This is a genomic window from Vallitalea okinawensis (assembly GCF_002964605.1).
Classification (GTDB): domain Bacteria; phylum Bacillota; class Clostridia; order Lachnospirales; family PQDH01; genus Vallitalea_A; species Vallitalea_A okinawensis.
Window position 1 is genome coordinate 1,038,087 of record NZ_PQDH01000001.1, and the last position, 57,671, is coordinate 1,095,757.

The 57,671-nt window shown below is 34.1% G+C and carries 48 protein-coding genes (2 of these 48 cut by a window edge); 8 read left to right on the forward strand and 40 right to left on the reverse strand.

Features of this window, described 5'->3' with window-relative positions:
* The 4 genes from C1Y58_RS04790 to C1Y58_RS04805 all read right to left on the reverse strand — a co-directional run.
* Positions 1-1,845, reverse strand: partial view of a glycoside hydrolase family 95 protein gene (locus C1Y58_RS04790; protein ID WP_105614835.1) — the 5' portion only. Its footprint begins 450 nt before the window's first position; the window shows 1,845 of its 2,295 coding nt (coding positions 1-1,845); the start codon lies at positions 1,843-1,845; its stop codon lies beyond the left edge, outside the window.
* Positions 1,846-1,933: 88 nt separating this feature from the next.
* A complete protein-coding gene (locus C1Y58_RS04795; RefSeq protein WP_105614836.1) occupies positions 1,934-3,598 on the reverse strand; it encodes an extracellular solute-binding protein in 1,665 nt (554 codons plus the stop codon).
* A 19-nt stretch (positions 3,599-3,617) separates the two neighbouring features.
* A complete protein-coding gene (locus C1Y58_RS04800) occupies positions 3,618-4,520 on the reverse strand; it encodes a carbohydrate ABC transporter permease (RefSeq protein WP_105614837.1) in 903 nt (300 codons plus the stop codon).
* A 13-nt stretch (positions 4,521-4,533) separates the two neighbouring features.
* Positions 4,534-5,493: an ABC transporter permease gene (locus C1Y58_RS04805; RefSeq protein WP_105614838.1), complete on the reverse strand. Its 960-nt coding sequence runs from the start codon at positions 5,491-5,493 to the stop codon at positions 4,534-4,536.
* Between the two features lie 235 nt (positions 5,494-5,728).
* On the opposite strand from C1Y58_RS04805, the gene C1Y58_RS04810 reads away from it, so the two are divergent.
* Both C1Y58_RS04810 and C1Y58_RS04815 read left to right on the forward strand, forming a co-directional pair.
* The gene (locus tag C1Y58_RS04810) at positions 5,729-7,936 is read left to right on the forward strand and encodes an AraC family transcriptional regulator (RefSeq protein WP_105614839.1); all 2,208 of its coding nucleotides are present in this window, start codon (positions 5,729-5,731) and stop codon (positions 7,934-7,936) included.
* Between the two features lie 64 nt (positions 7,937-8,000).
* Positions 8,001-8,414, forward strand: a complete 414-nt coding sequence (locus C1Y58_RS04815) for a DUF3795 domain-containing protein (RefSeq protein WP_157949953.1) — start codon at positions 8,001-8,003, stop codon at positions 8,412-8,414.
* Positions 8,415-8,491: 77 nt separating this feature from the next.
* On the opposite strand, the gene C1Y58_RS04820 is transcribed toward C1Y58_RS04815, so the two are convergent.
* Positions 8,492-9,703, reverse strand: coding sequence for an MFS transporter (locus tag C1Y58_RS04820; protein ID WP_105614841.1), 1,212 nt, complete (start codon positions 9,701-9,703; stop codon positions 8,492-8,494).
* A gap of 172 nt (positions 9,704-9,875) precedes the next feature.
* Between C1Y58_RS04820 and C1Y58_RS04825 the strand changes: the two genes are divergently transcribed.
* Both C1Y58_RS04825 and C1Y58_RS04830 read left to right on the forward strand, forming a co-directional pair.
* Entirely contained in the window at positions 9,876-10,556 is a 681-nt protein-coding gene (locus tag C1Y58_RS04825; protein ID WP_105614842.1) for a response regulator transcription factor, read from the forward strand.
* Positions 10,557-10,568: 12 nt separating this feature from the next.
* Positions 10,569-12,068, forward strand: coding sequence for a sensor histidine kinase (locus tag C1Y58_RS04830; RefSeq protein ID WP_105614843.1), 1,500 nt, complete (start codon positions 10,569-10,571; stop codon positions 12,066-12,068).
* A 36-nt stretch (positions 12,069-12,104) separates the two neighbouring features.
* Here the strand turns inward: C1Y58_RS04830 and C1Y58_RS04835 are convergent, their stop codons facing one another.
* The 15 genes from C1Y58_RS04835 to C1Y58_RS04905 all read right to left on the reverse strand — a co-directional run bounded on the left by C1Y58_RS04835 (position 12,105) and on the right by C1Y58_RS04905 (position 30,495).
* Positions 12,105-13,367, reverse strand: coding sequence for an ABC transporter substrate-binding protein (locus C1Y58_RS04835; RefSeq protein ID WP_105614844.1), 1,263 nt, complete (start codon positions 13,365-13,367; stop codon positions 12,105-12,107).
* A 65-nt stretch (positions 13,368-13,432) separates the two neighbouring features.
* Positions 13,433-14,893 (reverse strand): sulfatase family protein, encoded by a 1,461-nt coding sequence (locus C1Y58_RS04840; RefSeq protein WP_105614845.1) that lies wholly within the window; start codon positions 14,891-14,893, stop codon positions 13,433-13,435.
* Positions 14,894-14,927: 34 nt separating this feature from the next.
* Positions 14,928-15,755, reverse strand: a complete 828-nt coding sequence (locus C1Y58_RS04845; protein WP_105614846.1) for a carbohydrate ABC transporter permease — start codon at positions 15,753-15,755, stop codon at positions 14,928-14,930.
* Between the two features lie 12 nt (positions 15,756-15,767).
* The gene (locus C1Y58_RS04850; RefSeq protein ID WP_105614847.1) at positions 15,768-16,661 is read right to left on the reverse strand and encodes a carbohydrate ABC transporter permease; all 894 of its coding nucleotides are present in this window, start codon (positions 16,659-16,661) and stop codon (positions 15,768-15,770) included.
* A gap of 56 nt (positions 16,662-16,717) precedes the next feature.
* On the reverse strand, positions 16,718-18,037 hold the full coding sequence (locus C1Y58_RS04855) for an ABC transporter substrate-binding protein (RefSeq protein ID WP_105614848.1): 1,320 nt from the start codon (positions 18,035-18,037) through the stop codon (positions 16,718-16,720).
* A gap of 472 nt (positions 18,038-18,509) precedes the next feature.
* A complete protein-coding gene (locus C1Y58_RS04860) occupies positions 18,510-18,854 on the reverse strand; it encodes a DsrE family protein (protein ID WP_105614849.1) in 345 nt (114 codons plus the stop codon).
* A 118-nt stretch (positions 18,855-18,972) separates the two neighbouring features.
* Positions 18,973-20,280 (reverse strand): alpha-amylase family glycosyl hydrolase, encoded by a 1,308-nt coding sequence (locus tag C1Y58_RS04865; protein WP_170311520.1) that lies wholly within the window; start codon positions 20,278-20,280, stop codon positions 18,973-18,975.
* A 56-nt stretch (positions 20,281-20,336) separates the two neighbouring features.
* On the reverse strand, positions 20,337-21,668 hold the full coding sequence (locus C1Y58_RS04870) for an alpha-amylase family glycosyl hydrolase (RefSeq protein ID WP_105614851.1): 1,332 nt from the start codon (positions 21,666-21,668) through the stop codon (positions 20,337-20,339).
* 45 nt (positions 21,669-21,713) lie between these two features.
* Positions 21,714-22,589: a sugar ABC transporter permease gene (locus C1Y58_RS04875; RefSeq protein WP_242985326.1), complete on the reverse strand. Its 876-nt coding sequence runs from the start codon at positions 22,587-22,589 to the stop codon at positions 21,714-21,716.
* Positions 22,590-22,591: 2 nt separating this feature from the next.
* Positions 22,592-23,956, reverse strand: coding sequence for an ABC transporter permease subunit (locus C1Y58_RS04880; RefSeq protein ID WP_207655705.1), 1,365 nt, complete (start codon positions 23,954-23,956; stop codon positions 22,592-22,594).
* A 112-nt stretch (positions 23,957-24,068) separates the two neighbouring features.
* On the reverse strand, positions 24,069-25,562 hold the full coding sequence (locus C1Y58_RS04885) for a sugar ABC transporter substrate-binding protein (RefSeq protein ID WP_157949954.1): 1,494 nt from the start codon (positions 25,560-25,562) through the stop codon (positions 24,069-24,071).
* A gap of 66 nt (positions 25,563-25,628) precedes the next feature.
* Positions 25,629-26,627 carry a LacI family DNA-binding transcriptional regulator gene (locus C1Y58_RS04890; RefSeq protein ID WP_105614853.1) on the reverse strand — a complete coding sequence of 333 codons (999 nt, stop codon included), beginning with the start codon at positions 26,625-26,627 and terminating at the stop codon, positions 25,629-25,631.
* Between the two features lie 274 nt (positions 26,628-26,901).
* A complete protein-coding gene (locus C1Y58_RS04895) occupies positions 26,902-27,795 on the reverse strand; it encodes a carbohydrate ABC transporter permease (RefSeq protein WP_105614854.1) in 894 nt (297 codons plus the stop codon).
* A gap of 14 nt (positions 27,796-27,809) precedes the next feature.
* Positions 27,810-28,766 (reverse strand): ABC transporter permease, encoded by a 957-nt coding sequence (locus tag C1Y58_RS04900; RefSeq protein ID WP_105614855.1) that lies wholly within the window; start codon positions 28,764-28,766, stop codon positions 27,810-27,812.
* Positions 28,767-28,830: 64 nt separating this feature from the next.
* On the reverse strand, positions 28,831-30,495 hold the full coding sequence (locus C1Y58_RS04905) for a type 2 periplasmic-binding domain-containing protein (RefSeq protein WP_105614856.1): 1,665 nt from the start codon (positions 30,493-30,495) through the stop codon (positions 28,831-28,833).
* 425 nt (positions 30,496-30,920) lie between these two features.
* Here C1Y58_RS04905 and C1Y58_RS04910 point away from each other — a divergent pair, with 425 nt between their 5' ends.
* Positions 30,921-32,618 (forward strand): S8 family peptidase, encoded by a 1,698-nt coding sequence (locus C1Y58_RS04910; RefSeq protein WP_105614857.1) that lies wholly within the window; start codon positions 30,921-30,923, stop codon positions 32,616-32,618.
* Positions 32,619-32,695: 77 nt separating this feature from the next.
* On the opposite strand, the gene C1Y58_RS04915 is transcribed toward C1Y58_RS04910, so the two are convergent.
* The 5 genes from C1Y58_RS04915 to C1Y58_RS04935 form a co-directional block, all read right to left on the reverse strand.
* Positions 32,696-34,975 (reverse strand): helix-turn-helix domain-containing protein, encoded by a 2,280-nt coding sequence (locus tag C1Y58_RS04915; protein ID WP_170311521.1) that lies wholly within the window; start codon positions 34,973-34,975, stop codon positions 32,696-32,698.
* Positions 34,976-35,171: 196 nt separating this feature from the next.
* On the reverse strand, positions 35,172-35,459 hold the full coding sequence (locus C1Y58_RS04920; protein ID WP_105614859.1) for a small, acid-soluble spore protein, alpha/beta type: 288 nt from the start codon (positions 35,457-35,459) through the stop codon (positions 35,172-35,174).
* 82 nt (positions 35,460-35,541) lie between these two features.
* The gene (locus tag C1Y58_RS04925) at positions 35,542-36,357 is read right to left on the reverse strand and encodes a hypothetical protein (RefSeq protein ID WP_105614860.1); all 816 of its coding nucleotides are present in this window, start codon (positions 36,355-36,357) and stop codon (positions 35,542-35,544) included.
* A gap of 96 nt (positions 36,358-36,453) precedes the next feature.
* Entirely contained in the window at positions 36,454-37,713 is a 1,260-nt protein-coding gene (locus tag C1Y58_RS04930; protein WP_105614861.1) for a Glu/Leu/Phe/Val family dehydrogenase, read from the reverse strand.
* Between the two features lie 167 nt (positions 37,714-37,880).
* A complete protein-coding gene (locus tag C1Y58_RS04935; RefSeq protein ID WP_105614862.1) occupies positions 37,881-38,906 on the reverse strand; it encodes a hypothetical protein in 1,026 nt (341 codons plus the stop codon).
* A 336-nt stretch (positions 38,907-39,242) separates the two neighbouring features.
* On the opposite strand from C1Y58_RS04935, the gene C1Y58_RS04940 reads away from it, so the two are divergent.
* Positions 39,243-40,520: an LCP family protein gene (locus C1Y58_RS04940; RefSeq protein WP_105614863.1), complete on the forward strand. Its 1,278-nt coding sequence runs from the start codon at positions 39,243-39,245 to the stop codon at positions 40,518-40,520.
* A gap of 48 nt (positions 40,521-40,568) precedes the next feature.
* On the opposite strand, the gene C1Y58_RS04945 is transcribed toward C1Y58_RS04940, so the two are convergent.
* From C1Y58_RS04945 to C1Y58_RS04975, 7 genes are all read right to left on the reverse strand, one after another.
* A complete protein-coding gene (locus C1Y58_RS04945) occupies positions 40,569-42,956 on the reverse strand; it encodes a glycoside hydrolase family 94 protein (RefSeq protein WP_105614864.1) in 2,388 nt (795 codons plus the stop codon).
* A gap of 66 nt (positions 42,957-43,022) precedes the next feature.
* On the reverse strand, positions 43,023-43,550 hold the full coding sequence (locus C1Y58_RS04950) for a hypothetical protein (RefSeq protein ID WP_105614865.1): 528 nt from the start codon (positions 43,548-43,550) through the stop codon (positions 43,023-43,025).
* Positions 43,551-43,562: 12 nt separating this feature from the next.
* The gene (locus tag C1Y58_RS04955; RefSeq protein ID WP_105614866.1) at positions 43,563-44,438 is read right to left on the reverse strand and encodes a carbohydrate ABC transporter permease; all 876 of its coding nucleotides are present in this window, start codon (positions 44,436-44,438) and stop codon (positions 43,563-43,565) included.
* Positions 44,438-45,346: a carbohydrate ABC transporter permease gene (locus tag C1Y58_RS04960; RefSeq protein ID WP_105614867.1), complete on the reverse strand. Its 909-nt coding sequence runs from the start codon at positions 45,344-45,346 to the stop codon at positions 44,438-44,440. Before C1Y58_RS04960 ends, C1Y58_RS04955 begins: the two co-directional genes overlap by 1 nt.
* Before the next feature lie 72 nt (positions 45,347-45,418).
* On the reverse strand, positions 45,419-46,783 hold the full coding sequence (locus tag C1Y58_RS04965) for an extracellular solute-binding protein (protein WP_105614868.1): 1,365 nt from the start codon (positions 46,781-46,783) through the stop codon (positions 45,419-45,421).
* 54 nt (positions 46,784-46,837) lie between these two features.
* The gene (locus C1Y58_RS04970) at positions 46,838-47,833 is read right to left on the reverse strand and encodes a LacI family DNA-binding transcriptional regulator (protein ID WP_105614869.1); all 996 of its coding nucleotides are present in this window, start codon (positions 47,831-47,833) and stop codon (positions 46,838-46,840) included.
* 403 nt (positions 47,834-48,236) lie between these two features.
* A complete protein-coding gene (locus tag C1Y58_RS04975; protein ID WP_105614870.1) occupies positions 48,237-48,590 on the reverse strand; it encodes a winged helix-turn-helix transcriptional regulator in 354 nt (117 codons plus the stop codon).
* 244 nt (positions 48,591-48,834) lie between these two features.
* Here C1Y58_RS04975 and C1Y58_RS04980 point away from each other — a divergent pair, with 244 nt between their 5' ends.
* The gene (locus tag C1Y58_RS04980; protein WP_105614871.1) at positions 48,835-49,758 is read left to right on the forward strand and encodes a permease; all 924 of its coding nucleotides are present in this window, start codon (positions 48,835-48,837) and stop codon (positions 49,756-49,758) included.
* A 21-nt stretch (positions 49,759-49,779) separates the two neighbouring features.
* Complete coding sequence (locus C1Y58_RS26990; protein WP_278286069.1) at positions 49,780-49,911, forward strand: hypothetical protein; 132 nt, start codon at positions 49,780-49,782, stop codon at positions 49,909-49,911.
* 78 nt (positions 49,912-49,989) lie between these two features.
* Here C1Y58_RS26990 and C1Y58_RS04985 read toward each other — a convergent pair whose 3' ends face one another.
* The 8 genes from C1Y58_RS04985 to guaB all read right to left on the reverse strand — a co-directional run.
* The gene (locus C1Y58_RS04985) at positions 49,990-51,723 is read right to left on the reverse strand and encodes a HAMP domain-containing sensor histidine kinase (RefSeq protein ID WP_105614872.1); all 1,734 of its coding nucleotides are present in this window, start codon (positions 51,721-51,723) and stop codon (positions 49,990-49,992) included.
* Between the two features lie 5 nt (positions 51,724-51,728).
* Positions 51,729-52,424 carry a response regulator transcription factor gene (locus tag C1Y58_RS04990; RefSeq protein WP_105614873.1) on the reverse strand — a complete coding sequence of 232 codons (696 nt, stop codon included), beginning with the start codon at positions 52,422-52,424 and terminating at the stop codon, positions 51,729-51,731.
* Between the two features lie 98 nt (positions 52,425-52,522).
* Positions 52,523-53,173, reverse strand: coding sequence for a phosphate signaling complex protein PhoU (gene phoU, locus C1Y58_RS04995; RefSeq protein ID WP_105614874.1), 651 nt, complete (start codon positions 53,171-53,173; stop codon positions 52,523-52,525).
* Positions 53,174-53,187: 14 nt separating this feature from the next.
* The gene (gene pstB, locus C1Y58_RS05000) at positions 53,188-53,940 is read right to left on the reverse strand and encodes a phosphate ABC transporter ATP-binding protein PstB (protein WP_105614875.1); all 753 of its coding nucleotides are present in this window, start codon (positions 53,938-53,940) and stop codon (positions 53,188-53,190) included.
* A gap of 84 nt (positions 53,941-54,024) precedes the next feature.
* Entirely contained in the window at positions 54,025-55,116 is a 1,092-nt protein-coding gene (gene pstA / locus C1Y58_RS27130; RefSeq protein WP_105614876.1) for a phosphate ABC transporter permease PstA, read from the reverse strand.
* Between the two features lie 54 nt (positions 55,117-55,170).
* Positions 55,171-56,115: a phosphate ABC transporter permease subunit PstC gene (gene pstC, locus C1Y58_RS05010; protein ID WP_330404386.1), complete on the reverse strand. Its 945-nt coding sequence runs from the start codon at positions 56,113-56,115 to the stop codon at positions 55,171-55,173.
* A complete protein-coding gene (locus C1Y58_RS05015) occupies positions 56,105-56,944 on the reverse strand; it encodes a phosphate ABC transporter substrate-binding protein (protein WP_242985327.1) in 840 nt (279 codons plus the stop codon). Before C1Y58_RS05015 ends, pstC begins: the two co-directional genes overlap by 11 nt.
* A gap of 440 nt (positions 56,945-57,384) precedes the next feature.
* A protein-coding gene (guaB, locus tag C1Y58_RS05020; protein ID WP_105614878.1) for an IMP dehydrogenase crosses the window boundary here: on the reverse strand, positions 57,385-57,671 show its 3' portion. The gene runs 1,168 nt beyond the window's last position; the window shows 287 of its 1,455 coding nt (coding positions 1,169-1,455); its start codon lies off the right edge, out of view; it ends in the stop codon at positions 57,385-57,387.

A 57,671-nucleotide genomic window follows, 5' to 3' on the forward strand; every position in this document is an offset into this window, starting at 1 on the left:
ACCACGATAATATAAGCTCTTCTTACAGGCTTCTGCAAGTTCTGGTGTACTTTCAGATGTTATTTCATCACTTGGAAATAAGGTAAACAAATGTGATACATGTCGATGAACTTGTTCAACGTCTTCATAGTTTTCCACCCACTCCATTAATTCACCTTGATCGCCTATGCGATAACTTCTTAACTTATTTAGAGTATTCACTAACTGTAGCGCAAAGTCTTTCTTCTCTTGTTGTAGAACCTTATACGCTTTTAAAATATTCTTAAATAAAGTCCGTATAATTGCCACATCCATGGTTGATGATTGACTTGCTGCAATGTTTTCTCCTTTGTAGAGATATTTATTTTCAGGAGAAGTTGACGGGCATGATATAAGTTTACCCTCATCGTCTTCTATTAGAAAATCTAAATAAAACTGAGCTGCTGATTCCATAATGGGTAGTGCTTTGTTCTCTAGAAAGATAACATCCTGCGTATATTGATAATGTTCCCAAAGATGTAGGCATAACCATCCTGAACTCATAGGCCACATGGCTGCTTGAACTAATTTTTTCGGATTATTTAGCCCTACTGGTGACGTGTGCCCCCAAATATCTGTATTATGATGAGAAACCCATCCCCTACAATTATAGTGTTCTTTAGCTGTTTTCTCACCTTTCTTTGCCATATCTTCAATCATATCAAACAATGGAAAATGGCATTCACTGAGGTTGCAAACTTCTACAGGCCAGTAATTCATCTCTGTATTGATATTAATGGTATGATTGGATTGCCATATAGGTTGCAAGTCTTTATTCCACAACCCTTGTAAGTGCATAGCTTTACTATTTGCTCGCGATCCTGAAATAATGAGGTATCTTCCTAAGTTAAAGATTAGAGGGATTAATATATTAGGCTCCTTACTTATTTGATATTGGTCAACCAGTTCGTTGGTCAATAGATCTGTTCCTGTTTGAGTATTGCTATTACCTATTTGAAAATCCATTCGATGGAACAAACTACTATAATCGTCCATATGTCTTTTCTTTAATGTGTTATAGCCCATTTCTTTAGCATTCTGTAAAACTTTAATACAGTTATTGTTTATTGTCTCAATAGACTCACCTTCAAAAGTCGTATCACCTACTAGATAAATATGAACATAGGTAGCAGACTCTAGAATTATCGCTTCTTTATCTCCTGATAGGACACCATCAGTATCTATTGCTATTTGCATCAAAAACTTGATACCTGGTTCATCTTCATTATAGTGTAAAATCACGTCATCCTGAAAATTCCTCTTCGTTGCCCAAATTGGCACCTCTCCATTCATGATAATTCCATCATGTGTTCTATTACTGGTATACCTTAATTGTGATGTCAGTGATATACGACACCCTATATGTTCTCCCCGGATACTTGTCACCATAATACCATCAGGATTTGAGCAAAATAATTCTCTACTCAATAACTTATTAGTGATCGATACGATTCCCTTGTCAAGATCCAGCACACGACGATACTCTCTTTTACTTTCTCCATTTGGGTCTTCAAAATCTATAATAAGATCACCAGCTGGCATATAAGTTTCAGAAAAATCGCCTAGCATATGCTTACCTATAAAATCATCTGCTTCAGACAGCTGCCCTTCTTGTATTAGTCTTCTTGCGTCATGTAGATATTGATAGCTGCCTCTAATATTCTTATCTCTTCCATTTCCAGTCCATAATGTATCCAAATTTAGATAGATGTGTTCTTGTGAATAACCAGCCATAATCATACCACCAAGCCATCCGTTCCCTATTGGCATACCCAAAGCCCAGTCGTTAGCCGGCTTATCGTAATTTAATGTCTTGCAACTATTCATAGTTATCTATTCTCCTCCTGTAAAGAATCATTTACTTTAAAATCTCTTAATAAAGCCAGCATGATTGATCATCATGCTGGCTAAAATCTTACTTGGCAAAGTTAGCATCGAAACTTTCTTGATAGATTTCTAGCATTTTATTGAGACCCATTTGCTCTAATTGTTGTATGTAACCTTCCCATTCTGCATCAATGTCCATATCTCCTAAAACAAAATATGCAATTTTCTCTTTATAGAAGCTTTCAATGGTATTTTGATAAGGTACTAGTTCCGCACTTTGTTGATCCGTAAAAGGTAATGGAGGTAAAATCACATCTAAACCAGGTCGATGATCAACATACTTATTCGCTGTCTCATTATATAGAATAACCTCCATATCTTTATCACTTTTAGCTTTAAGTGTTAATCGAATATCTTCAGATCTAAAACTATTACTGATTTGTCCCCATCTGTTATTTGCATCTTGCTTAGCAAGAGGTATTAGAATATCATGTCTTGCTGGTTCGCCGTTTATACCAATGCCTTCATTGGTGTAATCCCAATCAATGCCTTTACGACCAATAATAGCTCTATGGGTTGACTCTTCTGTATAGAAGAAGTCAGCTAATAGCATTGCAGCTTCAGGATTCTCACATTTGTTTGTAATACTGAATCCAGGTAAAAAATCATTTCTATACGGCATATATTCAGTAAATTGAACCCCATTGGGTCCTTTAAGAGGTGGTACAGCGGTATACTCTAACCAACGATCCGTAGCACCGGATACAATACCTTGCTGATAACCGTATGGGAACGCACCAAGAATAACCTTATCAGGGTTATTAGCAATTTGCTTAACACCATTTCTATCAATTGTAAAGCTTTCTGTTGCCAATAAGCCATCTTTTCTTAGCTGTTGTAAGTATTTTAAACCTTCTTTCCATCCATCTTGAGCATATGAAGCTGCTACCTTGCCATCTTTAAGAAATAACCCTTCCTGATCATGACTATAATATACAAAGGCATTCATAATAAAAGAATATACTTGAGATTTCCAACCTTGATCACATCCAATAAATGGGATAACATCTTCACCTCGATCGGCAAAAACCTGAAGTACCTCTTTAAATTCTTCAGTTGTCGTTGGTAAATCCAGACCAGCTTCCTCCAGCCAAGGTTGATAGATCCACACCTTTTGAGCTGACTTACAGTGATAACAATCGTTAACTAAAGGTAAGTTATAGATATTACCATCGGCAGCTGTTGTTAAGGTCTTAGCGGTAGGGTATGCTTCAAATACCTTCTTGGTATTTTCACCGTATTTCTCAATAAGATCGTTAAGTGGTAAAATAATGCCTTGAGAACCGTATAGGGCTTGTTGTGAATAGTTCAATTTGCTTGTAAGTAAAACTTCTGGATAGCTACCTGTTGCTAACAATATATTGAGTTTTTCCACTTCATCATCTTTAGAAGCTGTAATGAAATCAAAATCAATATTGGTTTGTTCTTCTAGCCAAAGTGTATAATCGTTGGTCTCATAATCGTCCACTTCAGTCCCAAATCGAACAAAAACACTTAATGGTGTCTTTTCTTTTAAAGGAAAGGACAATTTCTCATTAGATTCTGAACTACCGCCCTCATTGTTACTTACTTCTGTTGTCCCTGTATCCATAGTATTTTCTTGGCTACTTTGATTTGAACCGCATGCTGCCAATAAACTTGCTATCAAGATACATATCATTACGAAACAAATACCTCTTTTTTTTGCACACATTTTACTTCCTCCTTTTCATTTAACCCTTAACTGAACCTACCATAACCCCTTTAACAAAGTACTTTTGAACAAATGGATAAAGAATCATAAGGGGTATACTGGATACCACTATAAGTGAGTACTTCAATAATAATGCTAAGTTTTCTCTCATAAGTAACGTTTCTGGATCAGCAGTCATAGCAAGATCCGTTCCTATTTGATTTTGAATTAATATATCTCTCAAAATAATCTGTAATGGAAACTTTGTTTTATCTGATAAATAGATCATAGCGTCAAAATAGGCATTCCAATGGGTTACTGCATAAAACAACCCTATAACAGCCAATATTGGTTTGGATAAGGGTAATACAATTCTACAAAGAAAATTGATATCACTACATCCGTCTATGCGAGCTGCTTCTAGCAAGTCTTTTGGTATGCTTGTTCTAAAGTAGGTTATTGTAACCATTACATTCCAAGCATTTACAGCCTTAGGTATGATCAAAACTAGCCGTGAATTAATTAATCCTAATTGTCTTATTAACATGTAGGTAGGTATTAACCCTGCATTAAAGATCATGGTAAAGACGATGAGCAAAGTAAAAAACTTTCTCAACCTCAAATCTTGTCTAGATAGAGGGTAAGCTACCATAACCGTGAAAACTATATTGACTATTGTTCCTACAAACATGTAGAAAAAAGAGTTCAAATAACCCATGTTAATTCCCCTATGATCTACAATGGCTTTATAGCCATCCAGTGAAAAATCTACTGGAAATAGCCATACCCGCCCTTGTATAAGCGCTAGGGAATCACTAAAAGATGCACTCACTATAAAGATTAATGGGTACGCTATAACCACCAGTATGGCGAATAGTATTGAATAATTGACAATATTAAAAACCTTATCTCCTTTTGTTTCATTAATACTACTTTTGAGCATTCTTATCCCTCCATTACCATAGACTAGATTCAGAGAATTTTTGCGATAATTTATTGACTGATATAATCATAATCAAGCCAATCAATGATTGAAATAAACCAATAGCAGTGGAATAAGAAAACTGTGGTATAAATGACTTTAACCCTGTTTTATACACATATGTTGCAATGATCTCTGAGTACTGCATGTTGACATCGTTTTGCATAAGCAATACTTTTTCGAAACCTAAATTCAAAATTTTTCCTGAATTTAATATCAATAGAACAATTGCAGTAGGCATAATTCCTGGTAGATCAATATGTATTAATCTTTTGAACTTGCTAGCCCCATCTACAATAGCAGCTTCATGTAATGTAGGGTCAATACCGGCTAAAGTAGCTATGTAGATGATAGAATTAAAGCCAATGCTTTGCCATACTCCTGACCATACATAGAGATGTCTAAAGGAACTTGCTGTTCCTATAAAATCAACCTCTTCAAACCCTACTCCAACTAAAAGTTGATTAAACAACCCTGTTCTTGTAGAAAAAAATATAAATACCATACCTACCATAACAACAGTAGAAATAAAATGAGGCGCGTAGGTAATCATTTGCAGGGTCTTCTTAAATCCTTTGCAATTCACAGCATTTAAAGATAATGCAAAAAGAATAGGTATTGGAAATGAAGCAATTAGTTGATAAATATTCAAGATGAATGTATTACCTATTATATTAAAAAAACGGTAATCTGTAAAAAAGGTAATGAAATGTTTAAACCCAACCCAGGGACTCCCCCATACACCATCAATGATAGAAAAATCCTTAAAGGCAATTTGTATCCCATAGATCGGTACATACTTAAATAGTATAAAATAACTGATAGGTAAAAATAGCAGTAAATATAACTGCCAATTTAAATACCATTCTTTTTGTATTACTTTCAGCTTGGATCTTGGTGTGTAATTTTTTTGAGTTCTTTTTTGTCTTATCATTATTTCTCCTTTCCCCTTGTATAGTAGTTCCTTCGTTAATAGACTAACACCAAATCCTGTGATGACAATCCTAAGTTTTTAAACTGCTCTACATCCTATAAACTATGGGATGTGCATTTCTTAAAATGTTTGGATATTATTAAAGAAAGTCCACATTTATTGACTTGTTAATGACTATCTATTACAATGAAATCAATCTAAGGTAATAGAAATTTTCAGAAGAGGGCTGTTGCAAATGACTACTTCAATCTCAAAATCTGACAAGAAATTCATTAAATTATTTACCAAATACTTTACCCCCTATCTCATCATTACTGTCATTTTTATAATAGCTTCTGCAAGTGCTTATGGTGTTGTTTATAACAAAATTGAAGACTATATCATGAGTCAACAAGACGATTACCTTAATCATTATCGTACATATTTAGATCATATCTTCACCTATATTCAAGATACGACTATTAAACTGCTATCTACAGAATCCATTACATCATTTGCTCATCTTAGAAAAGACTATGTGGATAACAATTATTACACAACAGTCTCTTTACTTAATGAGATTGATGATATTGTCATCGATTATTCCTATATTGATCAGTATTATATCTTCTATAAAAATAGTAACAAGGTTGTTCTCAACGGTAGAAGCTTGACAACCTTTGATTCCTTTTATGGAAAACAATTTACTTATGGTGATATGGCTGCTGAAGAGTTTTATGACATGCTCTTTAGAGATATCTACCTAGAAGGTCAGTACCATCCTAATCAACCAACTATTTATCTAGGACAGCAAAGAGAAGCATTTCTTATTACACAAACTATCTCATTTGATTTTAAAGGATCTATAGCCGTACTTGTGTTTGTAATGAATTCCAATAAAATTGCTGAGTATATGACTAGTAATCAAGGGCTTCATCATCTTCTAACTATTAAAGACAACAAAGCAATCACCATAACAGAGATCAGCAATATGGACGAACTCTTATCTTCCAATCCATCCATTGTTTATAGTCAATCATCTGCCCAATCTACTGTTATGCCTTTAACATATCATTTACAAGTTGAGAAAACATCAGCTTATAAGTCTCTCAATGAATTTAAGAAATTCTGCTTTTATATTTATTTCTTGTTGTTGATTTTTACTTTTATTATTTCATACTACTATGCAAAGAAATATTCGAAACCTGTTATTCAACTCATGGAGGATCATCAGCAACTCAGCATTAAAATAATGGAACAACAAATCACATTACGACAAAGTTTTGTAGAGAAATGGTTACATGGTAATTTTGAGACAGAGGAAGAATTACTTCAAATGGTGCAATCCATCGACGCCAATCAGTACATAGATGGCCTTTTCGTTGTGACTTTACTTGATTTTTACCCCATCAGTTGGGATAAAAGTGGAGATGATTATGAGGAAATACAAGCAACAGATATCATTGAAATTCTCTCTATTTTATCTCAATACGTTGAAAGAGATTTTATCTGTCAAGTCTCACCCAATCGTATAGCATTGATTTTTACTGATGACTCTAGACATCATGAGAAACTTAAGTTAGGAATGATGAAAAAAATAGATTGCATCCAACAGGCTCTTGACCATGCTGGATACACCCATTGTTTGTATTCAGTTGGTACCATAGAAAATGATATACTAAACGTGTCACAGTCTTTTAATAATGCTAAGGATTTACTGATTCATATTTCACATATCCCTAAGGTATCGCAGCGAATTTTAATTTGTTCTCCTCTTATGTGTGAGCATGGGCTTTACTATTATCCTTGCGATATAGAAACCCGACTGATCAATTGTGTTCAAGCAGGGAAAATATCTGATGTTCATAAGATTTTACATGATCTCTTTGAAGCCAATATTCTAGAAAGAGCATTAACCAGCGATATGCTAGATGCTTTTATATATGAGCTTTGTGGAACATATATTAAACTACAAGAACGTATTCTTACGAAAAACTCAGGTATGACTGATGAAAGTATTGAATTATTTAAGAAAGTAAAGCAATCAGACCCACTAGGACAAATACAACTTATAAGAAAGTCTTTTATAGATCTCAGTCAACTCATAAAAAAAGAAAAAGAAAATCAATATTCTAGTTTAATGGAAAACATGGAGCAGTATATTAATGAGAATTACCCTCTGCCTAATATGAGCTTGAGCTTACTTGCTGACAAATACGGATTTACAGAAGTTTATATCTCGCAACTTTTTAAGAATTATTTTCATACTAATTTTATACAGTATCTTCAAGAAATACGTATGGCTAAAGCCAGAGAATTATTATTGACAACTGAGCTCCCTATAAAAGATATCATGACTCAAGTAGGTTACTGCTCCCTTAATACATTCACTAGAGCATTTAAGCGAATCAACGGTGTTACTGCTACAGAATATAAAAAGAAGAATAGAAATTCATATAATTAATACGACAGGTTGTTGTCATGTTAGATGTGATATCCTAATAAAAAAGGATTTCGGGAGGGATAATGTGAACAAGGAAATACTAACAAGATGTGGTTATCGATGTGATCTATGTCTTGCCTACAAAGAGAATGTGAAAAAAAATGACCGCAGAAAGCATCTTAGTGAAGGATGGTATAAGTATTTTGGTCTTACAATTCAACCAGAGGATATTGTCTGCGATGGGTGCCTTAATGACGATTGTATGAAAACTGAACTGTTAGATGAAGATTGTCCTATTAGACCTTGTGTTAAGAAAAAAGGGTATGAGAACTGTTCTGAATGCGATGATTTCATGTGTGAAACTTATAAAGAGAGACTTGTTGATATTGATGAGTTAGAAAAAGAACATGGAAAGATTCCTGAAGATGATTACGAACTATTTATTAGACCATATGAGAATTGCAGAAGAATTCTAAAGTTAAGAGCTCAGAATAAGTGAGTATTTATTTAATGATTCGAAAAGGGAATAACAAAGCTATCAACTCTGCTATTCCCTTATATTATCTCTTAGAAAGCCTAATCTTGTTCCTTTACTTTACTAGCAACAAAAAGGTTAACTAAAGAAAGTCCTGCTGCTAAGAAAAATATATACTGTGGTCCCCAAACACTCCATACAATTCCACCGAGATAAGCACAGGTGATCGAAACGATGTGATCCAAGCTTAGACCTAATGACAGTGTTGGTCTTATATCGGAGTCTTTTATAGCTATAGAGCGTAAATAGATAGTTCTAATCATGCCCATCTGTGTCGACATCCTATCCACAATGAACAATATGTAAGCAAGTATTACTGGAATTCCTATAGTTGCTAATGACCCTGATGCAAAGCCAGCGCTTAGTAACCCATAGAATAAATAAACAAATATAAAGGATAAAGCATCTGCATAAAGTAATTTTTTAAGTCCAAATCGATCAATCCATCTACCGAGTGCAGGTATAAAGAATATTCCTATAAATGCTCCAATCATACCTAATATAGCTATTGTATCTGCTTTTTTACTCAGTATACTGATTAAAACCCAAGGACCATACACAATCATGATTTGCTTTTGAACACCCCACATAACAACTAAGGCATAATAATACTTATATTCTTTTCTAAATATAAACTTAATCTTTCTATCATTCTTAATAGGTTCCTTGTTAAGTTTTTCCAATACAAACATTAATATAAGTACAATACATGAAATCATTGCGGCAATTATAAAAATCCATTTTATTTCAGTTTGGAAACTAAATAGATCTGTTCTAAATCCTATGAAAACTATTATGCTTGCTATCATAGTAAATAGAGTTACAACACCTTTGTATTGCCCCATTCTTTTACCTATGTTGTTATCCTTAATCAGTGACATACCTATACTGTCCTGAAGAGGCATAAAAATGTGCATCCCCAGTGAATTAATGAAGATAAATATAAGCATGATTGTAAAAGGCGGTGTAATGAAGCCCAATGCACCAATCCCAATTATACTTAGTATCTGCGCTACCATGGCAATTCGAATATCTGAAAAGGCTGTTAAGGTTGCAATAATAAAAATAACAAGTACACCTGGCAATTCTCTTGGAAATTCTATTAATCCTCGCTGGTACGCGGTAATATCATATGCATCTTTAAAATAATTCGATAGAACATTATGACTAAAGCCCAAGGCAAGTGCTGTTAGTGCAATTATGGCAAAGTAGACAAGTTGAACTCTATCTATGTCTTTCAATCTTTTTAACATCTCCCCAATCCCCTCTTTAAAGTCTAGAGCGTGTTACTCATTCTCTATAAAGTACTACTTTATTAGGTGCTTGTCAACTTATTTAATCCATTTTCTATACATTATCTAACTCCTAAAAGATTGTCATTTAACGCGATTTAAAGTATAATTATTCTTGGGGAGGGATGGATTTATGACACCTATTAAGTTACTTATTGTCGATGATATGGAAGCTCATCGTAGACGTTTAGAGCGATGCATTTCTAAGGAAAAGGATATGCAATGTATTGCTACTGCAAATAGTGGCTATGAAGCAGTTCTTAAAGCTGCCATGCATCAACCTGACATCATTCTTATGGATATACAAATGGAAAATCAATTAGCTGGTATTGAAGCTGCTAAAGAAATTAATAAAAACTTACCAGATATTAAGATCATTATGTTAACGGTACATGAAGACGATAATATTATCTTCGCAGCATTTCAAACGGGTATCGTTGATTATATGATTAAATCGGCAACAGATTCTGAAATAATAAAAGGTATTCGAGCAGCTCATGATAATCTTTCGCCTATACGACCAATTATAGCTGAAAAAATAAGAAATGAGTTTAAACGCATTAAAAGTAAAGAAGAAAGCTTACTTTATGTTATACGAATGATTTCTGATTTAACAACAAGTGAATTGGAGATATTAAAATTACTCTGTGAAAATAAAACGAGAAAACAAATTGCTAAAATCAGGTGTGTTGAACAAGATACAGTAAAGAAACAAATCAGTAGTATTCTAAAGAAGTTTAATATGGCTAATACGAAGGAAGTAGTCAATACCCTTCAAGCCTTAAAAATATTTGATGTACTAAAAACACTGTGATGAGGGATATTCATGTTACTTTATATAACCATTATATTATTGATACTAACCTTTGTATTTACGTATAAAAACTTAAGAAATACATCTACCAAATTTTTATATGGTATTATTATAGGTTGGACAATAAGCATCATTGCTTTTATCCTCTATTTATCCACACACAGTTATAGTTATAACCTTGTGAATCGCCTTTTCTATTTCCCATCCTTGTTATGGAATCAACTTATACTGATGGATCTTAATCCTATTATGATATTGAGACTTTTTAACATTGGTATAATGCTATTTGTTTATTCAGTTCTCTGTTTTTCCATAGCTTTTTCCGGTAAAAACAGATTAAGGATACCCAATCACTATATCTATCTTTTATTATCCATCTTGCCTGCCATTGAGTTAATTTTTTATGACCCTCAAATACAGATACTGTTACAACAATATTATAATCAATCCGCTTACGGTATTCCTGAATATAATTTACTGATTTCAAAAGTCAGTATGCTTTTTCATACCATTAATTGGTTATACATTTTAATCGCATTTATCATTATGATCTATTATTATTATAAGTATCCTAAAATACGTTTTCTAAGGAATTATACCCTTTATAATATACTTTGCTTAATACCTATTGGTATAATCTTTCTTTCTATGTTTTCTTGGGCTCCAGACGTGTTACTTAAAATCACAGTAGTTAATGGGTATTATAACTTTCAAGTACCCAATCTTTCCAATACAATTATGATGTTTAACTCCTTTCCCATTATTGTGATTTTAGTTTTTTTACTTATATTAATTGCCTTATATCGTTTCAATGCCATTGAAAATTATTATAAAGATAAAAATATTCATATTAACAGAAGTATTGATACAGCATCATTAGGAATGCGGGTATTCACTCACTCCATAAAAAATCATCTTCTTGTCATCCGTTCAGAGTCCGAATATCTCATGGAGCTATTGGCAGACCATAAAGAAGCCATGTACAGTCTAGAGACCATACATCAATCCTGTACATCTTCATTTGACACACTTACAGATGCTACAAAAAAATTGAAGAGTGTGGAGCTTAAACTCTGTCAATGTGAATTAAAAACCATCATTCTATCCGCCCTGAACCAACTACACATACCTTCTAGGATTAGCCTGCAGTTAAAACTCATTGATGATCCTATTGCTTATGTTGACGAAACACAGTTAATAGAGGTGATCATTAACTTAACCAATAATGCCATTGATGCCATTGGTAATAAAACTGAAGGTATTATTACCATTACTTTAGAAGCTCAAAATAATTGGGCAACTATAAGCATTACTGATACAGGAACTGGCATTGATGAAGGTATGTTGGCACAGATTTTTCAACCTTTTTTCAGTACTAAAAACTCTCTTAATAACTGGGGAATTGGTCTTTCCTATTGCCATAAGATTATTGACGCCCATGATGGTGAGATTACTGTTGAAAGTACTAAAGATCATGGTGCTACATTTAAGATTAATCTACCTCAACTCTAACATTAAGAAAGCATCTATCCCATGAGATAGATGCTATTAATAATCTTCTTTTATTCGCTTTTCAATAGTTTGTATAGCTTCTTCAACAGTAGACTCATTCCTTAAAGCCTTTTCAGATTCTTCATCAAAAATGTCATTGAATAAATAACTTTTTCCTACTGCTGGCATCTCCATGTAGACTTTTTGGTCAAAAATGATATCTATATTCTGAGGTTTACCACCTTGTCCTGTAAAGATGTCTTTAATATCGTCAGTTTGATATGCTGGCAATCGACCATTTCTAGCAAATATTTTTGCACCTTCTTGACCCGAGGCAAATTTAACAAAATCCCAAACTTCCTCAAGATGTATCGTCTCTTTGTTGATCATTAATTGTGCACTCATCCCCCATGTTATATTGGGTTCAACATTCTCTGGGTGTGGCATGGGAACGATATCCCAATCAAAATTCAATGTACCATCTTTTTCAGCTGTTCTTAGTTGTTCAATCATCCATTCACCTATAGGAATCATAGCAGCTTCTTCATTAACAAAAACATCTTTATAGTGCTTATTATTATCTACTGCATAACTATATGGCATAATAAAGCCATCTTTTTGTAAGTCTATTCTATATTGTAGTGCATCTTCAAAGGGCTCCAAATCAATATCTATCATTGATGCTCCAGTTTGTAAGGCAAGGCCATACCAACATTGAGGCCATGTATGAAGATAAGCTCCATATATCTTTTTATCAGAAGTTTCAAATGTTACTTTACCAGCAAGTTCTCTAAACTCATCCCAAGTCATCTTGCTGTTTGGGTATTCAACACCTAATTCATCAAAGATGTCCTTGTTATAAAAAAGAACCCAACTGGATGTTATAAAAGGTAACCCATATATTTTGCCATCCATCGTTATTTCATCAAAAATAGGACCATAGGGAACTACATTTACATGGTCTCTTTTTAGTAAATCATCAATAGGGTAAATGTATGCATTATCGACGTAGTATGCATATTCTGTTATATTACCAGAATCAAAGACATCCACCTCTTCATTACTCTCTAGGGATGAAGTCACTTTTTCAAAGTATAAAGTATTGTCAATAGGGTAGTGATTAATCTTAATAGTTGGATATCGTTGCTCATATTCATTCACTATCTGATCAAAAAAAATATGATTACTTTCACGATAGTAAAATTCAAGAACTGTATTATCTTGAATGACAGCTGAGTTTGGTTTATTTTCTTTTTCCGAGGTAGTACACCCAGCTGCTATTAAAAGATATAAGCTAATTATTACAATGAGTTTTTTCATGACTATCACCCCTATATAACTTCTACTGTCATTATAAACGAATGTTACTCAAAAGTTAAGTTAAATTAATTTGGAAACTTCAATATAAATGGGTCATTCGTTATTCCTAAATAGTTCTTTAGCCTTTCTTCCAATAACTTAGCAAGGCTATTAATAGCCACATCTCCATTCATATGGGCTAAATAGGGGTTTGAAAAAGACCTCCCTTTATGCAAGTTATCAAATATTTCATCTATTTCTACTGGCTGCATTTGATAGGGGTCCTTAACATTGTCATATAAAAATCGTCGTTGCTTATCATCTGGATGCAGTCCGTTATATACAACATAAGTATATCTCTTCGTACGTACACCCCTCCACCCAAAACATTTGTGATTAAGCCCTCTTTTCTTAAATGGTTCTATGAGAGCAGGAAGGCCAGGTATCATACATATCAATGCATCCTTAGGCTCATTTTCCATAGTCCCTTCCTTTATGAGGGTAGCTAAGCTTTTTCCTTCACAAGATGAGGGTATCTCAATGTTCAATAAATCCAATAGTGTTGGCATATGATCCGGGCTTGCCATTAGACCATCGGATAAACCTGTTTCTATATGATTTTTCCACCTTATTATAAAAGGTATATTGATAGACTCTTCATACCAAACGTTTTTTCCATTAAACCGATGCGAATTCAGCATATCACCATGGTCAGATGAGAGAACAACTATAGTATCCTCATCCATTTCTTTTTCTTTAAGATAATCCAATAATCTGCCAAAGTTTTCATCAATGCCGGTAACTGCTGCAAAATAGTTTCTCAACATTTCCTGATCCTTTTCGCTTTTCAAGTCATCTGGTACATTCGGTCGGAAATTGATTGCCATCTCCGTATACATTGCTTTATATCTTTCAGGTACTTCATCATAGGGTGAATGAGGTGGATTATATGATAAAAAAAGTGCGAATGGCTTCTCAGTCTCTTGCCTTTTAATAAAGTTAATGGCTGCATCAGTCTCAAACTCCACAGACCACTTCTTAGGCTCTATTTTCTCATCGGTATCTCCCCAATAATAGGGCTCCATATGCTGATTCATCGCTCCATATGAGAGCCAGTAATCAAACCCCTGTCTTCTTTCACCAGGTGGTGTATAAGCCCCCCACCCTTTTGCTCCAGATATTGGCTCGGGTGTAAAATTCATTTCTGCTGCATCCAAATGCCATTTCCCTATGTAACCTGTACTATAACCATTATCCTTTAGTACATTGCCTATACAGGTTTCTTGTGGCATAAGCATCAGCACTTCATCAAGACCTATTTTACAATTAGTCCACATACCACATGAATAGGGGTATTTCCCCGTCATCAAAGAGGCGCGATGAGGGGAACACAAAGGGTACGTACTAATGACATTAGTCAATACTTTACTTTCTTTAGAAAATGCATCTATATGAGGAGTTTTTACTTGATCTTCCTTCATAAACCCCATAGCATGAGCTCTCCATTGGTCCGCAAATACATAAATGAGATTGGGTCTCTTTTTCATAGTTTTTCCTTTCTATATATCCATTATATTGCTCTTAACCTTTAAGCCCAGAAGTAGCTATACCATTAATAAAGTATTTCTGAGTAAATAAGAATACGATAATTGTAGGTACTATGGCACAAACTGATGCAGCCATTAACTGTGCATAGTTAGAATCGTATAGGGTTTGGAAATTTCGCATCCCTAGCTGTAAAGTCTTCATCTCCTCACTGTTAATGTAGATTAATGGAGCGAGAAAGTCATTCCAACTTGCTATAAAAGTGAAGATGATGAGTGTTGCCATTGCTGGCTTAGCTAATGGTAATATGATTGTAGCATAGATACTAAACTCACTACAGCCATCTATACGTGCAGCCTCCGATAGCTCCATTGGAATGGTGATGAAAAACTGTCTGAAGAGAAAAACACCAAAGGGTGCAAAGGCACCAATCAAAATAAGAGCTAGATGGGTATCCATTAATCCTAAATTACGCATGATCATAAACTGAGGAATCATAATAACCTGATAAGGAATCATCATGGTGCTAAGATATCCAAAGAAGATTTTATCTCTTTCAGGATATTGAATCCTAGAAAATGAATAAGCCGCCATAGAACATGTGACAACCTGTAAAGCTGTAACAGCTACTGCTATCTTAATGGAGTTGATATAGTAATTAAGGAATGGATATTCTGTCCAAACGTGAACGTAATTACTCCACAAAAATGTCTCTGGAATCCACTGGATAGGGAATGCAAAAACTTCTGTTTCAGGCTTAAAAGATGCTGATAGCATCCATAATAGTGGCATAATCATGGTAAGAGAAGCAGCTGTTATCAGGATATATACAATGAATTGTTTAATGTTGAGTTTCTTAATCATGGTTATCCTCCTTTAATAATTCACCCATTTTTTCTGACCTCTAAATTGAAGAAGTGTTACTACTAGAATAATAATAAACAATATATAGGATTGAGCAGACGCATAACCAAAATTAAAGTTATCAAAAGCTTCGATGTATATGTTATAAACCAGTACGTTTGTTGCATACCCTGGTCCACCCTGAGTAAGGGCATAAATTTCTGAAAATACTTTAAAAGATTGTATAATTGCCATAATACATGAGAAAAACATAACTGGTGATAACATCGGTACAGTAATATGAATAAACTTTCTAAATTTACTAGCTCCATCGATATCTGCAGCCTCATACAATACCTCTGGAATTCCTTGAAGTCCTGCTAAGAACATGACCATAAAGTACCCCATACGCTTCCAGATAGTCATTATAATTACGGCTAACATGGCATAGGATGATGAGGATAGCCATAATGGTGGATTATCCATACCAAGGCTCATAAGAACATTATTAATTGGTCCAACTGTTGGGTGGTATAAAAGCTGCCATACAGCTGCTATTGCAAGTGCCGCTGTAACATGTGGAATAAAAAATGCAGCCCGGAAAAACTTCACTCCCCTAATTCCTTGATTGAGAGCAACTGCTACCAATAAGGCGAATAGAATTATGAATGGCACGGAGCCTAGAGTGTAAATTAATGTGTTCTTAAGCGAAACTAGAAATACATGATCTGAGAATAATCGTATATAATTGCCTAAACCTATGAAATTCATTTCGCTAAAGCCATCCCAATCACTGAAGCTAATAATCAGGGACATAAATACAGGGATAAACGTAAATATAGCAAACCCAATGATATTTGGTAATAAAAATAGATAGCCATTAATTCGGTTTCTTTGTCTTGTTGAAATTTTATTAGAAGTTGTCATATTTACACCTCAACTTAAAATTGTCCCTCTTAATCTTAAGATTAAGAGGGCTATTGTTAACGATATTCATTGTTAACTCTTTCTTCGATCACCTTGATAGTTTCTTCAACAGATCGTTCATTAGCAAAAGTTAATTGTGATTCTTTGTTGAATATTTCAAATACAGAGTTGATATTTGGAACAGCTGGCATTTCTAAATAAATTTCCTGATTGAAGATCATTTCCACATTCTGTGGTTTCTGATTAGGATCACCAATGAATATTTTAGTCGTTTCATCATTGATAATAGCTGGTAAACGACCACTTTCTGCAAATACTTTTGCACCTTCTACACCACTAGCATATTTGACAAAATCCCAAACAGCATCTACATTATCCTTCCCCTCAACGATAGATAATTCTGCTGGCATTCCCCAGGTCGTATTAGGTGCAACACCTTCTGGATGTGGCATTGCTGCAATATCCCAATCAAAACTCATACTGCCTTCTTTTTCCGCTGTACGAAGCTGTTCAATATGCCACTCACCGATTGGTACCATAGCAACCTTACCTGTTTGGTTCATAGCATTATAGTGAGCGCTTGTTGCTACAGCCTCAGTATAAGGCATAGCTGAACCATCACTCTCCAAGTCCATTTTGAATTGTAGAGCTTCTTGGAAAGGTCCATAATTGCCACTTACTATTGTCTCACCATTTTGCAACGCTGGTCCATACCAACATTGTGGCCATGTGTGGACATAAGTCCCCCATATTTTATCATTGCCTTCTCCTGATGTCATTTTCTTAGCCACTTCTCTAAACTCATCCCATGTCATATCATCTGTAGGATAAGGAACACCAGCTGCATCAAATAAGTCTTTATTATAGAAAAGTACCCATGCAGATGTTGTAAATGGTAAACCATAAAGCTTATCATTTATGCGCAATTGATCGATGGTGTTACCATATGGTCCTAAATCTAAATTGTCTTTTGCGATAAGGTCATCTAAAGCTAATAACTGCTTCTTATCTACATAAGATGCATACTCTGCGGCATTCCCTGTATCAAATACATCAATATCACCATTACCAGCTAATTGAACCAATACTTTATTTTTATAGTCTTTATTGGGGTAAGCTACTTGATTGATTTTAACTGCTGGATTTTGACTTTCATAGTTAGCAATAATTTCTTTGAAATAGATTTCGTTGGATGAACGATAGTAAAAATCAATGGTAGTTACTTCTTCCTCTTTTTTTGCTGTATCCTTCTCTTCTTTCTTTGTTGTTGACTCTTTTGTTTGAGTAGTTGGTTCCTCTTTCGAATCAGAACTACATCCCATTAAAAGTGCTGTAGTCATAATAATGACTAGCATTAAAGACAGATATCTTTTCATGTTTTAACCTCCATATGTATAAATGTTATTTCTGTTTTATTATAGGTTATATCTGAATTGTTGCTAAGTTGAAAAAACTATTCCCCCATGTTCCCCCCCATATTACAGATGTTTTAACCTTTTCAGCTGGTTACTAACTGGAATTAAAAATAGGGGGAATAAAATATCCCACCCTATAACTTTCCTACACTACAAGAAAAGTGACTTGCGTCACATTTCAAGTATGTGCAAGAAAGTATAGTTCCTTACCAGCAAAACTCAGTACTTTCTTACACTACAAGAAAAGTGACTTGCATCGCATTTCAAGTATGTGCAAGAAAGTATGGTTCCTTGCCAGCAAAACTCAGTACTTTCTTACACTATAAAAAAAGAACTTCCCTGTGGGAAGTTCTACAGCTCCTCGATTTTCAATAATATATAGGGGTATATAAAATCCTCCCCTATATATTATTCTAAAGCAATGAGTACATTATTATACTGTTATGAGTTTCTCATTCTCTTTTAAAATATCCGTTAATCCTTCTCCCCAATATTTGAGTTCAACACCTAGCTCTGCTAGCTTATCTGATACATTTAGCTGATCAGCGCATGCCTTACAGGCTGATACATGAACCCCCACATGAATAGCTTGTCGGATTTTTTCTTGAACAAGAGGGTTTTCAGCGGCAAGCCTGGCTGTTGCTCCCCAAATAATCACTGTTACTTCATCCCAAAAATCATGAATCTTACTGTTGATGGCATACATCATCACCATCTTCTCGGCAGTAATAACATCTGCATTGGTCCATAGGATATTTAACTTGTCTTGCTTACTCATGTTCTGACCTCCTTCATCCAATTAATACATCTATTATATCAGAGATTTTAACCTTTAACCTCTATACAATACATTAATTATTTCCAAGTCGGTCAAACTCATTTAAACCTACTCTTTATTAATCACGTACTAAAATATAGTATGCCCATGGTCCAAGTTCAAGATTAATGCCCTCTTCAAGTGTCACTTCTTCACTAGTAAAATAGTTTCTATATTGCCCACTTTCATCAAAGGATTTTAATGTAAATTCTGTTACTTGGTCAATGAAATTACCTATGAAAACAACATTATTATTATCTTTAGTTCGAACATAAGCTAGTATAGATTTTTCTGTAGTATCAATAAAGGTTAAATCGCCACCTACTGAGCCATTCCATAGAGCTTCATTCTCTTTTTTAAGGTCAATTAAACGCTCATAATAATCTTGCTTAGATAGATCTGACCAGTTTATCTCATCTTTATCAAAGAAAAGTAGCCTTTTATTTAAGTTGGCTTCTTGGCCGGAGTAAATAAGAGGAATACCAGGTGCGGTAAAGACAAGAGCATCCATTAAATTTCTCGAAGTCCCCAACCTTTCCTCAGTAGTACCATTCCATGAGTTTTCATCATGGTTTGTCACAAAATTCATAGGAAATGTTCCGTCTGGGTAAACAGCAGCTGCTCTTCTTATATCCGAACGAATAGCGCTGGCTCTGCCTCCATTGGCAACTGTGTTGATGGAATCTAATAAATACCAGTTATAGTTAGCATCAAATGCATTATCCAAAAGACTATAATTTGATCCGTCTTCTGCAAGCATAAATACTGGTTTAACTTTGTCTAATGCTACTCTTGCATCTTCCCAAAAATCTACTGGTACACTCCCTGCCACATCGCAACGATAGCCGTCGATGTCTGCTTCTTCAACCCAAAATACTAAGGCATCTATCATCTCTTGTCGCATTTCTTCATTGTCGTAATTCAGATCAGCAACGTCCGTCCAATTAGTTCCAGCTGGTATGGTAATTTCTCCATTAACCTGGGTATACCACTCTGGATGATCAGTAATCCATTGGTTATCCCATCCTGTATGATTAGCCACCCAATCCAGTATAACTTTGAATCCCATGTCATGGCATTCTTCTACCAGAGCTTTAAACTCTTCCATGGTACCAAATTCAGGATTAACTTCTTTATAATCTGCAACGGCATAATATGATCCCAGCTCACCTTTTTTTTCTACTTCAGAGATGGGATGAATAGGCATGAACCATAGCACCTCCACACCTAACTCTTTTAATCGGGGCAAATGTTCTCTAAAGGCTTCGAAAGTCCCTTTTTCTGTGTATTGTCTTAAGTTGACTTCATAAATCGTTGCATCATCTATCCAATCAGTTTTTTTATTCAAGCTCAATGATAGTAATAAAAAAGTTGTTATTACGGTCATCAAAACTATTATCCTAATGCTATTTTTCCCTCTCAAACCCATCTCAAACCTTCCCCTTACTTAATTTTTATATGAAACAGGATTGGTTCATCAATAAGTTGGATCATCTGATTAACCACCTTAATCTCTTCACTGGTATAGCGATTAACATAGTTACCATCTTGGATAGATGGTAAGTCAAAATAACCTTCTTCGTGACTAACCAACTTAAATTCACCTGATTTAAGTCCAATATTAAAGATACCTATAACCCATTGCTCCTGATCTACATAAGTCGCTAGAATAACATCCTTTTTAGGCGTATGATGAATTTTATAGCATCCTTCAGCAAATATCGCCTCTTTTTTTATTGCTCCTAGCTGTTTAATAAAATCACAGAATTCTTCATTTAGGTCATTCCAATTAATTAAGTCTTTATCAAATAGAGAAGGGCATTTTTGATCTTTTGCTTCTTGGCCTGCATAAAGAAGTGTAGCACCTTTTTCGAAAAACATAAAAGCAGTCCACATCTTTAGTAATTTTTCACTTTTTATTAGTGATGCTATACGTGGTTGGTCATGATTTTCTAAAAACCTTAGTTTCACATAGTTTTCAGGGTAAATATGTTCCTGCATACGTTTTTTTATTAATAATGATTCCAACTCAATATCTCCAGAAAGATATTTGTGTAATTCCCCATGGGTATCATAATCATAACAAATATCAAACGCTTCATAAGTTTCACTATCTGAAGCCATATAGAATCCTTGATTTCTTACCCATTCGATAAAATGAGGATGAACTGATTCTGCAAGTAAAATGCTACCTGGATTGATGCTCCTGATTCTTTCTCTCGCTTGACTCCAAAATTCCATTGGTACCATTGGTGCTACATCACATCTGAAACCATCGACACCTAGTTTTGTCCAGTATTCTAAGGCAATGATTTGTTCTTCCCATAGATCTTTATTAGCGTAATCTAGGTCAATAATATCATCCCAATCCGCAATTTTATTCCCTGTACTGCCATCAGCATTGCGGTAATAATATTCGGGATGCTCTTTTAAGTAATCAGCGTCATGAGAGGTATGGTTATAGACAACATCAATCATAATCTTCATATCTAATGCATGAACTTTTTCGATGAGTTCCATAAAATCTTTTAATGTACCGTATTCCTCATTGATTGCCTTATAGTCTTTAATGGAATAAGGACAGCCTAGCGTTCCTTTTTTATTTTTTTGTCCTATGGGATGAATAGGCATCAACCAGATTATATCAGCACCTAGCTCCTTAATTCTCTCAAGATCATCCATTATATCAAGGAACGTTCCATTAGAACCATGATTTCGTACATAAATTTCATATATTACTTTGTTTCTTAAGGTTTTTAATGTGTCTTTTGCCATCTTTAATTTCCTTTCTTCATTTAAGATGTTATTTCTTGTGCATCTTTAGCCTTTATTAGCACCTGCTGAAAGACCTTCTAATAAATATCTTTGCAAGAATAAATATAAAATAGCTACAGGTCCTGCAACGAGAACAGCACCAGCTGCAAACATGGTAAAATTATTGTTTGCCTGCCCATTAATTAATTCATACAAACCAACTGCTAGAGTTTTCTTTTCACTGGAAGTGATTAAGAAACTTGGAAGAATAAAATCAAACCAAGGCACCATAAACTGTGTTACTGCCACAAAAGTCAATATGGGAAACATAACTGGTAGAATAATTTTGAGGTAGGTTTGAAATTTGGTGGCACCATCAATATAAGCAGCTTCATCTAAAGATATCGGTACATTATTCAGATATCCTTTAACCAACCAAGTATTATAAGGAATCTGCCCTGCACTATAAATAATAACCAATGCTAAGGGTTGATTTAATAAACCAAAGTTTAAAAAGAGTACATAAATTGCTATCATCCCCATAAAAGAAGGAAACATTTGCAAAATCAGAATTGATAATAGCCCAAATTTCTTACCAGCAAATTTTAATCTTGCAAAAACATAACCCATAGTTCCAGTTAAAACTACAGATGCAGCCATATTAAGAACAGCTATCATTAACGTATTCATATACCATTTTTCATAATCTGTCTCTTCAAACAATCTTACAAAATTGTGTAGTGTTGGATGTCTAGGAATAGCCGTTGATGAGGCCAATGATGACCCTTCATTAAAGGCAGAGCCTACTATCCATATGACTGGATAGAGTATAACAATTGCTACCAGTATTAATAAAAGATATATACCAATGTGTATCACGACTTCTTTCATACGTTCCATAGGTGTCATTTTGCTCCATTTAGATGACCCAGTTGTTTTCATCCTTAATCCTCCTTAAATGCATCAGATCTCAAAAAGTTCCATGTAGAAATCCCACCTATAATTAAAAAGATTAGGATTGACATAACCGATGCCATATTATACATTTGAAAATCTTTTGTCATTTTATAAATCCATGTTATGAGTATATCTGTATGACCAGCATATTCATAATTAATATTCCTTGGTCCACCATTGGTTAGGAAGAATACAGCACCAAAATTATTAAAATTAGCTGCAAAGGACATGATCAATAGTGGCGTTACTTGGGAAAATAGGATAGGAAATGTTACCTTCCAAAACATTTGCTTCCGGCTAGCACCATCTACTTTTGCCGCATCATAAAGGGTTTTATCAAAGCTAGTCAATATCCCGGTCATTAACATCATAAAATAAGGGACACCCAACCAAAAATTGATAATTAATAAGGTTACTTTAGCTAATACAGGATCATTTAACCAAGCAATATCCATTCCTAGCATTTGGTTCAAAGGTCCATACGTTTGGTTGAAGAAATTCTTGAAAACTAATAAAGAGATCATCCCTGGAATTGCCCAAGGTAAAATAAAGATGGTACGCCAAATTTTCTTACCTATGACACGATGATTATTGACTAATACAGCTAAAAAAAGACCTCCAAAAAAAGTAGTAACAGTAGCTAATACAGCCCAGGTCAGAGTCCAAGAAGCCACTCCAAAAAATGTCGTTCGCCAGCCAGGAAGATTGAGTACCTTGCCAAAATTGATCAATCCCACCCAATCTACTAAATCTGCTGGTGGATTATGATAAGCATCATAATTTGTAAATGCTATGAAAAAAGCAAATAGAATCGGCATAATAGAAACAAAAAGTAATAGTATGAGGGATGGCATACTTACAACATAGGCAAAACTGGATTCTGCTACGTGCTTAAAGTATTCTTTGGAAGATTGAATCTGTCCCGTTTTTCTATAGATGAATGCCGTATTATTAGCGTCTTTAATATTATAAATCCAAATCATTAGTAGAATGAGTAGTAATAAGATCGCAATCAAACCCTCGATCATGAGGACAGGTGAATTATCTCTAAAACGTCCACCCGTTGTATCTCCCAGAGTTATAAATCCCCATAGTCCTCTTGCAAAAAAGCCATATCCCCAAGCATCAGGCTGTCCAGGAATTGTCCCTTGAACTAAGCTGCTTGTTAAGATTTCAATCATCAGATACATCAACTGAATACTTAGAAAGAGAATCCCCTTTCCTTTTTGCTTATTCTTAAATTGCCCAAACCCCATCACAAAAACGGATAGCCAACCTGAACTGGTCATTTCATACCCTAAAACTTTCTGCCAAAGTTTTGCATTCTTTTTATAGTAAAATAGTTGTTCCACAGTTTACCTCCCTATAATAAAGTTATTCCTACATGTCAACTGGTATTGAAGCTCTAACCCCAATACCAGTTTTTTAGTACTTTATCTTTTGTTTTTACATAAGGTCACTTCATTATTTTCCTGCATCGTGTAAAATACGCTCATAGTCTTCTTGTGATTTTGCTTGTGCATCTTCAATAGACATCATTTCATCAAAAATATTTGTCCAAACATCTCTTAAAGGATCCCACATATAATTTCCTTCTTGTATAACAGGCATAGGATGTGAATAAGCTGCTTGTGATAAAAATCCTTGAGATATTGCATCTTCATTAAGTCCTGGTATACCTTTAGAATCTTTGACAGCAGGTATCTTACCTAGAATGCCATAAACTTCTTTCATTATTTCTTCACTTGAAAGGAATCTCAGTAAGTTCATAGACGCATTAGGATAATCGGTGTAAATGTTCATACCTGTTACTCTCACACCTGAAAAAGTTATTGGATTTTGGTCATTACTGAACTTAGGAAGTGCTTTCACTCCAAATATATCTGAAATTTCAGTATTTTCAGTTATACCAAATCGCCCTTCTTCAACCCATGTTTTCCAGTTTGATTTAATATCTGACATCACCCAAGGTCCCGTAATTGTTATAGCCACCTGACCTTTTTGGTATCGTGATGGTCCTTGATCCCAAACAACATCCTGAATCGTTGCAAGTCCTGGAAATAGTTTTGATGTTTCTTTATTACCAAACCAATCGCCTGTCACGGCTTGAATAGATTCCGTAACTTCTTTAGATGTCATATTAAATTGAGTTGGGTCATTGTTATCATCACCAAAAACACGGTAGCCATCTCTTGTTAAGAATGGATACATATGATATGCATCATACAATTGCCAAGCCATGATAGTATGCTTATCCTCTGATCCAGCTTCACCTTCTACTTCAGCTGTATAGAATCGATCCTCTAAATAAGGAATTTCTACACCAGTACCAACGTAATTATTACTCCAATTCGCTATACCGGCAAGTAATTCTTCCATGTAGATCTCTTCATTTTCAATTTGTTCTAATAAATTAGAAGCTGTTGTATTGAAGACTGTTGGAAGTGTAGGTAGAGCAGCTAATATTTGTTTGTTATAGGCTAAGGCAATGTTTTCAACAGAATCTGGAACAGCGTACATTTCTCCTTCATACATGGTTACTTTATAAGAAGACTCTTGCATGATATCCAAAAAATACTTTTTGTCTCTTTCAGGTAGCTGAAATAAGACTCCTGCTTCTCTACCATCAACAACGGCATTATGTGGCATGTAAAAAACATCTGGACCAATACCAGCAGGTCCGTCTAATTTTAGTTTTGTTACATTCTCATTAACGTCACGGTTTTCATAAGTTAATTCTACATCTGGGTACTTTTCATTCCATAGTTCAATCAGTTTATCACCATATTCTTCATTATCAAGCCATATTGATAGCTTCGCATCCTTCTCATTGGTGTATTGCCCTTTTTCATCATCCCAAATTAAATCTTCTTCAAATTTTGCCGTAACACTTTTTTGACAACCTGTTATTGACAAAATCATAGTTAACATTAATATCATAGTAACTATTTTCTTCATCATAATCCTCCTATAACATTCAATCTAATGTTTTTACAAAAAGAAATTCCCCTATTACTAAAAAATTTATGTGGTTTGTCGTTTAATTAAGTTAACAGAAACTTTTACCTGACTCCCCCATGATTGTTCATTATTCAAGGTATCTACTGCTAGTTCCCCTTTTTTGATAACATCTTGGTTAATTGTTGTTAGGGGCAACCAATTTTCTTTACTACGACTAATATTATCAAAGCCAATAACACCGAAGTCTTCAGGTATTTTTACACCAAGGTTTGTCAGACCATCCATAAGACCAATAGCTAAAATATCAGAAGTACAGAAGGCTCCATCCACACCCATTGTTTTCACTTCATAGCTGATATCATACCCTTCTTGGTAGGTAGTAGTATTAACAATAACAAGTGATTCCTCATATCCAGCTTGTCTTATAGCTTTTTTAAATCCCTGATAACGATGGTAATCTACTTTTTCTTCTGTAATATTGGATGTTAATATACATAACCGCTTATAGCCCTGCTCCATCAAATGTCTAGCCGCAAGCATACCTCCATACTCATCCATTGTATTGATATAATGAATATTTTTAAGTTTAAATTGGGTGTAATTATCAACTAAAGCTATAGGGATATCTAGTTTATTTAATCCTAAAATTAAACTTTTATTAATCTCCCCAACAACCACAATGCCATGAAGACATCTACTTTTAGCCCAAGCTAACAACTCTTCTACTGTCTCACTAAATTTAATAAACTTAATGATCACATCTAATCCCATTGTATTCGCTTTATTCTCAATACCACTTATTAAGTAAAAATAAAATGGACTCTCTTGAATCCACCCTAACATATAAGGAGGTAATAGTACCACAATCATATTGGATTGCTGAGTTACAAGTGCTTTAGCAGCAAGATTGGTTTCATAATTAAGCTCTTCAGCAATTCGTAATATTTCTTGTTTTTTATCTTCTGAATAGCTGGTTATATTCTTCTTATTGAGAACGTTAGATACCGTCGTAATAGAAACACCAGCTCTTATTGCAATATCTTTTAATGTTGTTCTTTTCATGAAATCATTCCCTTAGTCAAACGTTCAACTATCTGTAGTATAATACAATACCCATAATTAATTCAATATTATATAGGATTTTCATGATATAAGTTAATTTAACTCTAATTTTTTTATGCATCATTAATAGTTTAATTTCAACCTAGTAAAACGTTTACTTGATTTATTCATCACAAAAAGTGATTAGTATCCATTAAAAAACAGCTGCCTCTTTTTATCTTGAGGCAACTGCAATCTTTTTAGTCTTAACTTCTATACAATAATTTGATTATAATTATCCTTTAACAGCACCGATCATAACACCTTTGACAAAGTATTTCTGCAAGAAAGGATAAACACATAGGATCGGTAATGTTGCTACCACTATTGTTGCATATTTTATACTTTCACCAATGGCTTCTTGATCGGCTAAGCTGGCCCCTTGAGTCATAGAATCCACGTCATTAGCAATAAGTATTTCACGCAGTATCAATTGAAGCGGATAAAGCTCTCTTTGTCTTAAGAATACTGATGCCCAAAACCAACCATTCCAAGCTCCAACACCATAATACAGAATCATAACAGCAATAACAGGTTTACTCAGCGGTAAAATTATTCTAAATAATACAGTCCAGTGGCTGGCACCATCAAGTTTTGCCGATTCTTCCAAACTAACTGGAATAGCCGCGAATGATGTTCGCATAATAATCAAGTTATAGGCACTGACAAGAAAGGGTACAATCAATGACCATCGGGTATTCGTTAATTTCAATGCTCTAACTGTCAAATAAAAGGGAATCATACCGCCTTCAAAAAACATGGTAAAAACGACAAGGAACATTAATAGATCTCTCCACATGACATTTCTTCTTGAAAAGAAATAAGCCCCCAAAGATGTCATGATTAATTGAAGTATAACCCCTACAAATAATACAAATAGAGTGTTCATGTAACCATTTAAAATATTAGGATTTTGTGCCACCGCTTTATAGGCTGATAGACTAGCATCACCAACAGGAGTCAATAAAATTCCACTGTGTTGTATTAATGCATTACTATCACTTATAGAAGCCATGACAACATGTATAATTGGATATAATGCCGTTATTGTAAATAGCGTTAATAATGAAATATTAAAAACATTGAAAACTTTTTCACTTTTAGATGGTTTTAAATAAGCTGCTGCCATATATGCCCCTCCTTTTACCATAAACTAGATTCACTGAATTTCTTGCTGATCTTATTAGCAGCAATCAATAAAGTGAAGTTTAATACAGAATTAAACAACCCAATAGCTGTACTGTAACTCCAACTAAATTCCAAAAGTCCTACACGATAAACATATGTGGATATAACATCTGCTACTTCATAAGTTGCAGGATTATACATCAAAATGATTTTCTCAAATCCTACGCTAAGTAATCGACCAATTCTTAGAATGAGTAGAATAACAATGGTTGAACTAATCCCAGGAAGGGTTACATGAAGTGTTTGTTTCCATCTATTGGCACCATCTATCATAGCTGCTTCATAGAGCTGTTCATCAATACCTGCTAAGGCTGCTAGGTAGATAATTGATCCCCATCCTATCTCCTGCCAAATACCAGAAGAAATGTAAAGCGTTCTAAAGAACTCAGGTTTTTGAAGTAGTGGCATTCGCTCTCCGCCTAATAATACAATAATATCATTAAAGAGTCCGTCAGTAATTGAAAAATCTTTTAATAAGCCAATGATAACGACTAAAGAAATAAAGTGAGGCAGATATGTAATGGTCTGAACACTGTTTTTGAACCTCTTAACCTTAAGCTCGTTTAATAATAATGCTAAAATAATTGGTGCTGGAAATCCCCATAATAAGGAGTATAGACTTAATAAAAATGTATTTTTTAACACTCTCCAAAAAGATACACTGTTAAAAAATCTTACAAAGTGATCTAATCCGATCCAAGGGCTTCCCATAATTCCTAGCCCAGGAGAATAGTTTTTAAAGGCTATTGATGCACCATACATGGGAATATATTTAAATATAATGAAATAAGCTATAACAGGTAATACCATCAGATATAATGATCTATTACGGATAAAATCTTTTTTAGCTCGTACACCAAAACTGTTTTGGGCCTTCACCTTGGTTGTTATAGACTTTACTTCTCCTTTCATTCATTCACTTCCTTTCAAATAAAGAAAGGAGGGTTGGGATTCCCCTTCCTTTCTTGATAACTTACTACCTGTTGTTGTATCTTTCTAATGCGGCTGTATAAATTTCGATAGCACGATCAATACCCATGTTTTTAATGTTCTTAACATACTCATCATAATTATCAAGACTCTCTTGACCAAATAAGTATTTAACATACATCTCATCACGATAAGTATTAATTTCATTCATAATTGTTGCTAACTCTTGGCTTTCTTCAGGAGTTGGTGTTACTTTTGGCATACGATATTTGTCAACATCTGAATACTGCCAGTTTTGGTTGGCTAATTTTTGCTGTTCAAAGGTATAGCCATATTGTTCAATATAGCGAACATCTTGAACCATTACACCACTATAGCATGAACGTGCAAATTGACCTAACGCTGCTGCTACTGGCATATCAGGATTGTTTAATATCGCATCTGTATACGATGGATAGTTGTCTTTCATTTCATAAGACTCGCCTTCAATACCAAAGTTAGCTAACATATGACCTTCTTCTGTATAACCAAAATCCAATACACGCATAGCTGTTTCGATATCCTCACATGCAGTTGTAATAAATGCAGCAGTACCAGGAAGTGCAAAGTCTTTTTGTGAAAACATTGGCTTATCGCCACTGTTTAATACTGGGAACTTAGCTCCCATTAAATCATAGGTTGGATCATCTTCTTTAGCTTTTAGCCAGTTACCTAATCGACTTGCTTGATAGCCTAATGATGCTCCTGTTTCTCCACCTGTTATCTTGGCAGCTACTTGCTTACTGTCAACTGTCTCAATATCAGGATCAATTAAACCCTCTGCATACCACTTACTGAATTCTGTTAGGAAGTCTTTATATTCAGGTTGCATAGAACCAAATTGTACGTTTCCAGCGTCATCTATATAGAAATCTTTTGATATACCATAGGCACCAATAAAGGGGCTACCGTTACCAGCACCAAGCATCCAGTTTTGATAGGATAAAGGAGATGTTGCACCTTTTTCATCTTTAAATGCTGTCAACATGTTATACCAATCTTCCATGGTTTCTGGTTCATCTAATCCTAAATCATCTAACCAATCTTTTCGAATGATAGGGCCAAAGTAAACCATTAAAGCATCATCACCACGAATAAATGGGAAACTATAGTACTTACCTGTATCTGTTTTAGCCATTTTTTCGGCCTCTGAATTTTCACCATAATATTGCATTAGGTTTGGTGCATACTCAGGCATATACTCTGTTAAGTCAATAATAAATCCATCTAATATAGCTTTTTCAGGTCCACCTGTATATTCTTTTAAAATATCGTATTCAACAATATCAGGGTAATCTCCAGAAGCAACTAATAGATTAAACTGTTCCTTCTCTTGACCTTGTGCTGGATGTAAGTATTCAATTGTAACACCAGTTTTTTCTTCTAAAGCTTTCCCAAATGGTGTATCCGCTAAGTTAGCTGCTTGTTGTGAAACATTACCATTTAATGGTACCCAGTACGTTAATGTCTTACTTCCATCTATAGGATATGAAAATTCTTTTGAATCATCTGCATTGTTATCAGCTTTATTATCTTTTTCAGATACAGCACTTTTTTCACCAGACTTACTACTTGTACCTTCTTCAGCATCCTTACTACAGCCTACAAATAACATTGAAAGCATACTTAATACTAATATGAACGAGATCAATTTTACAACACGTTTATTCATTATATGTTCCCCCTATTTCTATTCAATAGTTTAAATCCATAATGCTCTATTAAATGTTGCTACTTGGTTCGAACCATGATTTTATTATTAATCATAAGTATAATTTTGTAAATAAACATTTGTATGAAATAATGACGCATTTATTAAATACCATATTATTATTTTATTCTCTAATAATGAAAATCTAAAATCGTTTAATGAACACTTTTTATTATGATATCTTTTTTCTAAAAAAGCTATGATTAATAGTTAAAATCCATAAACAAATGTTAAAAAAAGGTTGATAAACACTCCTGATATATATTCACCATCGTAACTTAATTATATCAGAAATAAGGATAACTTTAGAGTAAAAAACGTACTACTATCATTGTAATTGAATATATATTAATGGTAAGTATTCATATTTGAGGGCGTGTGAGATATTGAGACAAGATATTGATTGTCATGAAATCATAACTTCTGAAGATTACTTAGACATTTGGTATAGATATAAAGGAGATTTTGAAGAAGTAGCCAAAGAAGCAGGAGCGATTTGTGCCAAAAGAGTTTTTGAAGATTGGATATTATTTCATATCAAGATGGGACTAGAAAATTGTCAAAACTATTATCTTAATAGCGAGTACATAATCATACCAAACGTATATGGTCTATCAAGTATAAGTAGTATCGAAGCTGCAGGGATTGGACCAGTTCTTAAAAGTAAAGCTCTGGATATTACAGGTAATGGCGTGATTATAGCACTCATAGATACAGGTATAGACTATACCCATGAAGCCTTTCGATATGAAGATAATACGAGTAAAATAATAAGCATCTGGGATCAAACAGAAGCAGGTATTCCACCAAAAGGATTTCTCTATGGTACAGAATATACAAACAACCAAATAACCGAAGCTATAAATTCTGATGACCCACTATCAATTGTACCTACGATGGATGAAATTGGTCATGGTACCTTTTTAGCAGGTATAGCAGCAGGGAGACCTAATTATAAGGAGAAGTTCCAAGGTGCAGCGCCAGATGCAGATTTAGTTATTGTTAAGTTAAAACAAGCAAAAAAATGCTTAAGGGAGTTTTTTCAAGTAAAAGAAGATGCTATTGCTTATCAAACAAGTGATATGTTACAAGGAGTAAATTATGTGTTAGATAAAGCAGAAAAATTAGGAAAGCCTATCGTTGTATTATTAGCATTTGCATCATCTGATGGTCCCCACAATGGAACCAATGAGTTCGAAGAAATATTAGCAAAATTTGGTGATTCCATTGGTGCCGTCATGGTTACTACAGCAGGAAATGAAGCTAACGCTGACCACCATTTCCATGGAATCTTTAAAGAAGGAAAAAATAAATTAAGTCTAGATTTTAATATTGCTGAAAAAGAAGAGGGCGTATTTTTAAACATGTGGGTTCCTCTTCCCGATCAATTAAGTATAGAATTAATATCACCAAGTGGAACTACCACAGGGGTATTTCGATCTGAAATACGCAGATGGCAAAAGAAAGTATTTCCTATAGAATCATCAGTTATTCGCGTTCACTATGATTTATTAGAAGAAAGAGCCGCCGAAGAGTCCATTGCTATAATAATCGAAAAACCCTTACCGGGTTTATGGACTATTGTGGTTCATGGTGAGATCCTGATTAATGGAGAGTTTGACATCTATTTACCTATACGCGGGTTTATCGAAGATAATACTGTTTTCTTGAGTCCAGACCCTGATTCAACCGTTGTTATACCCTCAACTAATCCCGGAACAATAACAGTAGGTGCTTATAACGAAGTGAATAATAGCATTTATTTATCCTCTGGGAGAGGCTATACAAGAGACCTTAGAATTAAACCTGACATTGTAGCACCAGGAGTTAATGTCATTGGTCCCTATCTCAACAATCAGTATGGCACTATGACAGGTACAAGTGTAGCAACTGCTCTTACTGCAGGAGCATCTGCACTCCTATTAGAATGGGGAATCGTTCAAGGTAATAATCCAAATATTAATACAATGACTATGAAAACCTATCTCTCTCGAGGAGCAAAGAGAAGAAAAGGAATGAAATATCCTAATAAGGAATGGGGATATGGTGAATTAGATTTATTAAACACGCTTAATATAATATAAGTATCATCGTAAACGAAGAGCCAATAGGCTCTTCGCTAGTCTATTAATCCCCTAGCTAGACTTCAACATAGAGGCTGTTATAATACCGATTTATATTGCCCTGGTGTAACACCTTCATATTTTTTAAAAACTCTAATAAAAGCATTACTATAGGTATAGCCTACTTTATTAGCAACTTGACCTATTGTCTCATCTGTTTCTTCTAATAGCTTTTTAGCGTGATCTATCCGGACTTTATTAATGGTATTGAGAAGGCTGTCCCCCGTATCTTGTTTAAACAATTTAGATAGATACGCTGGTGTCATATTAAAGTGTTCTCCCAACATAGAAACATTCAGATCAGTATCATAATAATGTTCAAGTATAAACTCTTTTACTCGTTTACTCAGGTCATTGGATTCATCATTATTTAATTCTAGTTTCTTAACCATACAAATTTCAGATAGAGTATGATCAAGTACTTTTCTCATCTCCTCTACTGAATGGCATTTCATCATTTTCTTAATTGGTTTTAAATCATCCAAAATCTTTTGTTCTTTGAAACCATTGATCGTCTTGATGATTGAACTTAATAAGTCAAACATGAGACATTGAACAGCTTCTAATGAAATCAAATCTTCCATTAAATGCTGGTCTAATATTTCATCCAATAGGTCTTTAGCTTTCTCATAGTTTCCTACTTTGATCAAATTGATAACTTGGTGTTCCTTCTCTATAGAATAATCGTATTTTCTCTTTGATTGTAACGTGTCCCCATAAAAAATTGTGTCAACATTGCCTAATATTTTCGTGTAAGCTAATGCATCCAAGGCTTCTCGATAGGCTTCTGAGATTCCCATTAATGAATCATGTGGAAAACTAATAGCCACTGTGAAATCAATGTTGAAGTTATCCTTAATGGGCTGATAAGCTTCTTGTATGATATCTGTTAAATAGCCTGGATAATATTCTTCTTTGGCAAAAGTTATATCGCTTAATATACATGCCAGAATTTCCTCTGACTCTACAATGGTGCACTTGTTTTGCTTAGACATGACTTCATGAAATATATTACCAATAATAAATCTAGCTAAACGCCATTCATGCTCAACGTTTTTACTCTTACTGAAACGGGATAAGTCATGTATTTGAAAAGCCATCACAACGAAATGCTTATCCGTGAATTGAATATCATAGGCTTTTAATTGTTGTCGTAGCTCTTCTTCATCTTCAATTTTACCTTTAAGTACTCGAGCTAAAAAATTATTCTTAAACACTTTATTTTGCCTACTTAATTGACATTTCATTTGTTTTTGAATTTCAAAATTATGATCTAATGCGTCTTCAATATATTGGTATTCATTACCTACTATTTCTTCTTCCATTTCTGGTTTAACTCTATGAACAATTTTATTTAAAGGTTTATAATATTTCTTTGTAAATAAATAACCCAATATTATTCCGACTAACCCCAACAAAATAATAATACAAATGGTTTTATTTTTTAATTTCCTAGCCTCTTTCCAGAATAAACTCTCTGGCACTATTCTAACGTATTTAACATCTGTTACGTCGGATTCTAAACTAGATATAGCCACTTTATGTCCATCAATGACATCACGAATCACCTGATGATCTGATAGTTCTTCATATTTTAGCCCATTAGGAAAGCTTAAATCACCTTTTGAAAATATCAACCTATTTTGGCTGTCTAAGATGCATAGAAGCCCTTCTGATAAATATTCATCTTCTCCCATAACTTTGCTAATTCTGCTTTCATCAAGTTCTATTACTAATGTTGCAGTCATAGAGCTTTTATAGTTTATTGGTAGGGATTGTAAATATAACAGTTTACTCACTTCATCACCTTCACCAGTCAAATAATTAAACCGGTTGATCTCTCTTTGATAGTTTCTTTTTACAATACGTCTAAAGAGGTCAGCATCAACATTAAACTGTTCTGTTGTAAACAAATCGAGATAACTGGTGTATACGGATTCGTTCGTTATTAATAAACCAGGTTTAAAGACATATAGATATATATTTTTGCTCAAATCATTGGAGGTATTATATAATTTTAGATTCTTCAATGCTTCACGTAATACATATCTATCGTCTATGGTCAATTCTTCTTCCATGTTGATGACAGATTGAATAGTAGGCGTTAATCCTATGATATGAGCTGTTTGATCAATGGATTGAATTTCTCCATCTATCAACCCTTTGATTTGTGATAAATAAGCACTATTTAATTTGCTTATTTCACTTTCCATTGTGCTAGCAAACAAATTATAAATACCAATACTAAAGAATAATGCTATGCATACAATGATTAAATAAGATAAATACCATTTCCTGAATAAACCATGATTTTTCACAAGCATCCCCCTTGTCCCCTCTATCTCTCTTCTTAATTGTAGCATAGGAATGGGTGTGAATAATATCATTTTGTCATTATTAATTATTGAAAACGATGATGAATATATAGAATTAATAGATAAAAAATGAAAAGAGCATTATGTGGATACTTTCTAGCATCCACATAATACTCTTTTAAAGTAATTTACGCACTAACTACATCAAGTTATTTCCATCAACTTCACCATCAGCCATCTCTTTTTCTACTTGTGTCACCATGCGACGAACCATCTCTCCGCCAAGCTGACCAGCTTTAGCCATGGTACCAATTTGATGGGATGTAAGATTACCCATATAAGGGTGATCAGGTTCTGGAACCTTCTCAGGTATACCTTCTGGTACTCCGTCACTATCATTCATGTTTATCTGATTTAATGTATTACTATTAGATACTGCTTGATTATTATTAGGCATACTGTTCTTAATATTTTTATCAAACTTCAAAATGGACACCTCCTATAACTAGCCTAACCAATCAAATGATTTTTTACACCTATTCCTCAATTTTACAACAGAACATAATATACTATGATGCAAACCAGGAGCAAGATGATTTAATTTCTAAATCCTTTTCTTCATCCAATCTTTCGTTTAGGCTGATAAATAACCCAGTTAATGAAGCAATGGTAAAGGGTCTAGCTAACAAAAGTATGCTTTGTTTTGAAAACATAAACCACAACTGTGCCGTGACACCATTAATAACCTCAAATAATTCGCCTAATTCTATTATTACAAAAGGTGTATGAAAGATTATACTACTCAATAGGTAGACGATAGCAACACTTTTTATTTCTTTTCTTGTAAGCAACATACTCGTCTTAACAAAAGATCCTTTTTCTTTTCTTAATACCGCTATATAGGTTGCAAAAATCATTCTTAAGGTTAGCCATATCATGATTAAAAATGAGAGAATAGCGATGACTATACCAAAATAATTTTGAAATATTAAAACTGCAAAAAAAACACCTAACAAGGGGAGAATCATATAAGCAAGTATCTCTAGGTCAGCTAATAAGTATTTCCAAAACTTTAATTTACTCATTTTAATAAGTGTTCGCCACTCCATATCTCTATGTTCATAGTAAAGTGAGCATAGTATAATCAGAGCAATAGAAAATAAAAAAGTGAAATATAGATAGGGTATGTAGAGTATGAGTTTACCTATGAGGTACGATATGTTATCAGTGGGTATATTCAGCCGGTTTACTAGTAGAGAATACCCATCTAAAAAAAACTGTACTATGAAAATCAATAAGGAGTATACAATAAGTGTCGTAAATTTTTCTTTATAGATATAGATGGCTTGCTTCAAGATACGCCAAGGTAGTATCCTTTCTTTCATAATGATCACCCCAATGAAATATGTATATATTTACCATTATAAAGTTTCCCACAAAAAAAGGCAACCCATAATGGATTGCCCTATTATACATATATCTTAGTACCAACCACGTAATTTCATTGGTGCTGCTACTGTTTTAATAGCGATACGATAAGCAGCTTTACGCATTGGAATTGAGAATTCTTCCATATAGCCAATAACTCTATTGAAAGCTTGAATCATTTTCTTCTCTTGCTTATCTTGAACTTCATCAAAGTTCCAATAATAGTTGTGTAAGTTTTGTACCCACTCAAAGTAAGATACTGTAACACCACCAGCATTAGCAAGAATATCAGGAATGACTAAAATGCCTTGTGCATTAAGTACTTCTTCTGCTTCTGGAGTAGTAGGACCATTAGCACCTTCAGAAATGATTTTAGTTTTGATTTTATGAACATTACCCATATGGATAGAGTTTTCTAATGCACATGGACAAAGAATATCACTTTCAATATCAAAGATAGCTTCACGATCAATCATCTCTGCATCGCCTTTGAATTCAGTTAAAGGTCTTCTTTCTTCAGCGAACTTCATAAGCTCGTCAATAGGTAGACCATTTTCATTATATAAACCGCAAGAAACGTCAGATACTGCAATTACTTTTGCACCCATCTCTTCAAGGTATAAAGCTGAATAACTACCAACATTACCAAAACCTTGAACAACGACTTTTGCGCCATTTAAATCTAAATTTTTATATTTAGCAGCTTCTCTTGCCATTAATGCTACCCCATAACCAGTAGCTTCTTTTCTACCATGGCAGCCACCAAATTCAACTGGTTTACCAGTAAATGCACCTGGTAATGTACGTCCAATACCTCTTAAACGAGAATATTCATCTACCATCCATGCCATTGTATTACCATTAGTATTTACATCTGGAGCAGGAATATCTTTTCTTTCACCAATAATTGGTGCGATCGCTCTTACATAACCACGAGCTAATCTTTCAAGTTCTTGATCAGATAATTTAGATGGATCTACTTCAACCCCACCTTTAGCACCACCATATGGTAAGTGAATAACTGCACATTTTAATGTCATCCATGTTGCTAAAGCTTTAACATCATCTTCATCAACACGTGGATGGAAACGGATACCACCTTTTGTTGGACCAGGAGCATCATTATGTTGAACTCTATATCCTCTAAATACTTCTGTTGAACCATCATCCATTTTAACTGGAATATTTACTTCAAAAACTCTTAAAGGATTTTTTAGTAGACGGTGTACTGCTTCTTCTTCCCCCATCTCATGACATACGTCTTCAATTTGTTGTTGTACAATCTCAAATGGATTTAAAGTTTTTTCGCTCATATCTAATTCCCTACCTTCCCTTATTTATAGCACGGATTTCCTTTACAACTTTATTTTAAACCAAAAAAATTGATGAAGCAATACCTTAACCCAAAAAGATTTTAAGCGCAATTCACCGTCATAGTATAGAATTTTTTGAATATTTAAATCAGGCTCTAATCTTTGATTTATGAGCCCTTTTTTCCTTTTCTATACAAGTCTTCAGCAGAACTTTCGGCAAATTTGGTCCAGATGCCTTCTTCAAATTCATTAAGTTCGTAGTACAAAACTTGGCTTTCCTTTAAAATTTTCTGTACATTTAGATAATCCTTGGTTTCTATTCGGAGACGATCCATAAGAATAGTATAGTCAGAATGCCTATTATTATTCAATTCTTCAAACACACGCCCTAAATTCCCCAGAATCATGTCTCTTAAAATATTTTGGAAATACTCTTCATAGGTGCCCCAATAAGAAATTTCTCCATTTCCTTCTTCATCACCTAGTAAACTTATGCGTTCTCCTGTATATTCATACAAGAAAGGGTATATATCAAAGTAATCATTGATGTCAAACTGACCTATAGGCATTAAAATACTATCAGCTTGACCTGTAAGATCCTCATCATTCTCTTCATCAACTTCAAGAATATATTTCGTATGATTATCAATAATATGAGTAAATTTTTCGGCTAACTGACCTATAACATATTCATCATCAAAAACCTTGACCATTTCCATAATAATATCTTCTTCAGATAGACTCATATGTTTTTCATCATCTAATAGATATTTTTTAGCTACATCATATATCTTTTTAGGTTCTTTATGGAATAAATCCTTAAAAATATCTTGCTTATATTCGTCAAAAGCACTAAAAAATTCTTTATCCTCATTGATTTCCTTAATTTCTGCTGGGGTAAAGACTTCATTTAATGCATGATCTTCTCTTTCTTCAAAGTACTCTAGTATGACATTTTCAAGTATTTCTTTTAGCTCTTTACAACGGTGATAAATGACTTTGTAATTCTCATCATTTAAAATAACATCAAAGGCTTCTGATAATGTATCAAAAGCTTCCATAGCAGTTCGTGTTAAACTCTTTTTTCTTTCATCTTTATAAATTTCTTCAAAATATCGTATATAAAACTCCTTTGTTAAATACTCTTCATCAATTAAATCTAACAAAGTATTCATTCGCTCTTGCTTATCCATTTTAGTCCTCCTCACTTCTCACTTAAATATCTCAATTATTAAACCATATTTTTTATATAAAATCAAATAGAACCTTCATCAACTCTTCTTTCAGTCTATATTATTGACTATATTCATTTACTTCACACATTTATGCTTTTTTTCAGCCACTGTCACTAGGTTTTTCCTTGGTTATCATGCTTATTTTGTGCTAATTTTTTGATGCTATTTCGATAAAATTGTTGTATACTATTAAGGTATGAGATTGAAATGCAAATTTAACATTCTTATTGTATGAAATATACGGTAAATAGTTAGAATAGATAATATATACACACACAAGGGGAGAGAAAATAGATGTCCAAAAATAAAAATCCGCTAAGAAAATACTTGAGAATCGTCACTGCAATTGTCGTACCTTTTTTCGTCATTTGGCTAGTCGTTGTTGGTGGTTATACCCTTATGAACAATGATAGTCAAGAACAACCCCCTATTGATAAAAGTCAAACATCCTTAACTGAAGAGAATCCAACAGAACCAGAAACAGTATCTGTCGTTACAACTGAAAACGAATTAATTACAGTAGCAGTACTTGGTCTTGATGAAAGTGAAGCTTTAACTGATGTTATGATGATAGGTGTATTTAATACTGAAACCCATATGATTGATACATTTTCCATACCTCGTGATACTTATATACAGCTCAGTGATGATGCTGCTAGTAAGCTACAAGCTCCAAAAGTCCTTAAACTTAATGGCTTACATGCATATGCTAAGGGGGCTGGCGTGGAAAATCCTGAACAATACACATTAAGCGCTATTGAAGAGATTATTGGTGTGGATATAGATCACCATATTAAAATCTCCTTAGATGTATTTAATGAAATGGTAGATGCTATCGGTGGTGTAGAAATATATGTACCTGAACTCATGGAGTACCATGATCCCTACCAAGACTTATATATCTATATTGAGCCTGGTACTCAAGTTCTTGATGGCAAGAAAGCCGAAGACTTTGTTCGTTACCGCGCCACTTATACAAACGGTGATTTAGATCGTATTGAAATGCAACATTACTTTATGCAAGCCTTTATGAAGTCTGCACTTGAACCTGAAATTGTTAAGCAAATACCTGGTATCATTTCAGCACTGTATTCTAATTTATCCACTGATGTGGGCATATGGGATATACTGGCCTATACCAAGTACCTCGATGATATATCCACAAACAACTTAAGATCCTACACTATTCCAGGAGAAGCTATGTACATTGATGACGTTTCTTATTTCGTTTATGATAGTGAAAATGTGAAAACCTTTGTTGATGAAAAATTAGCTATTGGTGCTCCTGAGATTGTTGAAAGCAAGGGATTAGCTATAGAAGTACTCAATGGTGGTTCAACAAATGGTCTTGCAACAAAATTTGAAGACATTTTATCTGATGATGATTACACTGTCATTTCCGTTGGTAACTATGAAGGCTCTCGTATTGATCAAACTCGTATTTATGTTAAAGAAGAAAAATATGGTCAAGATCTGATGTCATACTTTATTGATGCCAAAGTAGTTGTCGATAATACTGTAATACCAGATGGTATTGATATTCAAATCGTTATTGGCAGCAGTGAAAAATAGGATACTAAAACCTACAGATTTTATATCTGTAGGTTTTTTATAGTATTTTTAACCCATGATTACCTCGATCTTGTGTCCTTTATTATCTTTAAAATCTGGTAATATGTTTCCTTCAATAGGATTACCGTCTACATAAATTACTTTAATCCCCTTACTCACATGTACTGAATTATCAACAGAAATGTGGTAGGTTGCATTTCTGAATTGACGTGTATATGAATAACCATCCCAGTCTTTTGGAATGCTAGGATCAATTAAAAGCCCTTCATAAGTGGGTCGTACCCCTAAAATCCATTGTGTACCTACACGATGAAGCCATTGGGATGATCCTGTGTACCATGTCCAGCCACCTCTACCAAAGTAAGGAGACAAAGGACCGTCTGAATTACCTGGTGTTACATAGGGTTCTGACATATAGGCATCTGGGTCGTCAGAACGATTTGGCGGACATATACGTTTGTATGCTTCATAGGCCAACTCTGGTTCTCCTATCATCGTATAAGCCCAGACTGCCCATGTGGCTGCATGTGTATAAACCCCACCATTTTCACGCAATCCAGGAGCATAACGCGTTATATAACCGATATCTCTTCGTACCTTACTATAAGCTGGGTATAAAAGTAACGTACCATAATCCTTTAATAAGTACTTAGTTACACCTTCCATCACTTTTTGGGAGCACTCTTTATCAGCTACACCACTCATGACTGCCCATATTTGCGGATTTAAGAAGATTTGTCCTTCATCATTTTCTTCGGAACCTACCTTAAGTCCTTCATCAGTGGTTGCTTGCAAATACCACTTTCCATCCCATCCATACTTATTGATGCTTACTTTCATAGCTTCATTTACACCTTTACATTTTTCTGCAAAAGCCTGATCACCTTTATCTATTGCTAGAGGTATAAATTCTGTTAAAATCATATACAAGAATTCTCCAACCCAGAAGCTTTCACCTTTCCAGTCTTGTCCTATAGCACTTAGACCATCATTCCAATCATGATCACCCATTAAAGGTATTCCACGAGGACTAAATCGCTGGAATACTCTTTCAATAGCTCGTTTACAATGCTCATAAACAGTAGCTTCACCACCATCTAAAAAAGGAACAACTTCGTCTAATACTGAGAAATCTTTGGTCTCTTTTAGGTAAGCATCAAGGATAAATGGTAACCATAATAAATCATCAGAACACTTGGTTCTTGGTCCACCACCGCGTATAGTGAACCACCAATGAAGAACATCACCTTCTTGGAATTGTTGCCCTGCATGCATTAAAATTTGTTTTCTGGTGTATTCTGGTTGATTAATGAGAAATATTTGAGAATCCTGTAGTTGATCACGGTAGCCAAAGCCAGCACTTGTTTGGTAGTAAGCTGATTTTCCCCATAGGCGGCATGAAATTGACTGATACTTTAGCCATATATTAGTCATAATATTCATAGCCTCATCAGGTGTATTTATTTTTTCTGTATCAATAAACTGAGTCCAGAAATGATGAACTTCTTCAAATGCCTTTTTTGAAGCTTCTACACTACTATACTTTTTTGCTAATTCCTTTGGGTCTTCTTTATCTTTCTGTCCTGCTCCAATGGTAAAGACAATGGTTTTACTTTCTCCAGGATTTAAGACTACTTCCACCTGTAGAGAAGCTGCTGCATCAACAAAGCGTCCAGTTCTCATAGCTAATTGATCATCTTTCATAGCTGCTGGTGATGCTTCTTGTCCATACATACCGATGAAAGATTCTTTATCTCCATCATAGGATTTAGGCTCTTCACTCACTGCATGGAATGCTGTATAGTCCCAATCAAGGTTATTACTACGACCTTTTTCATCTTTAAATCCCCATAAATATTTATTAACAAGCAGACCGTTAATGTCCTGATTATATTCTGAATCGATAAAAATTTTGTGGAACTCTCTATGTTCATCTGGTGCAAATCCTAAGCCCCATTCAAAATAGGAAGATACATCTAATGCTCGTCTACAATTACTGTCATTCTTAAGAGTCACTTCCATTATTTCTACAGGAGCATTTGGTACAACAAACACCTTCATTTCACTGTTAATATTATTTACTTTTTGACGAAAAATGGAGTATCCAATTCCATGTCTAACCTCGTAGTACTCATAATCAGCCATAACAGGTTTCCATGCAGCTGACCAAAATTCTTTTGTTTCAATATCACGAATATAGACATATTTCCCCCATGGGTCTTTAATAATATCTTGCATAGTTCGTGTAATTCTATTTTGTCCCGCATTCCCTCTCCAAGAATAACCTCCACCAGTTTGCGACACCATAAAACCATAATCACCATTACTGATAATATTTGCCCATGGCTTTGGCGTTCTAGGGTTTGTTATAACATATTCTCTGCCATCTTGGGTAAAATAACCATATTTATTCTCAAACTTTTTTACTTCTGACATCTTTATTCTCCCCTATTCTATTTCAATTCACTTTAATCTCCTTAATGAATGGCTGGATTAGTTTAGTTAATCCATCTCAAGTTGTTCAATTTTTTGAATAGCTTCATTAACCATTGCCTTATCATATACAAAAGCATCTTTCACTATTGTATAGATCTCTATTGCCTTATTCATTTCATTCTGTTCTTCATATAATTCGCCAACTCGTATCAAAATTTCAGGCAGATATCTGTTATCCAGTTGGAAATAGGATTTAAATGCATCTTTCCCCATACCAAGATCAATTTTCTCATTGATAATATGATCGATCTGAAGTTCTGCCTCTAAATAAATATTGGGCTTTGGTATAGCATAAGGGCTATCCCATATCTCCAAAGCTTGCTGCAATCCTCCTTGGTAGATATAACCCGATTCATCCTCTTTCAGTACCCTTTTTCCTTTTATAGCTACAATATAGTCACCTTTTTCAAAATTACTCATAGCCATTTCATAATATTCTTTTGAACGGTTATATGACTGAAGCCAAACCCAACTATATGAAACAATAATAAATCCTAATATGATTAAAACTAAGCGTAACTGTTGTTTTAACATGTCTCATCACTCCTATTTCAATCCCACTCCTGTAAATGCCTTTATAAAATTCTTTTGCATGAAAAAGAAAACAATTACAACAGGAAGGGTAATTAACGTGGTAGCTGCCCATATTTGTTCTAAGTTTTCACCTGGAATAGAGCTTTGAAACTTAAAAAGAGCTAATTGTAATGTCATAAGTGACTCGTCTCTAATATAAAGTAATGGTCCAAAAAAGTCATTCCATGCTCCCATAAAAGTTAGTATAGCTACTGTGGATAAAGCAGGTTTAGCCATGGGTAAAACCACCTTCCAAAATACCAACCACTCTGAACTACCATCAATTCTGGCAGCTTCTAAATAAGCATCCTCTATTTGCGTCATAAACTGCATCATCAAAAAAATATTATAAGCACTTATTGCTGCAGGTATAATAAGAACACGGTATGTATTTACCCATTCCCAATTGTACATCATCATGTATGTAGGTATGAGTAATAAAATACCTGGAATCATCATTGAGGCCAATATTATTTTCGTTAGAATTTCTTTTTCTGGGATATCGCACTTAACAATACCATATGCTACCATGGACGCAAAAATCGTATTCAACAATGTAATACTACCAGCAACAAAAATGGTGTTAGCAAATAATCTTGGTATATTTAATGTTTGAAAAACCCCAATATAACCTCTAAAAGATAACTCTGTTGGAAATGCATTAGGTTGATGCATAATTTCAGGACCAGTTTTAAAAGAATTCATAATCATAAAAGCAAAGGGATACATGACAACAAAAAGCCCTAGAATTAATAACGTATAAATAATAACCATTTTAGGTTTTACTTTTTTTATTGGAGTTCGATCTTTTTGCTTGTTCTTTGTCGGTTTACTTAAATTATTGAGCATTATTTGATCGCCTCCTCTTTATTTGAATTTAATATTTTCATTTGTAACATTGTTAGTGTGTATATCAATAAAGCCAACAGCAACCCTATCGCTGCTGCACTACCCATTTGCATTTTATCGAATCCTTTAGCATAAAGATACATGACTGGAGTTAACCCTGAATTGTAAGGTCCACCAAGTAAATCAAAGTTCATGAATACTTCCGTAAACATTTGTAGTCCATTTATAATATTCATCGTTAATACAAATATGATCTGTGGTTTTAACAAGGGTAAAGTTATTTTAAAGAGCTTCTTAAACCACCCTGCCCCATCTATATCTGCAGCCTCATATACATTTTGATTAATGGAAGCAAGTCCTCCAAGAAAAATAATCATCTGTACTCCAAACCATTTCCAACTATTAAATATCGCTAATATCGGCATCGGTAACCACTTACTGAACCGCCAAAAGACCGGCTCTTTAATGATTTCCCATTTCATCATTAAGGACTGAAGGGGTCCTTGAGGACTGGAAACAAAATTAAAAAGTACCATCGCTACAGTTATTGATGTTATAACAGGCAAAAAGTAGATAGTCCGAAATAGAGAACCAGCTACTGTAATTTCTTTAAGTAACAATGCAAAAGTTAATCCAATAACAAAGGTTAAGGTTATAAAAATGATTTGATTATAAAAAATATTAAAAACAGATTTCCAGAATAACTCATCCGTTGCTGCTGTAACCCAATTCTCAAAACCTACAAATTGTGCTTTCTCTGGTTCTAATAAATTAATCTTTTGAAAGCTATTCTTAAAGGCAAGAAAAATTGGATAAACTTGAAACACAGCAAAAAAGAGAATAAAGGGTGATATAAAGAAATAACCCCATTTTTGTTTATTTGATAGCTTTAGCTTTCTTCCTCTCATTGCTTTCATTCCTTTCAAGAAAAATGCCTGCAACTTCCTTTAGGAAGTTAAAGGAAATTACAGACAACATTATTATTTCGTCAATACTTCTCTAGCCTTCTCAGCAGCCTTATTTACCGCTTCTTCAGATGATATTTTTTGTTCAATCACTGTTTCTACATAAACTTGTTGAATAATATTGGCTACTTCATCTAGTTCTGCTATAGGTTCGTTTGGAAGGGTGTTTTGGAGCTGATCAACAAATGGTTTTGCTTCTGGACGTTGGAAGTATGGATCATTCACTAATGATTTCAGTGTTGGTAATTGACCTAGAGCCTTACATGCAGCTAAGTTATATTCATCTCTCATAAGAAATTTCACAAATTCCCATGCAATCTTTTCTTGCTCCGGATTACTCTTAAAAATCATTAAGGCGCGACCATCTAAGGTTGACCAATGGGTATCACCTTCTTTAGGTGTAGGAATTGGTGCAACTCCTACGTCTTCACCTATTACCATAGGTTCACCCTGGGCTTCTTTTAAGTTAGCCTTCCACCCATAGCCAAACTGCAACCACATACCCACATTTCTAGCAAAGAAATTATTCTCCATTGTTGGAGGTGCTAATTCCTGTGCACTTCTTATAAAATCAAAAAATTCCACCATATGGGCATCCGGTTGATCAAATACGATATCTGTGCCATATTCATTAAATAATTGATATCGACCATCATTCATGTTATAGTATATTTGTGATAACATGGTCCAGTACCATCCACCCCATGCCAATGCGTCATTCCAGAAAATTGTACCGTAGACGTCGGAACCGTCTTCTCTGTTAGGTAGTTCATCAATTTTCTTGGCTGCTTCTAAAAATTCGTCAAAGGTTTGTGGTGGATTCTCTGGATCTAATCCAGCTTCTCTAAAAAGTTCTTTATTATAAATCATTAATTGGGTTGTTGCATTCCAAGGAACGTAATAAACCCCATCAAAATTTCGCATTACATAATTCTCACTGATACGGTCAAAAACTTCATTGTAATCGTCAAATTCTTCATAATTAACTAAATTGCCTGTTTTTGAATACTTCGCAGGTTGATAGCCAAACACCCCTGCATAAATATCTGGTGCATCTCCAGCCGCAATGCGTGTATCCACATTTTGATCATCAGACAATGTTACAGATACATTAGGATACTCATTTTGAAAATAAGGTACTATTTCATTTTTCATAAAATCGATATAGTCACCTGATGGGAGCGCTATAGAAATTTCTCCTTCAAAATCCTCTTTACTGATTTCTTTTTCATTAACTAGGTCTTGACTATGATTGTCAGTAGTACTAGATCCCTCAGTCTTTGTGGTATCGCTAGGCTTATCTTGGCTACAACCCACAAAAACACTGCTTAGTAAACTTATTGTCAGTACTAATGCAATGATTTTTCTCACTTTCTTCATTATGATTCCTCCTGAAAGTTAATTTTTTTGGCATTTGCCATATGTATAAAAAGTCTATGACCTATAGCCACAAGACTCTCTAACAATTAATTTGGTAGGTAAGACAATGGTTTCTGCAAAGTAATCTTGCTGCAAAGCTTGAAATACAATCTGTGCAGCTAAGCTTCCTAATTCATACTTAGGATGTCTAACTGTTGTTAATGAAGGATTAACATATGAAGCTAATTGTATGTCATCAAATCCAACAATAGCGATATTCTCTGGTACTTTTATTTCAGCCTCATGAAGCGCTTGTAAAGCACCTATTGCCATCTCATCATTAGCTGAGAAGATTGCCTCAGGTAACTCACCACTAGCCAGCATCATTTTCATGGCTTGATAACCACCTTGTTCAGTGAAATTTCCTTGTATAACCCAACGAGGATTATCAATTAAATCATTTTCTTGTAATGCTTTTTGATATCCTAGTATACGTTTCTCATTATCATAAGAATTACTTGGTCCAGTTAAGCAGCCTATTTTCTTATACCCCAGTTTAATTAAATGAGTCATCGCTTCAAAAGCTCCTGTTAAATTATCGATGAGTACACTATAGACGTGTTGACCTTTCAATTCCCGATCTAATAGTACAATGGGAAAATCTTTACTAGCAACTTGTAGTATGAGTTCATCAGATATTGATGCGCCTGAAAGTATGATGGCACTATCCACTCTATTTTCCTCTAAATATCGGCGAGCCGTGCTTTTCTCTCCCCCATATGTGCTACAAGCAACTAAATCATAACCATGTGAATAGACAACTTCTTCAACACCTTTAATCACTTGATTATAAAATGGACCTGCAAGTTCGTTTAAAAATAATCCTATGGTTTCTGTTTTCTGCTTCTTCAAATTTCGAGCATAGGCATTAGGTCGATAATTAAGTTCTTCTGCAACTTTTAATACCTTTTGCTTAGTCTCTTCACTTACCCTGGGGTCATTATGTAAGGCATAAGATACTGTTGAAATTGCAAACCCTGCTTTTTTTGCTATATCTTTTATTGTTGCCATTTGCATCACCTCTCTTGAAACGTTTCTAATATTATAAGGTATGTATGATCATGAAAACTATTGATTAATGACAATATACTACAATCCATGTGTGATTATTAGTAATTTACTTACAAATAATCTTATATCAAAAAGATAACAATATATTATTCATAGAAACGTTTCGATAAATATTCAAAAAAAATTAATTAAGTCAATTTCTCATTAAAATTTTTCATTCGATTCTTACAAATCTTATCAAATAAGCATATTCGAAACGTTTCAATTAATTTCAAATTCATTCTAACACATTACATATAATTATTCAATAATTATTTTAAAATTTATCTATTTTTCCTAATACTAAAAATACTTTTTTCTATCTTCTTTATCATTCTTAGATTTAGATGGTACTTAGTAAGTTTCACTTCACTTTATTAAAGGTTTTAGTTTGTTCTAGCCCCCATATGCACATAAAATCTAATACGGGTTGTAAACTCTTACCTTTATCAGTGATTGAATAATCTACTTTAGGGGGTATTTGTTTATAGTCCTTTCTAGATACCAAACCATCATTCACTAATTCTTTTAATTGTTGACTTAGCATTTTATTGGTGACCGTTGGTATAAATCTTCTAATCTCTCCATATCTCTTTGTCCCTTTTTTTATTAAAAACCATAATATCAGAGGCTTCCACTTTCCTCCCATAACTGATAAAGTCAATTCAATGCCACAATGTGAACTGGTATAGTCTTCAAAATTTATATCTTCACTCATGATTAACTCCTCCATTTCCTAACTATGAATTTATCTATTGGCATCCTTATTCTCTATTATTTTTCTATTAATAATCATATCTCTTCTCTTATGATAATTCAATACTAATTCATTTTAATGATCTTTTTACATTATTACAGTATCTAATTAGTAACTAATCACTTAAAAGTGCGTACTTTACTTATTTATCATATACATTATAATAATATTGCATTCACAATTTTATAACTAGGAGGTTGCATTCATGTTTGAAATTAATAACTTATCTGTTGCGCTTGATTTTTTTAAGTTAATAATGGGAGAACTTATCGCATTATTCTTAATAATCAGTTTTATTGTGGCACTTTTACAAAGATATATTTCTCAAGAAACTATCAAAAAAATATTAACAAAGCCACCTAAAGGTCTTCAAAATATTATTGGGGCTGGTTTAGGTGCTGTCACTCCTTTCTGTTCCTGTTCAACCATCCCAATACTAGTAGGATTATTTAAAAGTGGTGCGCCCTTTGGTGGCACTATCTCATTTTTAATATCCTCACCAATATTAAATCCCATGATACTCATATTGTTTATGAAGTTCTTTGGAATACAAACAACGATTATCTATTCAATATTCACATTTATCTTTGCGGTAGTCATAGGAATCATACTTGAAAAGTTAGGTATGGAAGATCAAATAAAAAATGTGTCTATTAAAGGTGGTCATGGTGGGGATTTAACTTATGATGCTATAGTAGGCACAAAAGTCGAAAAACATAAGAGGGTTTTCATTTTAGCACTTAAGGATACTTTGAACTTATTCAAGAAAGTTATACCTTATTTATTCATTGGTGCTGGCATCGGAGCATTTATTTATGGGTTCGTACCGGAAGAATTCATTACTAAAGTTGCAGGACCAGATAATTTATTTGCTGTACCTGTTGCCGCCATTATAGGAGTACCTATGTATGTACGGACTGAGACTATGATTCCTATTGCTAAGGCACTTAACGCTTCTGGTATGAGCATTGGAGCAATAATGGCAATAGTCATTGGAGGTGCAGGTGCAAGTATTCCAGAGGTAACACTACTCAATACTATATTTAAAAAGAAAATGGTTATAACCTTTGTTCTTGCCGTTTTCTTTGTTGCAACAATTACTGGATATATGTTTAATCTTATATTTTAAATTTGAAGGAGGTGGACTCACATGAAAAAGCAAAAAAAATCTTTATTGAATCAAATTTTAAAAGGATCTAGTTGTAATTGTGGGGTAGAAATAGTAGAGGAATCTGGAGAAAATGATAAAAACAAAAAAGATTCAACAAAAACTAAAAAATAATTAGTCAAGAAGGCGGTAAATGACCATTCACTTACCGCCTTTCAAATGCCATGTAAATTCTGATTTCAATTACACTTTTTAATAGGGAAGTTTTATGATGAAGTTTGTTCCTTCATTAAGACTAGTTTCTACCCTTATATCTCCATCATACAACTCCACTATATGCTTAACGATTGATAAACCAAGACCTGTTCCACCGATCTTACGGGATCTAGATTTATCCACACGATAGAAACGCTCAAAGATACGGTCAATTTGATCTTCGGGAATGCCTATACCAGTATCCTTAACTGATATTTCAATTGCATCTACTAGCCTTAAATACTTCAATCGAAGATGAACATGACCTTCTTCTGTATACTTAATAGCATTATCAACTAAATTAATAAGTAGCTGCTTGATTCGATAATTGTTACAAAAATAAAGTGGTAAGTCTTCATCTAATTGATAAGTAATTTGTAGATTTTTTTTAGATGCCTTCTCGATCATTAAAGGTAGAATTTCTTCAACTACTTGTTTCAAATCAGTTAATTGCCTATTTTCAACAATTCTATTTTCAATCTCTGATAATTGTAGAATATCTTCAATAAGAGTAGATAGACGTTCAGCTTCTATATCAATGATTTCTAAGAAACGATTGGCTACTTTCTCATCATGAAGTGCACCATGGCGTAATGTATCAACGAACCCTCTGATAGAGGTTAATGGCGTCTTTAACTCATGGGTTACATTGGAGACAAAATCACTTCTCATGTTTTCTAGCTTCACTCTTTCAGTTATGTCCTGAATCAAGAGTAGACAGCCTATTGTTTTACTTTTATAATTTATCGGATTACCAACTACTTTATATATTTTTGAACTATCTTCTCTGTTAATCAGTTCTTGTTGTGGTTGCCTTTCAGCAATTACTCTTTCAATGACTTCATAAAGTTGTGATAATCTAATAACTTCATGAAGAGATTTTTTATCTTCCTCAGCTTCAATATTAAATAATTGAAAAAAAGCATCGTTGGTAAACATGATATCAAAATCACGATCTACAGCTACTACACCATTCACCATACTTTTAAGGATCAATACTAATTCATCATTTCGCTGCTTAAGTTTCGTCATATTTTTCTTTAACTCAACTCGCATGTCTTCAAAGGCATCAGCTAATTTATTTATTTGATCATCACCATGAATAATAATTGGAGTACGATAATTACCTTTAGAAATAGTCATAGCAGCATTGGTTAATTGATCAAGAGGTGCCATAAACTGATTGATTAATATATAAAGTATTGATACGATCAGAATACTTCCCACTATGATACCGATAGCGCTAAGCTTTAACATTTCTATACCAACCTCTTGGATCTCACTTAAAGGTATTGACAGTCTAATAACACCATAATTCATTAAAGGGTTATCTGAACGAATGGCGACGTACAAATAATCTACTCCTAAGGTAGAACTATGACGTATACTACTACCATACCCTTTTTCATAGGCTTGTATAACCTCTGGTCGGTCCCCATGATTATCCATAGTTTGTGGATCATAGTCACTGTCTATTAATACTTGTCCTGACTCATCAATAATGGTAATACGGTTATCTAAAGCTGTGCTATAATAATCAATACGTTCACTTAATTCAACTAAATCTACAGCGCCTATAAGTACTTGATCCACAAGTAAGCCTTGCTTATATAAATCATCCTTCGCTTGTTTTTTATAAACATCGTAGTTTTTTTGATAAGAAATCATTGTAATAAAAATAACCAGTATACCAATCAGTATACTGCTATAAAAAATAAGCCTTCTTTTCATTTTAATCAGCCTTCATCAGCAAACTTATATCCTACACCTCTAATTGTAGCTATATAGTCGCCTTCTAATTTCTTCCTAATATTTCGAATATGAACGTCTATCGTTCTTGATTCACCAATATATTCATAACCCCAGATTGTCTCCAATAGGAATTCACGATTAAATACCCTTCCTGGATGCCTAGCAAGTAAATAGAGGAGCTCAAACTCTTTATGGGTTAATGTAATGGACTTCCCCTTCTTATCTACGAGATACTGGCTCTTATTTATAATTAAATCATTTATTTTAATACTTTCTTCTTGAGGTTGCTCTTTTACCTCATAGGCTTCAAGGCGTCTAAAGACTGTCTTTATTCTTGCCTGCAACTCATAAATACCAAAAGGCTTGGCGATATAATCATCGGCTCCCAACTCTAAACCAACAACTTTATCGATTTCTTCACCTTTTGCAGTCAATAAAATAACTGGTAAATTCCTTTGATCATTTTCTTGACGGATTTTACGTAAAACCTCTAATCCATCAATACCTGGTAACATAACATCTAATAAAACTAAATCAAATGTCTGTTCTCCAATTTTTTGCAATGCATCTTCTCCGGACTCTGCTTCTTCTACAACATATCCTGAGTTTTCTAGATTATAACGCAGCAATTCTCGGATATGTGCTTCATCATCAACAACTAATATATTTTTCTGTTTCAAACAATCACCTCATAGGATAATTACTTATTATTCAATCTTTGACAAAATATTTATTTCTTATCACTATGATACTATAAAAGTTTACTGTTGACAATGAATTAATTTAAAGTTTCGTGCTTACCAGTAATGTTATAAACGATCCACTCACAAACATTGGTTGCATGGTCTGCCATTCTCTCTAAATATTTAACGATGAAAATAAAATGAAGGCATTGTGGTATAACCTCTTGATTGGCTTGCATAATACCCTTTAGTTCATCTACTAAATTATCAAAATACTCATCAATAATATCATCCATCTCACATACTTTTATAGCTACTTTTACATCCTTCTTCACATAACAATCAATAGTGAGCTTAACCATCTCTTTAACTCGATCAGCCATCTCTGGAATGTGCACTAAAGGTTTTATATAGGTTTCATCAGCTAATTTAAGCGTATACTCTGCTATATCAGCACAATGATCTGCTATACGCTCTAAATCTGTAATCATTTTTAATACAGATGTAATTTCCCTCAAATCAGATGCCTTTGGATTTTGTAACGCAATAATGCTGATACATTCCTGCTCTATCTTTTCTTCTAGGGCATCTATTTCATCATCCATTTCAATAACTTTCTTAGCTAAATCTTTATCTTGTTCTTTTAAAGCTTTAATAGTATTAACTATTGCTTCTTCAATAAGTGTACCCATTTTAATAAGCATATCGTGTATAACTTTTAGCTCTCGATCTAACTCGAATCTCATACTTTTTATCCTCCTTAACCAAAACGCCCTGTAATATAGTCTTCAGTACGTTGATCTCTTGGCATGCTAAAGATTTTATTGGTTACATCATACTCAACCATATCTCCTAATAACATAAACGCTGTATAGTCTGAAATACGGCCTGCCTGTTGCATATTATGTGTAACCATAACGATAGTATACTTTTCTTTTAATTCTGCAGCTAAATCCTCGATTTTTAAAGTTGATATTGGGTCTAAAGCCGATGTTGGTTCATCCATTAGTAAAACATCTGGTTCTACAGCTAATGCTCTCGCAATGCAAAGTCTTTGCTGTTGACCACCAGATAGGCTGAGAGCACTCTTCTTGAGGTTATCTTTAACCTCATCCCAGATTGCTGCTTGTTTTAAGCTTCTCTCTATTATTTCGTCAAGTTTTGATTTATTCTTTAGCCCGTGGAGTCTTGGTCCATAAGCAACATTATCATAAATGGACATTGGGAATGGGTTAGGCTTCTGAAATACCATACCTACTTTTGTTCTAAGTGAGATAACATCAATATCTCCATAAATATCTTGACCACTTAAAAGTATCTGACCATCAATTTTCACATCACTAATTAAGTCATTCATGCGATTAAGGGTTCTTAATAGCGTTGACTTACCACACCCCGATGGACCAATTAATGCTGTAATTTTATTCTTATATATTTCCATATTAATATTCTTCAAGGCATGGTGCGTTCCATAATATAGATTTAAATCCTTAATTTCAAAGGTTGTATTCACTCAATTCACCTCATATCAATGCTTCATAAGCATATTACTTTTCGAATTATTATTTTCTAGTACTTTTTAATCTCAATGTTGTCATTATAGTGCTTGACGCCTTTTAGCAATCATCTTTGTTATTAGATTTAGTAACAAAATAATTGAAATGATGATTACACCTATAGCACAAGCCGCAGCGATATCGCCTTCTTCTTTCGCGATTAAATAAGCTTTAACAGTTAATGTGGAGCCAGATGAAAGTAAGCCATCAGGAATTTTTGCCGCTGTTCCAGCAGTTAATAATAATGCAGCTGACTCTCCAATAATACGTCCAATACTCAAGATAACTGCTGTCATTATTCCCGGTAAGGCACTTGGAATAATAACTTTCATGATGGTTTGTATTTTGGTACCACCAAGGCCTAAAGACGCCTCTCTATAAGACATAGGAACAGTTTTTAATGACTCTTCAGTAGTACGTATAATAATTGGTAATAGCACGATAGATATAGTCAATGCGCCTGATAAAACCGAGTAATTAAAATTAAGCATGGTCACGAAAAATAACATACCAAAAAGGCCGTAAATAATTGACGGAATTCCTGCTAGACATTCCACAGAAAATCGAATAATTCGAATCAATTTGCCTTGCTTTGCATACTCTGTTAAATAAATTGCAGAGAAAATCCCAATGGGAACTGCAACGATTAATGATGATACGATGATAATTAATGTGGTAATAATCATTGGAAATATTCCGCCACCAGCTTTTTTAAGCTTTATAAGCGTTTCACCATCACCATCATCAATCAATTGGTTGATGGCTTCCTGATCTAATGCTTCTATATTCTTCATATTGATTGATATAATATTATCGCCTCTATCAAAATCCACTTCATTACCTTGTGGATCTTTGGCAGTATTCGTTATATCTATATTCGTAATATCATCTATGACATAATTACCTTCTTCATCTTTCTCCAAGCTAAATCCTAATTCATCTACAGAGACTGTAGCATAAACAGTTTTCGAGTCATAGTCATTTTTGAGAAAGCCTATGCTTAAATGGCCTACTCCTTGATAAAATATATATCCTACAATAACAAGAAGAATTCCAAAACTTATAATGGCTGATCCATAAACCAATAAATACTGTAAGCGTTCTTTATAACTTTTCAATGTATTTGATTTCATTCCTTCACCTGCTTGTCAGTTTTCAACTTAAACCTTCTTCCTCTTTAAGTCCCTCTAACTGGACTTCATACCGTAAGCGATTTTATTAAAGACAATATTGATAATCATAATAAAAATGAATAATACAACACCTGTGGCAAACAACATTTCCTGATGAAGTCCAAAAGCATAACCCATTTCTAGAGCAATGTTTGTGGTCATTGGACGTACTGGTGCCCATATACTCGTAGGAATACCTGCTATGGGGTTACCAGCTACAAGCATAACAGCCATTGTCTCTCCAATAGCTCTTCCTGTACCCAATACTACTCCAGCTAGAATACCAGATTTTGCAGCAGGCAAGACAACTTTAAATATTGTATAAATCTTAGACGCTCCTAATGCATATGAACCTTGTCGAAAAGTATCCGGTACTGCTCGAATTGCGTTTTCAGCTAAGGATATGATCGTTGGTAATATCATAATCGTCAGTACTAAAATAACGGCTAGTAGCGACTGGCCTTGCGAATAAGGAGATGAAGCCATAATTTTGGGAACGATAAATCCTAAACCAAAGATTCCAAAAAATACAGAAGGAATCCCTGCCAATAATTCCACAGCTGTACGCATTAATTTAGCTATTGGTTTTGGCGCGATCTCCGCCATAAAAACAGCAGTTAATATACCTAGGGGTACCCCTAGTATGATAGCACCTGTTGCTGAGAAGATTGACCCAATGATCATATAAAATATACCGTATGCAGCTTGTGATATTTCGTCATGCGGACGCCACTGAGTTCCTGTAATAAAATCTATAAATGAATAAGTGCCTTCTTCATTTAGTGGCATGAATGGCTGTAGCCCTTTGTAAAAGATAAAAAGGGCTATGGCAAATACGCTAACAATAGCGATAGCTGCATTTGCCAAGAAAAATATTTCTGCTGCTTTTTCATACTTCTTTCTATTATTACCATCTTTAAAAAGACCTTTTTTCTGTTGATTCTCCATCTTAGTTAGCAACTGGAATACCACCTTTTTCTTCTACAATGTATTGACCTTCAGATGTAAAGATAAAGTCCATGAATACTTTGGCTTCTTCTGATAAATTTTCTTCATGATACGCTATTAGGAAAGGTCTTGCTATTGGATAAGTTTCCGCTAACACATTCTCTGTAGTAGGTTCTGAGCCATCAATTAAAACAGATTGAACAGTTTCATTAATGTAGGTAAAGGATACATAACCGATTGCATTTGGATTGCCTGCTACTGTTGTCTGAACATTACCATTACCTTCTGCTAAAATTGCTGTCGCTGTTAATGCATCTTCGAAATCAACGATTTCTTCGAAAGCACCTCTAGTGCCTGAACCATCTTCACGAGATACAACAACTATTTCTTGATCTTCACCACCAACTTCATTCCAGTTAGTAATTTGGCCTTTATAGATTGCTGCTACTTGATCTTTGGTTAATTCACTTACAGAGTTATTTGGATGTGTAATGACTGCAATACCATCGTAAGCGATTGCTTTGCTCTCAATCCCCCATGCTACTTCTTTTTCTTTTAAGTTTCTTGATGCTGTACCGATCATAGTGATTCCTTCATTAGCATTCTTAATACCTGCTGATGAACCGATGGATTCATAGGTTACTTCAACACCTGGATTTAATGCCATGAACTCTTCTGCTAAACCAACCATAACTTTTTCCACAGAAGTTGAACCCGAAATTGTAACTTCACCTTCTAAAGATAGGGGGACTGAGTCACTGCTTTGGTTATCAGATCCACATGCTACAAAAAATAATGAGAAAGATAATACAATTGCTAGTAATAAACTTAATTTTTTCATTTCCATAACCTCCGTTATTATATCTTAGATAATTTTTTTGAATGTTACTTTATGCTTTAAACTATCTTGTTATCTATTTAAGCAAGGGCAATTTTATTACTTTCCCTTGGCACAACTATACTATAACAAGGACATGTAAAAGCACCATCATAGAAAAGTTAAGTTTATGTAAAGTATTCTTTTGGAATTTGGGTAGGGTGACGAGAATCGCTTCTCAGAGAATAAAAAAAGACAACAAAAAGGAGGATCTCCATCCTCCGCTGATAAAAGGTTTCATATATATAAAACAGATACGACAATTATATTGTAGTTTATTTTCCATATTTTTTCAATATTGTAGTATATATCTTAACAATTCTTTACAATTTAACTTTAAAAAGCAAAAAGGGCTAGCCTTTTTGCTTTAAAGATTTCATTAATTATAAGATTTCATTTTAAATTTACATTCCTACAGAATAGTTTGGAGCTTCTTTTGTCATTTGAATGTCATGAGGATGACTTTCTTTTAAAGATGCACTTGTTATCTTAACAAAACGAGCATCTTCCTTCATTCTTTCGATAGTAGGTGCTCCTGCATAACCCATACCAGCACGTAACCCACCGATTAATTGGAAGATGACATCTTCAACAAAGCCTTTATATGGTACACGTCCTTCAACACCTTCTGGAACCAATTTCTTAGCATCCTCTTGGAAATAACGGTCTTTTGAACCTTTTTCCATAGCTG

Bases quoted from the DNA above. Each gene is read 5' to 3' on its own strand.
- C1Y58_RS04795 (WP_105614836.1), bottom strand. From the start codon at position 3,598: ATGTGTGCAAAAAAAAGAGGTATTTGTTTCGTAATGATATGTATCTTG.
- C1Y58_RS04800 (WP_105614837.1), bottom strand. From the start codon at position 4,520: ATGCTCAAAAGTAGTATTAATGAAACAAAAGGAGATAAGGTTTTTAAT.
- C1Y58_RS04805 (WP_105614838.1), bottom strand. From the start codon at position 5,493: ATGATAAGACAAAAAAGAACTCAAAAAAATTACACACCAAGATCCAAG.
- C1Y58_RS04810 (WP_105614839.1), top strand. From the start codon at position 5,729: ATGACTACTTCAATCTCAAAATCTGACAAGAAATTCATTAAATTATTT.
- C1Y58_RS04820 (WP_105614841.1), bottom strand. From the start codon at position 9,703: ATGTTAAAAAGATTGAAAGACATAGATAGAGTTCAACTTGTCTACTTT.
- C1Y58_RS04825 (WP_105614842.1), top strand. From the start codon at position 9,876: ATGACACCTATTAAGTTACTTATTGTCGATGATATGGAAGCTCATCGT.
- C1Y58_RS04830 (WP_105614843.1), top strand. From the start codon at position 10,569: ATGTTACTTTATATAACCATTATATTATTGATACTAACCTTTGTATTT.
- C1Y58_RS04835 (WP_105614844.1), bottom strand. From the start codon at position 13,367: ATGAAAAAACTCATTGTAATAATTAGCTTATATCTTTTAATAGCAGCT.
- C1Y58_RS04840 (WP_105614845.1), bottom strand. From the start codon at position 14,893: ATGAAAAAGAGACCCAATCTCATTTATGTATTTGCGGACCAATGGAGA.
- C1Y58_RS04845 (WP_105614846.1), bottom strand. From the start codon at position 15,755: ATGATTAAGAAACTCAACATTAAACAATTCATTGTATATATCCTGATA.
- C1Y58_RS04850 (WP_105614847.1), bottom strand. From the start codon at position 16,661: ATGACAACTTCTAATAAAATTTCAACAAGACAAAGAAACCGAATTAAT.
- C1Y58_RS04855 (WP_105614848.1), bottom strand. From the start codon at position 18,037: ATGAAAAGATATCTGTCTTTAATGCTAGTCATTATTATGACTACAGCA.
- C1Y58_RS04860 (WP_105614849.1), bottom strand. From the start codon at position 18,854: ATGAGTAAGCAAGACAAGTTAAATATCCTATGGACCAATGCAGATGTT.
- C1Y58_RS04865 (WP_170311520.1), bottom strand. From the start codon at position 20,280: ATGACCGTAATAACAACTTTTTTATTACTATCATTGAGCTTGAATAAA.
- C1Y58_RS04870 (WP_105614851.1), bottom strand. From the start codon at position 21,668: ATGGCAAAAGACACATTAAAAACCTTAAGAAACAAAGTAATATATGAA.
- C1Y58_RS04875 (WP_242985326.1), bottom strand. From the start codon at position 22,589: ATGAAAACAACTGGGTCATCTAAATGGAGCAAAATGACACCTATGGAA.
- C1Y58_RS04885 (WP_157949954.1), bottom strand. From the start codon at position 25,562: ATGAAGAAAATAGTTACTATGATATTAATGTTAACTATGATTTTGTCA.
- C1Y58_RS04890 (WP_105614853.1), bottom strand. From the start codon at position 26,627: ATGAAAAGAACAACATTAAAAGATATTGCAATAAGAGCTGGTGTTTCT.
- C1Y58_RS04895 (WP_105614854.1), bottom strand. From the start codon at position 27,795: ATGGCAGCAGCTTATTTAAAACCATCTAAAAGTGAAAAAGTTTTCAAT.
- C1Y58_RS04900 (WP_105614855.1), bottom strand. From the start codon at position 28,766: ATGAAAGGAGAAGTAAAGTCTATAACAACCAAGGTGAAGGCCCAAAAC.
- C1Y58_RS04905 (WP_105614856.1), bottom strand. From the start codon at position 30,495: ATGAATAAACGTGTTGTAAAATTGATCTCGTTCATATTAGTATTAAGT.
- C1Y58_RS04925 (WP_105614860.1), bottom strand. From the start codon at position 36,357: ATGAAAGAAAGGATACTACCTTGGCGTATCTTGAAGCAAGCCATCTAT.
- C1Y58_RS04930 (WP_105614861.1), bottom strand. From the start codon at position 37,713: ATGAGCGAAAAAACTTTAAATCCATTTGAGATTGTACAACAACAAATT.
- C1Y58_RS04935 (WP_105614862.1), bottom strand. From the start codon at position 38,906: ATGGATAAGCAAGAGCGAATGAATACTTTGTTAGATTTAATTGATGAA.
- C1Y58_RS04940 (WP_105614863.1), top strand. From the start codon at position 39,243: ATGTCCAAAAATAAAAATCCGCTAAGAAAATACTTGAGAATCGTCACT.
- C1Y58_RS04945 (WP_105614864.1), bottom strand. From the start codon at position 42,956: ATGTCAGAAGTAAAAAAGTTTGAGAATAAATATGGTTATTTTACCCAA.
- C1Y58_RS04950 (WP_105614865.1), bottom strand. From the start codon at position 43,550: ATGTTAAAACAACAGTTACGCTTAGTTTTAATCATATTAGGATTTATT.
- C1Y58_RS04955 (WP_105614866.1), bottom strand. From the start codon at position 44,438: ATGCTCAATAATTTAAGTAAACCGACAAAGAACAAGCAAAAAGATCGA.
- C1Y58_RS04960 (WP_105614867.1), bottom strand. From the start codon at position 45,346: ATGAGAGGAAGAAAGCTAAAGCTATCAAATAAACAAAAATGGGGTTAT.
- C1Y58_RS04965 (WP_105614868.1), bottom strand. From the start codon at position 46,783: ATGAAGAAAGTGAGAAAAATCATTGCATTAGTACTGACAATAAGTTTA.
- C1Y58_RS04970 (WP_105614869.1), bottom strand. From the start codon at position 47,833: ATGGCAACAATAAAAGATATAGCAAAAAAAGCAGGGTTTGCAATTTCA.
- C1Y58_RS04975 (WP_105614870.1), bottom strand. From the start codon at position 48,590: ATGAGTGAAGATATAAATTTTGAAGACTATACCAGTTCACATTGTGGC.
- C1Y58_RS04980 (WP_105614871.1), top strand. From the start codon at position 48,835: ATGTTTGAAATTAATAACTTATCTGTTGCGCTTGATTTTTTTAAGTTA.
- C1Y58_RS26990 (WP_278286069.1), top strand. From the start codon at position 49,780: ATGAAAAAGCAAAAAAAATCTTTATTGAATCAAATTTTAAAAGGATCT.
- C1Y58_RS04985 (WP_105614872.1), bottom strand. From the start codon at position 51,723: ATGAAAAGAAGGCTTATTTTTTATAGCAGTATACTGATTGGTATACTG.
- phoU (WP_105614874.1), bottom strand. From the start codon at position 53,173: ATGAGATTCGAGTTAGATCGAGAGCTAAAAGTTATACACGATATGCTT.
- pstA (WP_105614876.1), bottom strand. From the start codon at position 55,116: ATGAAATCAAATACATTGAAAAGTTATAAAGAACGCTTACAGTATTTA.
- C1Y58_RS05015 (WP_242985327.1), bottom strand. From the start codon at position 56,944: ATGAAAAAATTAAGTTTATTACTAGCAATTGTATTATCTTTCTCATTA.